The organism is Leptolyngbya sp. AS-A5 (assembly GCF_039962495.1).
Lineage (GTDB): Bacteria > Cyanobacteriota > Cyanobacteriia > Leptolyngbyales > Leptolyngbyaceae > Leptolyngbya.
The window spans coordinates 403,700-461,370 of the sequence record NZ_JAMPLL010000003.1 but is presented as its reverse complement, the minus strand read 5'-3'; the positions used below and the strand labels follow the sequence as shown (position 1 = coordinate 461,370).

General features: G+C 50.0%; 56 protein-coding genes (1 of these 56 cut by a window edge). 32 read left to right on the top strand and 24 right to left on the bottom strand.

The annotated features are described in order from the left end of the window. The first annotated feature begins 81 nt into the window (after positions 1-81). The 13 genes from infA to sat all read left to right on the top strand — a co-directional run bounded on the left by infA (position 82) and on the right by sat (position 7,974). Positions 82-315 (top strand): translation initiation factor IF-1, encoded by a 234-nt coding sequence (gene infA, locus NC980_RS06770; RefSeq protein ID WP_059002063.1) that lies wholly within the window; start codon positions 82-84, stop codon positions 313-315. Positions 316-394: 79 nt separating this feature from the next. After that, positions 395-508, top strand: a complete 114-nt coding sequence (rpmJ, locus tag NC980_RS06765; protein WP_071596180.1) for a 50S ribosomal protein L36 — start codon at positions 395-397, stop codon at positions 506-508. 93 nt (positions 509-601) lie between these two features. Beyond that, positions 602-985 carry a 30S ribosomal protein S13 gene (rpsM, locus tag NC980_RS06760; protein WP_017289528.1) on the top strand — a complete coding sequence of 128 codons (384 nt, stop codon included), beginning with the start codon at positions 602-604 and terminating at the stop codon, positions 983-985. Between the two features lie 65 nt (positions 986-1,050). Then, the gene (rpsK, locus tag NC980_RS06755) at positions 1,051-1,446 is read left to right on the top strand and encodes a 30S ribosomal protein S11 (protein ID WP_059000915.1); all 396 of its coding nucleotides are present in this window, start codon (positions 1,051-1,053) and stop codon (positions 1,444-1,446) included. A gap of 96 nt (positions 1,447-1,542) precedes the next feature. Next, positions 1,543-2,481, top strand: coding sequence for a DNA-directed RNA polymerase subunit alpha (locus tag NC980_RS06750; RefSeq protein WP_190378001.1), 939 nt, complete (start codon positions 1,543-1,545; stop codon positions 2,479-2,481). A gap of 9 nt (positions 2,482-2,490) precedes the next feature. Further along, a complete protein-coding gene (gene rplQ, locus NC980_RS06745; RefSeq protein WP_190378000.1) occupies positions 2,491-2,841 on the top strand; it encodes a 50S ribosomal protein L17 in 351 nt (116 codons plus the stop codon). 1 nt (position 2,842) lies between these two features. Next, positions 2,843-3,691 carry a tRNA pseudouridine(38-40) synthase TruA gene (gene truA, locus NC980_RS06740; protein WP_190377999.1) on the top strand — a complete coding sequence of 283 codons (849 nt, stop codon included), beginning with the start codon at positions 2,843-2,845 and terminating at the stop codon, positions 3,689-3,691. A 15-nt stretch (positions 3,692-3,706) separates the two neighbouring features. Then, entirely contained in the window at positions 3,707-4,162 is a 456-nt protein-coding gene (rplM, locus tag NC980_RS06735) for a 50S ribosomal protein L13 (protein ID WP_190377998.1), read from the top strand. A gap of 3 nt (positions 4,163-4,165) precedes the next feature. Next, positions 4,166-4,573 (top strand): 30S ribosomal protein S9, encoded by a 408-nt coding sequence (gene rpsI / locus NC980_RS06730; RefSeq protein WP_190377997.1) that lies wholly within the window; start codon positions 4,166-4,168, stop codon positions 4,571-4,573. A 36-nt stretch (positions 4,574-4,609) separates the two neighbouring features. Next, positions 4,610-4,828 (top strand): 50S ribosomal protein L31, encoded by a 219-nt coding sequence (rpmE, locus tag NC980_RS06725; RefSeq protein ID WP_190377996.1) that lies wholly within the window; start codon positions 4,610-4,612, stop codon positions 4,826-4,828. A gap of 92 nt (positions 4,829-4,920) precedes the next feature. After that, entirely contained in the window at positions 4,921-6,039 is a 1,119-nt protein-coding gene (prfA, locus tag NC980_RS06720; RefSeq protein WP_190377995.1) for a peptide chain release factor 1, read from the top strand. Positions 6,040-6,248: 209 nt separating this feature from the next. After that, positions 6,249-6,725, top strand: coding sequence for a hypothetical protein (locus NC980_RS06715; protein ID WP_190377994.1), 477 nt, complete (start codon positions 6,249-6,251; stop codon positions 6,723-6,725). Positions 6,726-6,810: 85 nt separating this feature from the next. Beyond that, positions 6,811-7,974 carry a sulfate adenylyltransferase gene (gene sat, locus NC980_RS06710; protein WP_190377993.1) on the top strand — a complete coding sequence of 388 codons (1,164 nt, stop codon included), beginning with the start codon at positions 6,811-6,813 and terminating at the stop codon, positions 7,972-7,974. 59 nt (positions 7,975-8,033) lie between these two features. On the opposite strand, the gene panB is transcribed toward sat, so the two are convergent. Then, positions 8,034-8,813, bottom strand: a complete 780-nt coding sequence (gene panB / locus NC980_RS06705) for a 3-methyl-2-oxobutanoate hydroxymethyltransferase (protein WP_190377992.1) — start codon at positions 8,811-8,813, stop codon at positions 8,034-8,036. Between the two features lie 76 nt (positions 8,814-8,889). On the opposite strand from panB, the gene murJ reads away from it, so the two are divergent. From murJ to NC980_RS06680, 5 genes are all read left to right on the top strand, one after another. Further along, the gene (murJ, locus tag NC980_RS06700) at positions 8,890-10,542 is read left to right on the top strand and encodes a murein biosynthesis integral membrane protein MurJ (protein ID WP_199298610.1); all 1,653 of its coding nucleotides are present in this window, start codon (positions 8,890-8,892) and stop codon (positions 10,540-10,542) included. Then, complete coding sequence (locus tag NC980_RS06695) at positions 10,539-10,961, top strand: DCC1-like thiol-disulfide oxidoreductase family protein (RefSeq protein WP_190377991.1); 423 nt, start codon at positions 10,539-10,541, stop codon at positions 10,959-10,961. Before murJ ends, NC980_RS06695 begins: the two co-directional genes overlap by 4 nt. After that, positions 10,958-11,392: an MEKHLA domain-containing protein gene (locus NC980_RS06690; RefSeq protein WP_190377990.1), complete on the top strand. Its 435-nt coding sequence runs from the start codon at positions 10,958-10,960 to the stop codon at positions 11,390-11,392. The genes NC980_RS06695 and NC980_RS06690 overlap by 4 nt, the downstream gene beginning before the upstream one ends. A gap of 514 nt (positions 11,393-11,906) precedes the next feature. Beyond that, entirely contained in the window at positions 11,907-12,299 is a 393-nt protein-coding gene (locus NC980_RS06685) for a Mo-dependent nitrogenase C-terminal domain-containing protein (RefSeq protein ID WP_190377989.1), read from the top strand. 511 nt (positions 12,300-12,810) lie between these two features. Next, positions 12,811-13,575, top strand: coding sequence for a hypothetical protein (locus NC980_RS06680; RefSeq protein ID WP_190377988.1), 765 nt, complete (start codon positions 12,811-12,813; stop codon positions 13,573-13,575). An 84-nt stretch (positions 13,576-13,659) separates the two neighbouring features. Here NC980_RS06680 and NC980_RS06675 read toward each other — a convergent pair whose 3' ends face one another. From NC980_RS06675 to NC980_RS06665, 3 genes are all read right to left on the bottom strand, one after another. Beyond that, positions 13,660-14,277 (bottom strand): hypothetical protein, encoded by a 618-nt coding sequence (locus NC980_RS06675; RefSeq protein WP_199298609.1) that lies wholly within the window; start codon positions 14,275-14,277, stop codon positions 13,660-13,662. A 162-nt stretch (positions 14,278-14,439) separates the two neighbouring features. After that, positions 14,440-16,068 (bottom strand): CHAT domain-containing protein, encoded by a 1,629-nt coding sequence (locus tag NC980_RS06670; RefSeq protein WP_190377987.1) that lies wholly within the window; start codon positions 16,066-16,068, stop codon positions 14,440-14,442. A gap of 45 nt (positions 16,069-16,113) precedes the next feature. Then, a complete protein-coding gene (locus NC980_RS06665; protein WP_190377986.1) occupies positions 16,114-18,258 on the bottom strand; it encodes a PP2C family serine/threonine-protein phosphatase in 2,145 nt (714 codons plus the stop codon). A 177-nt stretch (positions 18,259-18,435) separates the two neighbouring features. Here NC980_RS06665 and NC980_RS06660 point away from each other — a divergent pair, with 177 nt between their 5' ends. Beyond that, entirely contained in the window at positions 18,436-19,443 is a 1,008-nt protein-coding gene (locus tag NC980_RS06660) for a two-component regulator propeller domain-containing protein (RefSeq protein WP_190377985.1), read from the top strand. 95 nt (positions 19,444-19,538) lie between these two features. Here the strand turns inward: NC980_RS06660 and NC980_RS06655 are convergent, their stop codons facing one another. The 10 genes from NC980_RS06655 to NC980_RS06610 all read right to left on the bottom strand — a co-directional run bounded on the left by NC980_RS06655 (position 19,539) and on the right by NC980_RS06610 (position 29,226). After that, a complete protein-coding gene (locus NC980_RS06655) occupies positions 19,539-20,882 on the bottom strand; it encodes an FAD-dependent oxidoreductase (protein WP_190377984.1) in 1,344 nt (447 codons plus the stop codon). Between the two features lie 132 nt (positions 20,883-21,014). Further along, entirely contained in the window at positions 21,015-23,189 is a 2,175-nt protein-coding gene (locus tag NC980_RS06650; RefSeq protein WP_190377983.1) for a polysaccharide biosynthesis tyrosine autokinase, read from the bottom strand. Positions 23,190-23,229: 40 nt separating this feature from the next. Further along, a complete protein-coding gene (locus NC980_RS06645; RefSeq protein ID WP_242027068.1) occupies positions 23,230-24,474 on the bottom strand; it encodes a polysaccharide biosynthesis/export family protein in 1,245 nt (414 codons plus the stop codon). A gap of 87 nt (positions 24,475-24,561) precedes the next feature. Beyond that, a complete protein-coding gene (locus tag NC980_RS06640; protein ID WP_190377982.1) occupies positions 24,562-25,242 on the bottom strand; it encodes a cyanoexosortase B system-associated protein in 681 nt (226 codons plus the stop codon). After that, entirely contained in the window at positions 25,242-26,123 is an 882-nt protein-coding gene (gene crtB / locus NC980_RS06635) for a cyanoexosortase B (protein ID WP_190377981.1), read from the bottom strand. The genes NC980_RS06640 and crtB overlap by 1 nt, the downstream gene beginning before the upstream one ends. A 3-nt stretch (positions 26,124-26,126) precedes the next feature. Further along, positions 26,127-27,299, bottom strand: coding sequence for a DegT/DnrJ/EryC1/StrS aminotransferase family protein (locus tag NC980_RS06630; protein WP_190378039.1), 1,173 nt, complete (start codon positions 27,297-27,299; stop codon positions 26,127-26,129). Between the two features lie 178 nt (positions 27,300-27,477). Further along, positions 27,478-28,107 (bottom strand): DUF3611 family protein, encoded by a 630-nt coding sequence (locus NC980_RS06625; protein WP_190377980.1) that lies wholly within the window; start codon positions 28,105-28,107, stop codon positions 27,478-27,480. A gap of 83 nt (positions 28,108-28,190) precedes the next feature. Next, positions 28,191-28,610, bottom strand: a complete 420-nt coding sequence (locus tag NC980_RS06620) for a heavy metal-responsive transcriptional regulator (RefSeq protein ID WP_190377979.1) — start codon at positions 28,608-28,610, stop codon at positions 28,191-28,193. Between the two features lie 3 nt (positions 28,611-28,613). Then, positions 28,614-28,922: a hypothetical protein gene (locus tag NC980_RS06615; protein WP_190377978.1), complete on the bottom strand. Its 309-nt coding sequence runs from the start codon at positions 28,920-28,922 to the stop codon at positions 28,614-28,616. A 133-nt stretch (positions 28,923-29,055) separates the two neighbouring features. Further along, positions 29,056-29,226 carry a chlorophyll a/b-binding protein gene (locus tag NC980_RS06610; protein WP_190377977.1) on the bottom strand — a complete coding sequence of 57 codons (171 nt, stop codon included), beginning with the start codon at positions 29,224-29,226 and terminating at the stop codon, positions 29,056-29,058. A gap of 155 nt (positions 29,227-29,381) precedes the next feature. Between NC980_RS06610 and ald the strand changes: the two genes are divergently transcribed. Then, positions 29,382-30,473, top strand: coding sequence for an alanine dehydrogenase (gene ald / locus NC980_RS06605; RefSeq protein ID WP_190377976.1), 1,092 nt, complete (start codon positions 29,382-29,384; stop codon positions 30,471-30,473). On the opposite strand, the gene NC980_RS06600 is transcribed toward ald, so the two are convergent. Further along, positions 30,470-32,113, bottom strand: coding sequence for a glycosyltransferase family 39 protein (locus NC980_RS06600; RefSeq protein ID WP_190377975.1), 1,644 nt, complete (start codon positions 32,111-32,113; stop codon positions 30,470-30,472). The two genes, ald and NC980_RS06600, sit on opposite strands and share 4 nt — an antisense overlap. A 71-nt stretch (positions 32,114-32,184) precedes the next feature. On the opposite strand from NC980_RS06600, the gene coaE reads away from it, so the two are divergent. From coaE to NC980_RS06580, 4 genes are all read left to right on the top strand, one after another. Continuing rightward, complete coding sequence (coaE, locus tag NC980_RS06595; protein WP_190378038.1) at positions 32,185-32,778, top strand: dephospho-CoA kinase; 594 nt, start codon at positions 32,185-32,187, stop codon at positions 32,776-32,778. Between the two features lie 55 nt (positions 32,779-32,833). Continuing rightward, positions 32,834-33,409: a hypothetical protein gene (locus NC980_RS06590; protein ID WP_190377974.1), complete on the top strand. Its 576-nt coding sequence runs from the start codon at positions 32,834-32,836 to the stop codon at positions 33,407-33,409. 182 nt (positions 33,410-33,591) lie between these two features. Next, positions 33,592-34,629: a fatty acid desaturase gene (locus tag NC980_RS06585; RefSeq protein WP_190377973.1), complete on the top strand. Its 1,038-nt coding sequence runs from the start codon at positions 33,592-33,594 to the stop codon at positions 34,627-34,629. 513 nt (positions 34,630-35,142) lie between these two features. Next, on the top strand, positions 35,143-36,168 hold the full coding sequence (locus tag NC980_RS06580; RefSeq protein ID WP_190377972.1) for a PEP-CTERM sorting domain-containing protein: 1,026 nt from the start codon (positions 35,143-35,145) through the stop codon (positions 36,166-36,168). Positions 36,169-36,204: 36 nt separating this feature from the next. On the opposite strand, the gene NC980_RS06575 is transcribed toward NC980_RS06580, so the two are convergent. The 4 genes from NC980_RS06575 to NC980_RS06560 all read right to left on the bottom strand — a co-directional run bounded on the left by NC980_RS06575 (position 36,205) and on the right by NC980_RS06560 (position 41,291). After that, positions 36,205-36,876 (bottom strand): cyanoexosortase A system-associated protein, encoded by a 672-nt coding sequence (locus tag NC980_RS06575; RefSeq protein ID WP_347272651.1) that lies wholly within the window; start codon positions 36,874-36,876, stop codon positions 36,205-36,207. Between the two features lie 5 nt (positions 36,877-36,881). Beyond that, complete coding sequence (gene crtA, locus NC980_RS06570; RefSeq protein WP_190377970.1) at positions 36,882-37,718, bottom strand: cyanoexosortase A; 837 nt, start codon at positions 37,716-37,718, stop codon at positions 36,882-36,884. 256 nt (positions 37,719-37,974) lie between these two features. Continuing rightward, positions 37,975-41,022 (bottom strand): phosphoenolpyruvate carboxylase, encoded by a 3,048-nt coding sequence (gene ppc, locus NC980_RS06565; protein WP_190377969.1) that lies wholly within the window; start codon positions 41,020-41,022, stop codon positions 37,975-37,977. Positions 41,023-41,084: 62 nt separating this feature from the next. Then, positions 41,085-41,291, bottom strand: coding sequence for a hypothetical protein (locus NC980_RS06560; RefSeq protein ID WP_190377968.1), 207 nt, complete (start codon positions 41,289-41,291; stop codon positions 41,085-41,087). Between the two features lie 367 nt (positions 41,292-41,658). Between NC980_RS06560 and NC980_RS06555 the strand changes: the two genes are divergently transcribed. Beyond that, entirely contained in the window at positions 41,659-44,703 is a 3,045-nt protein-coding gene (locus tag NC980_RS06555) for a DUF1574 domain-containing protein (RefSeq protein WP_348253912.1), read from the top strand. 26 nt (positions 44,704-44,729) lie between these two features. On the opposite strand, the gene NC980_RS06550 is transcribed toward NC980_RS06555, so the two are convergent. Continuing rightward, a complete protein-coding gene (locus NC980_RS06550) occupies positions 44,730-46,469 on the bottom strand; it encodes a DUF3352 domain-containing protein (protein WP_190377966.1) in 1,740 nt (579 codons plus the stop codon). A gap of 159 nt (positions 46,470-46,628) precedes the next feature. Between NC980_RS06550 and NC980_RS06545 the strand changes: the two genes are divergently transcribed. Together NC980_RS06545 and NC980_RS06540 are read left to right on the top strand one after the other, a co-directional pair. Continuing rightward, positions 46,629-47,519 (top strand): CNNM domain-containing protein, encoded by an 891-nt coding sequence (locus NC980_RS06545; RefSeq protein ID WP_199298630.1) that lies wholly within the window; start codon positions 46,629-46,631, stop codon positions 47,517-47,519. Next, positions 47,512-48,429 (top strand): folate-binding protein YgfZ, encoded by a 918-nt coding sequence (locus NC980_RS06540; RefSeq protein WP_190377965.1) that lies wholly within the window; start codon positions 47,512-47,514, stop codon positions 48,427-48,429. The genes NC980_RS06545 and NC980_RS06540 overlap by 8 nt, the downstream gene beginning before the upstream one ends. Before the next feature lie 21 nt (positions 48,430-48,450). On the opposite strand, the gene NC980_RS06535 is transcribed toward NC980_RS06540, so the two are convergent. Then, on the bottom strand, positions 48,451-48,972 hold the full coding sequence (locus NC980_RS06535) for a DUF4330 domain-containing protein (protein ID WP_190377964.1): 522 nt from the start codon (positions 48,970-48,972) through the stop codon (positions 48,451-48,453). A 190-nt stretch (positions 48,973-49,162) separates the two neighbouring features. Here NC980_RS06535 and NC980_RS06530 point away from each other — a divergent pair, with 190 nt between their 5' ends. Continuing rightward, complete coding sequence (locus tag NC980_RS06530; protein ID WP_190377963.1) at positions 49,163-49,993, top strand: M48 family metallopeptidase; 831 nt, start codon at positions 49,163-49,165, stop codon at positions 49,991-49,993. Between the two features lie 51 nt (positions 49,994-50,044). On the opposite strand, the gene NC980_RS06525 is transcribed toward NC980_RS06530, so the two are convergent. Beyond that, positions 50,045-50,800, bottom strand: a complete 756-nt coding sequence (locus NC980_RS06525; protein ID WP_190377962.1) for a metallophosphoesterase family protein — start codon at positions 50,798-50,800, stop codon at positions 50,045-50,047. 256 nt (positions 50,801-51,056) lie between these two features. Further along, positions 51,057-51,779, bottom strand: a complete 723-nt coding sequence (locus NC980_RS06520) for a DUF1995 family protein (protein ID WP_190377961.1) — start codon at positions 51,777-51,779, stop codon at positions 51,057-51,059. A gap of 76 nt (positions 51,780-51,855) precedes the next feature. Here NC980_RS06520 and NC980_RS06515 point away from each other — a divergent pair, with 76 nt between their 5' ends. Then, entirely contained in the window at positions 51,856-52,755 is a 900-nt protein-coding gene (locus tag NC980_RS06515; protein WP_190377960.1) for a class II fructose-bisphosphate aldolase, read from the top strand. A 52-nt stretch (positions 52,756-52,807) separates the two neighbouring features. Here NC980_RS06515 and NC980_RS06510 read toward each other — a convergent pair whose 3' ends face one another. After that, entirely contained in the window at positions 52,808-53,413 is a 606-nt protein-coding gene (locus NC980_RS06510; protein WP_190377959.1) for a TetR/AcrR family transcriptional regulator, read from the bottom strand. 102 nt (positions 53,414-53,515) lie between these two features. On the opposite strand from NC980_RS06510, the gene NC980_RS06505 reads away from it, so the two are divergent. The 3 genes in view from NC980_RS06505 to NC980_RS06495 are tightly spaced (at most 2 nt apart) and all read left to right on the top strand, a layout consistent with a single transcriptional unit that may run on beyond the window. After that, positions 53,516-54,811: an HlyD family efflux transporter periplasmic adaptor subunit gene (locus tag NC980_RS06505; RefSeq protein WP_190377958.1), complete on the top strand. Its 1,296-nt coding sequence runs from the start codon at positions 53,516-53,518 to the stop codon at positions 54,809-54,811. Positions 54,812-54,813: 2 nt separating this feature from the next. Further along, positions 54,814-56,745, top strand: a complete 1,932-nt coding sequence (locus NC980_RS06500; RefSeq protein WP_190377957.1) for an ATP-binding cassette domain-containing protein — start codon at positions 54,814-54,816, stop codon at positions 56,743-56,745. Then, positions 56,742-57,671, top strand: partial view of an ABC transporter permease gene (locus NC980_RS06495; RefSeq protein ID WP_190377956.1) — the 5' portion only. Its footprint extends 177 nt past the window's final position; 930 of the gene's 1,107 nt are visible here — the first part of the coding sequence; its start codon is at positions 56,742-56,744; its stop codon lies off the right edge, out of view. Before NC980_RS06500 ends, NC980_RS06495 begins: the two co-directional genes overlap by 4 nt.

The window sequence follows — 57,671 nt, the reverse complement described above, 5'->3', positions numbered from 1 at the left end:
TGTCGAAAAGGGGTTGAATGATCTACACTCGTATAGGGTAAAATGCAACCCCAACCTTTTCTATTTGGAGGAAATTGCCGCTTGTCTAAACAAGACCTGATTGAAATGGAAGGAACCGTCGTCGATTCGCTCCCGAACGCAATGTTCCGGGTAGACCTCGACAACGGCTTTAACGTACTCGCACACATTTCTGGAAAAATTCGGCGCAACTATATCAAGATCCTGCCGGGCGATCGCGTCAAGGTCGAACTCACCCCCTATGACCTTACCAAGGGACGCATCACCTACCGACTGAAAAATAAAGGTGGTCGTTAGTCGGCATTAAAAGATCCCTTTGACAAGCGCTATATAAAATTGATAGGATATTGTGTTTGTAATGTTGCCGAGATAGGGCATGAAAGTACGAGCGTCAGTGAAACGAATTTGCGAAAAATGCCGCGTCATTCGTCGGAAGGGGCGCGTCATGGTGATCTGTGAAAACCCGAAGCACAAACAACGCCAGGGTTAACAAGACTGCGTGTGCAAGTCTGCCGAAGCGGGGAAAGCCCTCGATCGCGGCAGACATTTTCGACTGTTTATCTATGTTTTAGGGAGAATCAGCGTGGCGCGGATTGCGGGCGTAGACCTGCCTCGCGATAAGCGAGTGGAAATTGGTCTTCGATATATCTATGGAATCGGGCCTACCCGATCGAAAGAAATCATCGCGAAAACAGGAGTCAATCCTGATACGCGAGTGAAAGACCTAAGCGAAGCGGATGTCGCAGCCCTGCGGGAAGCAGTGGAAGGCGGCTATCAGATTGAAGGAGACTTGCGGCGGTTTGAATCGATGTCGATCAAGCGATTGATGGATATCGGTTGCTATCGCGGTCGGCGGCACCGGATGGGATTACCTGTGCGAGGTCAGCGGACTCGAACCAACGCGCGGACTCGGCGAGGCGGTCGTCGAACGGTTGCCGGGAAGAAAAAAGCCCCTGGTAAGAAATAATGTGCATTGCCTCCGGGCAATCACAGCTTGTAGGAACGTAGCAGCGTAAATTTAAGAGAGTTGACATGGCAAGACAACCGCAGCGGAAAACGGGCCCGCGCAAGGCGAAAAAGAATATCCCTAGTGGAGTCGCCCATATTCAATCGACCTTCAACAACACGATCGTCACGATCTCGGATACTCAAGGCGAGGTGATTTCCTGGGCATCTGCCGGATCGAGCGGCTTCAAAGGTGCAAAGAAGGGAACTCCCTTTGCGGCACAAACCGCTGCCGAAGCAGCCGCACGTCGAGCAATGGATCAAGGAATGCGCCAACTTGAAGTCATGGTAAGCGGTCCCGGTGCCGGGCGCGAAACCGCGATTCGAGCCTTACAAGGGACTGGCATCGAAATCACCCTGATTCGAGACGTGACCCCGATTCCTCATAACGGTTGTCGCCCACCCAAGCGCCGCCGCGTCTAATGCGCGATTTTGCTGTCTATAATGGACAGCACGAAACGGGTTGGATGTCAAATCGAGGGATAACCCTCACAAGCAAGGAGAAAGGGAGGCTAATCCGTGGCACAGTTTCAGGTCGAATGTATTGATACCACGACGGATAAGGATCAAAGTCAATACAGCAAGTTCATCTTGGAGCCGCTAGAGCGGGGACAAGGAACGACGGTGGGAAATGCCCTTCGTCGCGTGTTGCTGTCGAACTTAGAAGGCGCAGCCGTGACCGCCGTGAGACTCGCAGGCGTAACGCATGAGTTTGCGACGATCCCGGGGGTGCGAGAAGACGTGCTGGATATCATGCTGAACATGAAGAAGCTGGTATTCAGAACATATTCGTCTCAGCCTCAGATCGGTCGGCTTCTGGTTCAAGGTGCAGCGACGGTAACGGCTGAAAGCTTTGATTTGCCTTCGGAAGTTGAACTGGTTGATCCGGATCAGTACATTGCAACGCTTGCTCCGAACGCAACGTTAGAGATGGAGTTCAAAATCGAGAAGGGTAAAGGCTATCGGGGAGCTGGAAAGTTCACTGATGATACCGCGCTCGACTTTTTGCAAATCGACTCTGTATTCATGCCCGTGCGGAAAGTGCAATACAGCGTTGAGGATGCTCGCCAGGGTGGAACGGCTGAAAAAGACCGTTTGATCATGGAAATCTGGACAAATGGCAGTTTGACTCCGCAAGAAGCGCTGAGTCAAGCGGCAAATATCCTGGTCGATCTGTTTAATCCATTGAAAGACATCACGTTCGAGCCTTCGGATGGTGACGATCTCAACGATGAGCGGATCGAAAATCAAATCCCGATCGAAGAACTGCAACTTTCAGTCAGAGCCTATAACTGCCTGAAACGTGCTCAAATCAACTCGGTCGCGGACTTGCTCGACTACAGCCAAGAAGACCTGCTCGAAATCAAAAACTTCGGTGCTAAGTCTGCGGAAGAAGTGGTCGAAGCATTGCAACAACGGTTGGGGATTACCCTGCCGCAAGAAAAATCTAAATCCTAGTAACAAGCTATGCGTCACGGTTGCAAAGTCCCCATGCTGGGCAAACCTGCGGATCAGCGAAAAGCACTCCTGAGAGCGCTCACGACTGAACTAATCCGCAACGGTCGAATTCAAACGACCAAAGTTCGCGCTCAAGCAGTGCGATCGGAAGCTGAAAAAATGATCACCCTCGCAAAAGACGGCTCCCTTGCGGCTCGTCGTCAAGCGATGGGATACATCTATGACAAGCAGCTTGTTCATGCTTTATTCGAGCAAGCTCCGGAACGATACGCTGATCGCAAAGGCGGATATACCCGCATTTTGAGAACGATTCGTCGTCGTGGTGACAATGCTGAAATGGCAATTATCGAATTGACCTAAGATGGCAACTGTTCAGCCGTCCCCCCAACGAGTCGCTCTACTGATTCAGTATTTGGGCACTCGATTCTATGGGTGGCAACGGCAACCGAATCATCGCTCCGTTCAAGAAGAGATTGAAACCGCGATCGCTTCTGTAGTGGGGCATCGGGTGGTGATTCATGCGGCAGGGCGTACCGATACGGGCGTTCATGCGGCGGCTCAGGTGGCACATTTCGATGTGGTTTCCCTGATCCCGCCACACCGATGGGCGGACGTGATCAATGCTCGACTTCCCGATGATGTGTTGATTCGAGCATCGGCAGCCGTTTCCCCGGATTGGCACGCTCGATTCTCGGCTTCCTGGAGACGATACCGCTATACGATCTATACCGAGGTGCGACCGAATTTATTTGCTCGATCGCTGTCCTGGCACTACTACCACGCCCCGCTTGATGAATCAAAAATTCAGAAAGCGCTTGATCCGATGATCGGTCGCCATCACATGGCGGCGTTTCAGAGGGCAAATTCGAGTCGTCCCCATGCTTGGGTCGATATTCAAGCGGCGGAATGTGTGAGACAAGACCCGTTTCTCTATATTGAAGTTCAGGCAAGTGGATTTCTGTATGGCATGATGCGGCTTCTAGTCGGGCTGCTGGTAGAAGTGGGACGGGGAGATCGATCAGTGCAAGACTTTACGCGCTTGTGGGCAGAAGAACGGCGTGATGAAGTGCGGTATGCGGCTCCGCCTCAAGGACTCTGCTTGCTAAGAGTGGGCTATCCGGATATGCCCTTTTCCCCGGAACTCTGGTTTGATTCGCAGCCGAAACTGGTTTTGCCGCGCTCGACTGCTTCCGAACCGACTCCTTTTTAACCAAACCTCAAGCTCATGGAAAACAAAACCTATCTACCTCCGATCGCCGAGATCCAGCGCGATTGGTACGTTGTAGACGCAACGGATCAACGCCTGGGTCGTTTGGCGACTGAAATCGCGATGATTCTTCGCGGTAAGAACAAGCCGACCTACACACCGCATCTAGACACAGGTGATTTTGTCGTCGTGATCAATGCCGATAAAGTCACCGTGACGGGCAAAAAAGCCAGTCAGAAAGTGTATCGTCGTCACTCCGGTCGTCCGGGTGGAATGAAGACCGAATCCTTTGAAAAGCTGCAAGCGCGATTGCCAGAGCGCATTATCGAGCAAGCAGTCAAAGGAATGCTGCCAAAAAATTCGCTGGGTCGCCAACTGTTCACCAAAATGAAAGTGTATGCGGGTGCAGATCATCCTCATGCAGCACAGCAACCCAAAGTTTTAGAAATCAAGACGATTCCGGGAGAGAAGTAATCGATGCAAGCTACTGAAGGAAGAGTGATGTATCAAGGCACCGGTCGCCGTAAAAACGCGATCGCTCGTGTCCGTCTCGTTCCCGGTGAGGGCGCGATTACGATCAACGGTAAGCCCGGTGATCTTTATTTGCAATACAACGCAGAGTATCTTTCGGGTGCAAAAGCTCCGTTAGAAACTTTGGGCTTGGAAGGTGAGTACGATATTTTGGTGACGGCTCACGGTGGCGGTCTGACCGGACAGGCAGACGCGATCAAGCTCGGCGTGGCTCGTGCCTTGTGTCAACTTGATCCCGAAAACCGGAAGCCGCTCAAAGTTGAAGGGTACTTAACCCGCGATCCAAGAGCGAAAGAACGGAGAAAATACGGTCTGCGTAAGGCTCGGAAAGCTCCTCAGTTCTCGAAGCGCTAATTGTTACAATTGGTATAGCAACCTGGAGATAAAGCAATGGCAAAGAAAGGAATTCATCCGAATTGGTATCCTGAAGCGAAAGTTTTCTGTAACGGTGAACATGTTGCGACGGTGGGTTCGACCAAGCCAGAACTGCATGTAGATGTGTGGTCGGGCAATCATCCGTTTTTCACGGGAACTCAGAAGATTATTGACACTGAGGGACGGGTCGAGCGGTTCTTGCGGAAGTACGGCATGAGCGAAGAACAAAAATAGGATAATTCGGTTGAAAACTCACTCGACGATCGCGTTTTGAGTTGCCGCGATTGTCTTTTCACCGAAATTTTCTATTTTTTGAGGCGAGTCCGATGGCTGAAGCATACTTGATTGACAAACTAAATTCGGTTGAGCAAACCTTTAACGAATTGACGCGCCGCATGGCTGACCCGGATATTGCTAAAGATCCGGGTGAGTTCCAGCGCGTGGCAAAATCGCGATCGTCGTTAGAAGAAACGGTCAATACGTATGAGCTTTGGCGCAAGACGGAAAAAGACCTTGCTGGAGCGCGTCAGCTTTTAAAGGAATCGGGCGGCGATCTGGAAATGCAAGAAATGGCAGCGATGGAAGTGGAAGAACTCCAATCCAAGCTGCAAGAATTAGAAAAGCGATTGAAAATTCTCCTGCTACCGAGCGATCCGAATGATGACAAGAACATCATGTTAGAAATTCGGGCGGGAACCGGGGGCGATGAAGCTAGCATTTGGGCGGGTGATTTGGTCAGAATGTATTCACGTTTTGCCGAACGTCAAGGATGGCGCGTCAAAATGGCGAGTGAATCACTAGCAGAGGGCTTGGGCGGATTTAAGGAAGCCGTGATGGAAATTCAGGGCGATCGCGTTTACAGCAAACTAAAATTTGAAGCTGGAGTCCATCGAGTGCAGCGCGTTCCGGTGACAGAAGCATCCGGGCGGGTTCATACTTCGACGGCAACGGTGGCGGTGATGCCCGAAGTCGATGATGTGGAAGTTCACATCGATCCGAAAGATATTGAAATGAAGACCGCACGATCAGGCGGTGCAGGTGGTCAGAACGTCAACAAAGTTGAGACGGCAGTGGATTTGATCCACAAGCCGACGGGGATTCGGGTTTTTTGTACGGAAGAACGATCGCAGCTTCAAAACCGAGAACGGGCGATGCAGATTCTCCGGGCGAAGTTGTATGACATTAAGTTGCGAGAGCAGCAAGATGCGATCACTTCGATGCGTCGATCGCAAGTTGGGACGGGAGAGCGATCAGAAAAAATTCGCACTTACAATTACAAAGATAATCGCGTGACTGATCACCGTTTGGGACAGAACTTTGCCTTAGCGCCGGTGTTGGAAGGCGATCTAGAGAATGTGATTGAAACTTGTATTTCCCAGGATCAGCAGGAGCGGTTAGAGCAATTAGCGGCTGAAAGTGGGAATGAGGCAGCAGTCAAACGATGATCTCCAGAAACAAAGAGGCTGATTAGCGTTGAAGGAATTGATTGGGATAGTCGAATAGAATTGATCAAGAATTCGACGGATGTTCCTAATGGAACTTTGGAGATCGTCACCTTTGTGCGATCAGATGTGATCAACCTTGAGTTTCGAGGAATTGCCTTCGATCCAGAAACTGATTAGATTAAGAACTGTAAAGTATTCTGCGCTCGTCCATGTCCATCCTTGGTAAACCCCGCCCACTCTGGAAAGTCATTCTCTTCTCAGGATTAACCGGACTTTTGTACTACGGCTACTACAAGTGGATCATCCAAGAAGAGTTACGAAACCATAACGGACAAGGCTGGTCAGGCACACTCTGTCTTTTGCCGTTTGTACTAAGTGTGGCAGTGCCACAAGCATTAGCATTCTTTGATCCAGATGTTCCGGATTGGTTTAGATGGTTCTCGTTATTAGGAATTACCTGGATCTATATTGTGCAGTTTCGGCTGTATCACACAGTGAATAAATTGTATGAGCGAGACGGACTCAAACCGCCCTTGGTCGTCTGGTGGATCTTCGTTCCCGGATTAAACCTAATCGTGGGGCTGCGGCAAATTCATTTTCTCAGCCAGTATTGGGCAAAGCTTCAGGGCGAAACAGTACGCGATCCCATTGCTGATCCGATTCCCTTTCTATCAAGTAACGCCTAATCGTTCCACATCCTGCTAAGTTTATTAAAGACCGCTTTTCTGATCGGGAAAGTGGTAATTACACCCTTTCATCTCTCTACACCACATGAGTCATCCTAACGGAATCGCACCGCACGGCGGACAGCTAATAGATCGCATTGTCACGGGCGCTCAGCGCGAAGAATTTCTCTCTAAAGCGGACTTTCTCCCGCGTGTCCAACTCGACGAACGAGCCGTTTCTGATCTGCAACTGATTGCGATCGGTGGCTTTAGTCCCCTGACCGGATTTATGGGCAAAGCAGACTACGATCGTGTCGTCGAAGAAATGCACTTGGCGAACGGGTTGCCCTGGTCGATTCCGGTGACGCTCTCGGTAACGGAAGAGGTTGCCGCACCGCTCAAGGAAGGTAGTTTGGTGCGGTTGGATGATCCGACTGGACGCTATATCGGCGTGTTGCAGTTGAGCGAGAAATACACCTACGACAAAGCGCGAGAAGCGGTGAAAGTGTACCGCACCGATGAAGAAAAGCATCCGGGCGTGGCAGTCGTTTACCGTCAGGGCAACGTGAATTTGGCGGGAGATGTATGGCTGTTGGAGCGCGACCCGCATCCGTTGTTTCCGACTTATCAGATTGATCCGGCAGTATCACGGGCTGCATTCCAAGAAAAAGGCTGGAAAACGGTCGTCGGCTTCCAAACCCGCAACCCGATTCACCGCGCTCATGAGTACATCATTAAATGTGCGCTCGAAACCGTAGATGGGCTGTTTCTGCATCCCTTGGTCGGCGCGACAAAAGAAGATGATATCTCGGCAGACATTCGGATGCGCTGTTACGAGATTATGCTGGAACATTATTTTCCCAACGATCGCGTGATTCTGGCGATTAATCCAGCAGCAATGCGCTATGCTGGGCCGCGTGAAGCCATTTTCCATGCGCTAGTGCGGAAAAACTATGGCTGTACTCACTTTATTGTGGGACGTGATCACGCTGGAGTGGGTGATTACTACGGCACCTACGATGCTCAATACATCTTTGATGAGTTTGATCCGGCAGCACTAGGCATTCAGCCCCTGAAGTTTGAACACGCTTTCTACTGCAAGCGCACCCAAGGAATGGCAACGACGAAAACCAGTCCGAGTTCAGCAGAAGAGCGGGTGCATTTGTCAGGAACGAAGGTGAGAGAAATGCTGCGTCGGGGAGAATTACCGCCGCCTGAGTTTTCACGTCCAGAGGTTGCGGCGGAATTGGCGAAAGCGATGAAGGTGTAGATCAATGTGGAGAGGGGCGTTTCGCCGAAACGCCTCTCTGAGTATCTGGTAGAACTTGATTACTCCACCGGGAATTTGCTCGATCGCACCTCTTCACAATATTCCTGCACCGATCGCGTAATCAACGTATTCAAATCCAGATACGCTTTCGCAAATTTTGGCTTCCACGTTCCCAACCCCAACACATCGGAAGTCACTAGCACTTGACCATCACAACCCGCTCCCGCCCCGATGCCGATCGTCGGAATCGTCAGCTTTTGCGTAATCGTTCGCGCTAATTCTGCGGGGATGTGTTCGAGTACAATCGCAAAGGCTCCCGCTTGTTCGAGCGCGATCGCTTCAGACAAAATTCGATCTCCCGCTTCAGTCGATCGTCCTTGTTGCCGAAATCCCGTTTGCCGAACCGATTGCGGCGTTAATCCCACATGACCCATCACCGGAATTCCCGCTTGCACTAACCGCGAAACCGTTTCCGCCATTACTGGATAGCCGCCTTCTAGCTTCACGGCACCCGCACCCGTTTCTTTGAGAATACGACCTGCGGAGTGCAGAGCTTGCTGCACACTTTCTTGATACGTCAGAAACGGCAAATCTACGATCAGAAGTGCTTCTTTTACTCCACGTCGCACCGCTTTTGCGTGGTAAATCATTTCATCGAGCGTGAGCGGCAGCGTTGTATCGTGTCCGAGTGCCACCATTGCCAGTGAATCTCCGACCAAAATGGCATCAATTCCCGCACGATCGAGAATCGACGAGATCGCGTAATCCCAAGCGGTAAGAATGGCAATCGATCGCTGTTGTTGTTTCCACTGAATTAGGTGTTGTGGCGTAACGGGCATCGGACAATCAAAGAATAGGAGTGAATCTATCTTAATCTTTCAGTCTGAATGTTTGGGAAGAACACAAGATGATTAAATGGGTGAAGTCTTTTTGCCGTACCCTGTTGTGACTGAAACTCCGAAACCCAAACGCTCCCTTGCAGGCATCGCGGGAATTGTCGCGATCGCAACGCTGATCAGCAAAGTGGTAGGACTGATTCGACAGTTAGCGATCGCGTTTGCATTTGGAGTCGGGACAGCAAAAGCTGCTTACGATATTTCTGTCATTATTCCAAGCTTCTTTTTGATTTTGCTCGGTGGGATTAACGGCCCGTTCCACAGTGCGATGGTCAGCGCTTTGGCAAAACGCCGAAAAGAAGAATCCGCCCCGCTCGTCGAAGCAATTTCGACGCTAATTGGGCTTGTTTTTCTGGTGGTGTCGCTGATTGTTTTTTTCTTTGCACCGTTCTTTATTGATTTGCTGGCAAGTGGATTAAGGCAGACCGCGCAAGGGTTAGAGACTAGAACGATCGCAATTCAACAACTGCAAATCATGGCTCCGATCGCTTGGTTTGCCGGCATGATCGGAATTGGCTTTGGTACGTTAAACGCAGCCGATCAATATTGGCTACCGTCAATTAGTCCATTGCTTTCTAGCTTGACATTAATCATCGGCATTGGAATCTTTATCCTGACTGCGGGAACTCAAGTGACTAATCCGAACTATGCGCTGATTGGGGGAATGGTTCTCGCGATCGGCACACTGTTGGGAACGGTTTTACAGTGGCTCGCGCAATTTTGGGCGCAGCGACAATCGGGATTAGGACGATTTCGGATTCGCTTTGTGTGGAATGATCCGGGTGTACGGGAAGTGTTTCGCGTCATGGGGCCTGCGCTGTTCTCGTCGGGAATGCTGCAAATTAATGTGATCACGGATTTGACGTTTGCTGCCTATCTGCCAAACGCGGTTGCAGCGATCTCTAGCTTGGATTACGCCAATCTTTTGGTTCAAACTCCGCTAGGACTGCTTTCAAATATGATCCTGGTGCCATTTCTACCGATCTTTTCTCGGTTGGCTGATCCGAGTCAGGCAGATGAACTGAAGGCGCGAATTCGGCAGGGACTTTTGATTACCGCGATCGCGATGTTGCCTCTAAGTGCCTTAACGATCGCGCTTTCGACTCCGATCGTGCGAGTGGTTTACGAACGGGGAGCCTTTCAACCGGAAGCAACTCAATTAGTCGCGTCGGTATTGATGGCATATGCTGCGGGAATGTTCGTTTACCTGAGTCGAGATGTTTTAGTGAGAGTATTCTACGCGCTTGGAGATGGCGATACTCCGTTCAGAATTAGTATTGTCAATATCTTTCTCAATGCGTTGTTTGACTTTCTACTTTACCGACCCTTTGGCATTGTTGGAATCGTTTTAGCAACGGTGAGCGTGAATATTCTCTCAGTCTTCGCACTGCTATATTTTCTCGATCGTAGACTCAATCGATTACCCCTGCTGGAATGGAGCTATCCGATCTTGGGGCTGACGATTGGCAGTTTTATTGCCGGAACCGCAAGCTGGTTTATCTCGAATGCGATCGCGAATTTTTCCAGTCTTAACGGCTTCTGGCTTGCATTAGTGCAGATGACGATCGCGGGTTCGGTCGGGCTTGGACTCTTCGCTCTGATTGCAAGTCAGCTAAGATTACCAGAAGTAGACCTATTTACCGATCGTATTCGTCAACGCCTCCGCCGATGAAACCCTACACTGTGATTTATGACGGGCACTGTAATCTTTGCTCCAATTTGGTTCAAGTTCTGGAACAGATTGATAAGGGCGATCGCTTTCAATATCTGCCAATGCAGGATGAAGCGGGATTAACTCAATTCGGCATTACCGCTCAAGATTGCGAAATGGGCATGATTCTAATTGATAATGTGACACCCGATCGCCGATGGCAAGGAAGCGATGCTGCCGAAGAAATTGGGCGACTGCTTCCGGTGGGAAATGTATTTGTCACCGTTTACCGAAATCTACCTGGGATGAAATGGGTGGGCGATCGCGTGTACGAGCAGGTGCGCGACAATCGATATGCTTTATTTGGTCGGCGATCGAGTCCCTATCAAACCGCTTATCCTGCTTGTGACACAGCTTGCGACCAGTATTTCTCGAAATGAATTCTCTCTGGCAACTTCAACAGGCTCAGCGTTTAATTGATAGCTTTCATCACTGGACAGGAAAAACGCTGATTCAAACGCCCGAAGCTTTATTTGAGGCTCCGTTTGTCGTCGTTTCTCATGGCACTGAACCTGATCCGATCTTTAACTATGGCAATCGGCAAGCTCTAACGCTATGGGAAATGGACTGGGAAACCTTCACGCAATTGCCTTCAAGAAAATCTGCTGAGCCTGTCAGCCAAGAGGAACGATCGCGTCTGCTCGCTCAAGCAAAAGCGCAGGGTTATATCAGTGACTATCGTGGAGTCCGCATTTCTAGCACGGGTAAACGGTTCTGGATCGAAGATGTGATCCTTTGGACAGTGTTAGATGAATTAAACCAACCCTCTGGACAGGCAGCGACATTTTCGACGTGGAAGTTTATTCCGTAAAGCTTGTTCATGAAGAAAAATTGCTTAATTCAAACTGCTTTATTTCGTGATGACTTTGGGATAGAAGCGGCGGTTCTTCACTAAGGAAATCGTCTTCAAAAAACAAATACTTTAGTGGCCTTTGCTACAGAAACTACCCACGCTCGTTCTACTTTTTCGGCTCAGTTTCCAGACATTTGGGAACTGCATCAATCGCATTCAAGAAATAAATAAAGAACCTGCAAATCTGTCAAAGATCTACGTCTATCTATGGGAAGAAGGACTAGAATATTGAATGTCAAGTTTGCTTCACAAAACCAGCCAGCAGAGTTTAACTAAATTACGAGAAAGTCTTAAAAGATGGACGTAATTTCGTGAGCTTTGTTAAGATAAGTAAAGCAGATTGGATACACAACAAACTCTGGGAGCGTCTCTCCAGAATTTCACTTCATCGCCCGTATTTGCTTCATCGATCGTTGTAGACACTTCACGGACGACTCTCTACACATCTCACCAGTTCGAGGAACGTTTCAGCATGAGCTTTCAGAAACTCGGTGGCTCCGCGCAAGAGCGCGATCGTCACAGCAGCATTGCCATCTCCGGCTGGGTCTCTCACCCATTCGCCCCTGTCACCTCTGCACCCCCTGTCTCTCATTCGTCACCTAAGTCTTTCGCTCCCCTCGCTCCACTGCGTCGTAAGCTAGACAGCATTCAGGTTCACAATCCCAAATTTGCTCATTTTCTAGCAGATCATATTCCCGCTCAGTGCCCATTCGAGCGCGATGTTAAGCTATTCGGTCGCACACTCCTGCACATTCCTCCAATGTGCAAACTCAATCCGCTTTATGAAGAGGTTATTGCCCTCCGCTTCCGGGCATTGTGCTATTTAGCAGATGAATGCGGCGAAGATATCAGTCAATATTGCTAAACATAAATCAACCTAATTTTGCACAGTAGCGGTTTTGAAACGATTGTGAGTTCAAACCGCTTTTTTCGTGCGATAAATCCCGCAAGTCATAAGTTGCAATTCATATTTCTAAACCCTTCAATTTACATCTATAAAACTAACTGCAATCAAGCGCTTGCATAGGCGTAAACTTTCATCTCTATCGCTTGTCTGTTGGGGACAAAATGGTATCTTTGAAATTGAAGCAACTAACAGCTTCCCTGGCAGATCAAACAGCCAAATCTAGTTAAATTCAAGAGGTCAAGACGCTGTTTAACTCTACATCTGTCTCGCTCAACGGCAACAGCACCAAGCTCGAAATCTGATATTTCCTCTTCTGGCACTTTGGGGAGTTTCTAAACAAACTGGCGCTTAAATATTAATTTAGTGTCCAATTTGTTCAACTCTATCTAAAATGGATTTACTTGAGGAAGTCACTCGGAGAGTAGTAGCTGGGTGCTGTTGTAGTTTTAAATAGAAGGCAGATTGCAGCATGGCGATCATTGCGCTGAAGGCGTGGTATTTGGAGCAGTATGAACCCATTCGGGAACTAGAGAAGCGTCCCCATGATTTAAGACTAAGCAAAAATAGTCTGCTGAAATCGGGCTTAAGGGCTGACTTTCTTGAGGATAGCGCTGAGGTGAAGAAATCGACCTGGTTTCAACGGTATCTCCAAGGCGAAACGGTTGAGTTTTACATCGAAGGAAGCGGCGGCTACGCAATTTCTAATATTGATCTCTCCAGCCACGAAATCTACTTCTCAAAACAAGAAGTGATGGCAAATCTAGAGCCTGAAATCTTCTTTTCCTATCAGACCGAGTTTACGGAATCCGGCGATCTACTCCGGGATGAACTCGAATCCGTCATTGATAGCTTGAATCGCCGATCGCGCCTCCCTATCACCCTGCGAGAATCCCACCGTCTCAACGAAGGAGCCATTCGATTGAATAGCTCCCTGATGCGATCGATTCGTCAATGTCTTTTATTTATCGGCGATAGCACTTCGATCGCTCAAATTTCCGATACGCCTCCGCTTCTGATTCCCAGCCCTAAAGTGTGTGTCGAAACGGGCTACGCGCTGCAAAGTAAGCGATCGGAGCAAGTTCTACTGGTGCAGATGGAACGCTCCGATATGCCAGGGCAGTTTCCATTTGATCTACCAAGCCAGAATCGATTGGTGTTCAAAGATAAAACACAATTGCGGAAGCTATTACCGAAAACGATCGAATCCCAACTCCAGCGCTTCAATCTGCTGTAGAACAAAGCTGCAAAAATCAGACCGGTAAATGCGAAAACTCTGGATTGTAACAGAATCCAGAGTTCTTAATATCTTTTCGCAGAATTAATCTTGAGCTTCGTTCAGTGCATACCGAGCGATCGCCAGCGTCAATTTCGCCTGCTCCGTTTCCGACAATCTCGCCCAGTCGGTCGCCTTTACCGCTTGTTCTTCACCGCGCATCGAGTAAGCCAAGGGACGCGCTAACACTTGTAAGTCTTCTTCTGCCCACTGCGGCAGCGCTTCTTGTACACACTGAACCAACTGATCTGCCAGAGTTGCGGAGGAATTCGCTAGTTTCTGCGCTTGCTGAGCGATCGTGTTCAAAATCGATTGTGGCACGGTTGCAAATTTTTGTGCCAGAGAGGTTTCAAGCGTGGGAGCCGCGAACAGCGAATCTAAATGAGAGAAAAAGGCATCGGCACGATCGGCAACTTCAGCATCAGAGAGCGCATCGAGTGAGAATTTCTGCTCTAAGCTGTTGAAAAACGATTCTGCCTCCGGATCAGCCGGATTCCAAGGATAAGCGATCGCGCTATCGGGAACTTCCGCGACCTCAACTTCTACAGTGTCAGCATTGTCCGGCTGATTCCACCGCACCGTCACTGCTTCCGAATCAAGTAAGGCATCGACGAATGCTTGCTGAAGTTCATGAGAGTTAGAAGGACTTGCTTCGTGTGCCATGACAATAATCCGCATCTGTAATTGAACTAAGGGTTGGTGTGTTTGATGGCTATAGCTTCAAGCCCAGTGTTACCAGTTCCGTAACTGACCTATCAATTTACGCTAAATTACTTAAAATCTCCAAACCTTTACGATCGACCTCCGTAATTCTAAGGGCAGATTTTAGTTTCTTCCATCCGCAGGCGAGACCAAGAACTCTAAAACAGAGTTCTGAGAGCCACCAAACTTAATCTGCGCCCCTGAATATAAGGGCACCTCGTAATTATGGACTTTCTGCCACCCGTTCACCGTCGAAATCCAGGTGCCATAGCGTGAAAAATCCCGCAGAAAATAGGTCGGCTGCATCGAATCAGCGCTGCGGGAAAAAATTTCCGCGTGTTTGCGCGAAACACCGGGTTCGTTCGCTAAGACCAAATCATTCTCGGTGCTCATGCCCACGCGCATCAAGCCACCGCGAATCGTCCAAATCTTGGCGTTTTCCAGCGATCGCAGCGATGCGATCGGATGCTGCCCCCCTAGCTGGCTTGGTGTATGGGGAATTTGCGTTAATCCTTCTTCGATCGGTTTAATCAATTCCCCGTTGAATTCCGGGTGCATATACAACACAGGCAATGTCCAGGCCTGGTGATTGAATCGAAACAAAGTCAGCAAATGTTGCCGCGCAACGGCAACGGATTGATCGATCGGCATTCGATCGCTCAACGCTTGAGCAAAGGCTGCGATAAAACTCAGCGCTTCTTGATCGGTAATCGAATCTCGCATCGCTAACACTGCGGGCACTCCGTGATGCAGCAACACCTCCGCCAAGCTACTTCTCGGAATCGTCTGGTGATGTTGTTCCTCTGGTTGCGCTCCCCAACACGCATTAAACACGGCTAGTTTGACCTGACAGCGAGTAAGCACCTGTGCTAGTTCTGTCCCATTCATCGGTTGATTGGGGCGCAGAAATAGCAAGCCGCCATCGGGCGCAGGAACGCCATGACCCGCATAAAACAGGACATTATAATGACCGTTCTCCAGCCGATCGATCAGGTCTGCTGAAGTCGGTTGCAGCAGCGTATCGACGAAACAAGGAGCCGCAAGCCGACCCATTCCCGGTCGCTCTCGTAGAATTCTCGAGAGCGCGGTTGCTTCTTGCTCTAACTTCAGTCGCTTCAATTCGTCGCGCTGTCTGCCTTCAAATCCAATGTTAGGCAAGTCGGGTGCGGCATCTTGTCCCAGAACCAATAGTACATTCAGGCTGGTTTCCGATCGCAGTTCCGGGAGTGCATCGACATCGGTGGTGGTGCGACTAAATAAAAGCTGCTGACTGAGCGAGATTGCCTGCTTTCCCGCATCGCTTTGCATGATCTCCCAAGGCAGCGAGATCAGATCGGGATCGCGTACATCTAATCGTACCCGGAGCGCTTTTCCTTTGCCCTGAGCGATTCCCTGGCTGCGATTTAGACTGCTCTGAATCACCCCATCAAACAGCCATTGCCACAGATTAATTCCCAGATCTTGCATTAAGCGGGCGCTGCGCGGAATCGGTTGACCGATCGGCAGCTCTGCGGCTCGGATTGGCGGTGTGCTGACCTGCGAGACGTGCGGCACGTCCGGAACTCCACGCGAGGAAAACATTTCCTGCCACGATCGCCAGTGGTGCATCAACTCGTCTGTCCATAGACAATCTCGCAGCAAATATCCTCCCCGATAAGGAGCTTCAATCACATGGATTGCGAAGTGCTGGGCTTGGGAAGCGCGTAATCGCTCGATCGCAAGACTTAAACAGGGAAGTTCAGACGGTGACATGAATTGGCAAAAGCTGGTTAACTCCAGAACTTCAATATTAATATTCTATGGGGTGGAAGGAACGTTCGGTTTTGGCAGTTCTGTTGAAGCAGTACAGGCTCCGAGTTGATTGGAATCGGGAAGGGAGAAGGGCGCGATCAAGCTTTCTTTCTGCCAACCGATGTCTCCGGCTTTAACGGCATTAGGAAGTTTAGCATCTAGATTTGGGGTGCAAACTTTTAGGCGTATCCAAGTTGATCGATCTGTCGTGGTCTGTTGTCGTCCCAGGATTTGTAAAACGGTTCCTGGTGGGATTTGTCCCACGAGTTCGCGCGAAGAATCGATCGACGGTTCAGCTTTTCTCAAAAGTGGAAGTCCTGCATCGCTTGCAGGGCGATCGAGACGAATGAGTGTGCCTGTGTCTAGAGCAAGGGGGGAAGCAGGTACAGGCGGAACGATCGGCGATTCTGCAACGGTGGGACGACGATTGCTCAGGGTGGGAATAAGTTCTGGAACAAATAGTGCCGCGATCGCGCCTGCTACACCAAATAATCCCATCAGAATCAGCAACGTTTTAAGCCAGGACGATCGACGCGGTTGCAACTCGGTTCGCAGCCCGGGCGGTGAGGTGGAAGGCGCAAACATTTGAGTTGGTTTTGTCTGTTCTGGTAGCTCACTAAGTTGTACCGTGGAGGATTGTCCGGTTTCGCGGGTTTGGCAATGAATTAAACCGACAGTCACATTATCGTGACCGTTCTGCGTGTTGGCAATTTCCACTAATCTGCGGGCAACGGCAGCAAGATCGGTTTTACCGTCAAGAATTGGAACAATTTCGCTTTGCCAGTATTCTTCGACGAGATCGTTATCGCTCAATCCATCCGAACACAATAGAAAAACGCAGTCTTCATCGAGAATAAATCGTTGGGTAGAGGGATGCAAAGTGTTTGAACTTGCCATGCCCAGAGCTTGTACGAGTGATCCCGCTGAGGAGCGCTGGACAGCCTCCCGGTATAAGGTGTACCCCGATCGAGCTTGGCGGGAGGCAACATCATCATCAAGCGTGACCTGATAACAGCCGCGTCGAGTAATGCGATAAGCGCGACTATCGCCGACATGGGTGAGATACAGTTCGTGCGCTCGCACCAGCCCCATGACGACTGTGGTTCCCATGCGTTGCCGCTCTTGTCGCCGTTCTGCATCGTTCTTTGCGGCGATCGCGTCATTGGCTCTCAGCACTGCTTCTTCGAGTCCCCACTCCAGATTCTGTGTTAGCGTTTGCGTGTGCTGCACGATCGTTTGAATTGCCAGGTTTGAGGCAACTTCTCCCCCTTCATGTCCACCCACGCCATCGCAGACAATCAGGAGGGAATGGTTCGCACCACTGGTTCCGCTTGCTGGATAACAGGCATCTTCATTACTGGAGCGGCTTGGACCCTGATCGCTGAGCGTGGCGAGTTGAATCTGTCGAGTTTGTTGGGTACTTTGGGAAGCGATCGCAGCATCTAGCACTTCAATCAAGCCTTCAGCGTTTGTAATTTGTCCTTGAATTAAGTTCTGACAGACTTGGCTAAAGAAACTTGCAATCGCAGGCTGGACTTGCCAACTTGACCAAAATTTCCCTAGTTCTGAAAGTGGAACCGTGCCACGAGCTAGCTCTAGTTCTAAAACTCTGACGCTATCACCATCTGCGAAGATAAGATGAGAATTCAGCAGCGTAGAGGCAGCTTTTTCTACGCTCAAACTGTGCCAAAGTTGTGCCAGTTGTCGCAAAAAGTGAAGCTGACGAAATCCGCAACTTGCATTCCACACTTGCTCTAATCGCGGCATCAATTGCCCAGACAAATCTTCTCCCTGTTCAGAACGCGCTCCACTTGGATAGAGCGGAGCCGATTCTAGAAAGACAATTTCGCCAACCACTGCATAGGGTTGTGGAATTGCGGGGCGTTCGGTCATCAGGTGCAAATAAGGTTCGAGCGGTGGCGGAACCTCGATCGCGCTCGTCGGCAGCCCTGGTTTTGTGTCTAATGCGATCTGACCAGACTTCATCAAAAAGCGATCGTCGATCAATTCCCCAGGTGAAGCAGTTGATCCGAGTGCCCACAGGTAACGCTTTAGAATTCGGGTGTGACAGTTGTGGCAAAACGGCTGGCTTTCAGAATTGAGCGCCTGACAAAAACAGTTGGGGCATTGCACGATCGAATCAGTTTGCATTGAAAGAAGGTCTCTACGAGTTGCCCGGTTCTGATGGCGTGAAGTATTTCTCACTCTAACAATTTTTGTCGATCGTAGCGGATAAGACGACGGTGATTCGAGTGGAATTCCGGGTTTCCTCGCGTTGCGATCGTCCAATTTGGAGGCACAATAAACCAGATTTTACTGAGATGGGCTATGTCTTTCGTGCGCCGCCGATTCGGATTTGCTTCGCTGTTGCTGGGTTTGACCATTGCCGCACCAAGTGCGACCGCTGTACCCCCATTTGCGCCGATCGCGCCGCCTCCGGTTGCGCCATCTTTACCGCAGGAGAATCAGCCCGATTTTCGAGTGGCAGGACTTCAGCGCGATTTTCAAGGCAATCTCTGGGTGGCAACTTCACGCAGCGTTGCAAAAATTGATCCTAATACCGGAAGAGTGCTTGCACGAGTGCCATTGCCGAATCTGACGATCGGGGCGCTGGCTCAAGATCGGGTGGGTCGAATTTGGGTCGGCACCAGTGAGGGACTTTGGCGCATCGATCCAAAAACGAATCAAGTGACTGCGCTCAATCTCTTTTTGCCATCGAATCGGGTGTTAGCTTTACTTGTCGATCAGCGAGGGTTTCTTTGGGTCGGGACTGATTCGGGCTTGGCGCTAGTCAGCCCGCATGAAGGGCTACTAATGACGACGCTGAAGAATTTACCGGGTGTGAGTGCCAATGCGCTCAGCCTAGATCCACAAGGTCAGCTTTGGGTGGGAACGCTCGATAGCTTAGTACAGGTTGATACAGCAACCGCCAAGATTCTTCACACTGCCAATTTGGAGGAAGGAGCGGTTCAAGCCTTAGCGCTCGATCGACATGGCTCCCTCTGGGCGGGCACAACGAGCGGTCTGGTGAAAATTGATCCGGCAAATCGGCGACGAGAGCGATCGATCACATCGCTGCGGGGACGTGAGATTCTGTCTGCGGGATTCGATGCCGTGGGCAGCATTTGGGTGGGAACCAATAGCGGCCTACTGCGCGTGAATCCTTATAATGGTGCGATCGTCGGTGAAGTGCCAAACTTGCCTTCAAATCGTGTGTTGGCGCTTGCGCCTGATACTGGGAATAAGTTGTGGGTGGGAACCAGTGAGGGGTTAGCCTGGGTGAGTATGACTAATTTTCAGACGAGACCGCATTTGCTATTTTCTAGAACGTATTAATCGCACGCTGTTAGCAAAAAAATTGCGCTTCTTTATTTTGCGTTGGCAAGGAGTAGGGGGTTAAACAGAACGACACCCCGCTCCCCACTTCACAACTAATTCAGAATTGCGATGTTTGCATTGAACCAAGTGCGATCGACCTCACAACCTAGATGCTGCTGAATTCGTAATAAGTCCTGCTCTGCATTACCCAAGCAGGTTGTAGCACCGGGTGAAGGTGTCACGTTAAACCGGATGCCATTGCCTGGATCAATCTCTGCCTGCCCCAAAATGAGCTTGCCCTGAGTTTTGTCAATTAGCTGAGGACGAATTCCACCCACTCCATGAGCAAACTCTAAATCCTCTAGTTGCAAAGATGGCACAATCTTCTGTGCATCTTTTAGAAACAGGCGACGACTGACGATCGGCACTTCAAATGCAAAGTTCTTCAAAATGTAGTTGCGAATGTCCCTCACCTTAAACAAATCCCAAAGAACAGCGCTGACACGCTGATCGAAGCGCAACACTTCCAGATAATCCACAAACGTCTTCAGGTTGTAGCGCTCTAACAAGGGCAGTGGTAGCGCCGTTGGCCCAAACCGAGTCTTTCCAGGCACAGTCACATCCGGATCGCCATGAATTGCTGCGAACGGAAGTTTATCATTCTGCACGGTGTAAACCTTGCCGTTGAGGACCTGGGGTGTAAAGTAGAAATTCCCCGCAACCGGCAAGCAAGAATATTCCAGCCCAATTCCCATGCGGTGAGCAAAGAGCAGGCTATGTCCTCCGGCCGAGACTACAACAAATCGCGCCGTAATGGAGGTGTCTGCGATCGTAATGCGGTAGTTCTGTCCGACCGGTTCGATCGACTTGACCGGACTGCCTAACATCAAATCCACTGTCTTATCTGCCACTTCTTGTGCTTGCTCCACCAGGGACTGAGCCAAAGCACCATAGTTCACGGCAGTATAGTCATCAAGCACTGCAAGCGCTACCAGTTCTTCGGGTCGATCGTGCTGGTTGAGCTTAACAACGTTCGGTTCAACCTCAGCAATTTGCACCTTTTCCAAAAGCTGCATTCCCTCAAAGTGCGGCTTGAATTCCTCGTACCGTTGCCGCAAAATTTGGCTTTCTTCGGCTCCCACGCCTAGAACCATCTTGGGATAGCGATAGATGACTTGATCGCGAATGGCTGGAGGTAGTTCAGCCGAATAGCGCACGATCATATCTGCCGATCGCCGCACCTTCAGTGCTTTTTCCAGACTGTAATTCGTCTCGATGTCGCCGCAGTGAATCGTCTGGCTGTTATTGCTAGATTTGGAATTCACAGTTGCAATTTGCGAATACTTCTCGACTAGAGCGATGCGCTTTAGATCGGTAAATTTTGCAAGCGAATAAAGTAAAGCGGTTCCTGTAACACCGCCGCCAATTACCACGACATCGTAGACCTGCTCTGCCATTTCTTTAGATTGATAGATATCCAGCTTATTCAGCCTAGCGTATGCAGGTTTGTATATGCTCCGATTTCTCAAAGAACCCTTACGATCGCGCTGATTATCTTCTCATCCCCACTTGAAATGTTGCACATGATTTCAATTGCGATCGCTCATTACCACTGTTTCCGGCGCAGATGAAGTAAACAGCCACTCTTTGGCATCATTCATCAAAGCGTCCTCCACGGCACGAGGTAATTGCACCTCAACGCCGTTCACCACTGCCCCCAGTAACCGTAGATTGGCAGTTTCAGTCAGTTGGTCGATCGCTTCTTCGAGTAAGCTTTGTTGTGTCACACCTGGACGAGTCACCAACACCATGCCATCGGTCAATGGCTCTAGCAAAAGCGCATCATTACATTGGCTCAAGGGTGGCGAATCTAAAATTACCAGGTCAAATCGCCCCCTTGCATCTTCGAGTAAACGACGGAGTTCGCTTGATTCTAATAACGATGCGGCAGACGATTGCGGCCCCGGACTGGTCACCACATACAGGTTTTCGACATCGGGAGCGAGGCGAATACAATCGCCGATATCGCCAAAATACCGTAGCGGCTCTATCTGGCTATCGGGATCAGGCGTGAGATTCACTTGGTAAGCCGCAGAAGGCGATCGCAAATCCGCTTCAACGAGCAATGTTCGCTTTCCTGCCCGTGCCGAAGCGATCGCTAAGTTATACGCCGTGACTGTCTTTCCTTCATTCTCGATCGTGCTGATGGTCATGATGACGCGCAGATCTTTGGTTTCAGTCAGTCGAAGATTGCTGCGGAACCGCTCGTAGTATTCTGCATAAGGCGAATTGGGCTTCACTAAAATCGGAGACTGTCCCGGAATAAAAGATTTGACTTGCGGCAGAATGCCTAAAATTGCCACATCGCGCTGCCGAATTACCTCACGCAAATCTTCATCCGTGTAGACTGTGCCCTCAAGCATATCGAGCAAGAAGATCACCCCTGCTCCCACAACTAACCCAACGATCGCACCGACTGCCAGCGTAATCGGAATGCTTTTCGGTGCTTTTACACTTGCAGGAGCGACAGACGGCGCTTGCGCCACACCCAAGCTACTGACGATTTCGACCTCGGCTGCTTTCGCATCGACTAGCTTCTGCTGCATCTGGTCATAGAGACTCTTTTGGCGTTTGACTTGATCTTCCAGCCTGGTGCGCTCTAGCTGCTTATTGGGAATGGTGGAAAACTGTTGTCGCAGCGCTTGCTCCGATCGCAGACTCGATGCGACCTGCTGCTGTAGCGATTCCTGCTGAGTTTTGAGATTGACCAGCGTATTTGCCAGTTGCTGTCTGGCTGGATCAAGATTGCTATCTTGGCGCACATTGGCGACAAACGGAGCGACCTGACCATTACCGCCAACCACTTCTGCGGCTCGCTTGCGGATTTCTTCTTCGTAGGCTTGCTGTTGTTTTTGGAGCGTGACTACTTGAGGATGCTCAGGGCGCAAATCTTTGAGTAAGACCGTCATTTGCGACTCGATTTGCTGAAGCTGAGCGCGTAAACTTGCAATGATCGGATCAGCGCTCAGTGCTGAAGACACATAAGCTTGGTTTGGATCAAGTCCTAATTTTCGCTGAATGCTGTTAATTTGGGCGTTAATGCCGTCTAGCTGGAGTCTCAGTTGCTGCTGTTGTTGCTGACTGCTGGCGATCGACTTAATGATGTTGCCATCTTGAGCGGCAAAGAGTTGCGGCCCTTCGGTGCGATCGTATCGCATCAAGATGCTCTCAGCTTTTGCTAGATCTTGCCGGACACTGGGCAATCGCTGTTCGATGGCGCTGATAATTGCTCTGAGGCGAGCTGAATTGTTCAATCGGCTCTGCTCAATCAATCGCTTAGAGAGCAGTGCCATCACCTCGCCGACCCGCTTTTGGTCTCCATCTTTGTAGGTGAGCTGGATTTCTGCTTTTGCCGCATTTGGATCTTTTGGATCACCTCCCCCTTTGATCTGGATCGTCGCTGCTTTTTCCAACCGCTCGGGCTTGATGCCGACCTCTTTCGCGACTCCTTCGATCACTGCTGGCGTTAATAAAGTGTCTTTTGTAAAGGTTTCGACGGGTTGACGCACCTGGGAGCCGATCGTCGAAAAAGTAATAGGCGGTGCGTTTGCCACGAGTCGAGCCTCGCCCAAGAAATCGATCGGCGGATCGGGCTGAACGGCAACGATTCCGCCCGCACTTAGACCCGCAACCACACTGGCAGGAATCACCCATTTATAGCGATTTACGGCAAGTAAATACCGTTTGACGATCGGTGGAACCATAACAAAGTCCTGTTAACACTAGAAGTTATCGATTCAAAAGTTATCGATCCCCGTTGACCCCGGTTGGGCCAAACAGCGTATCGGCACCGTTTCTCAGCTCCCGGAAAAAGAGCAAGAAGCCTAAAACGTCGCGGAACGGCTGGGTAAAGGTATTGAGCGCATAAGTGATTCTGCCAACGAGGTTGCGCCCGAGAACAATCACGTCATTATCTTCGAGGGCAATGTTTTGAGCCATATTGCCGCTCAGAATGCTGCGAGCATCAATCTCGCGAGTCACTGCTTTTTTCTGAACCGGATCAAACCGAATCAGCGCCACTCGACGTAGATTTGCGGTGTCCGGCCCCGGTCTTGCGGCAGTGAGGGCATCCAGAAAAGTGCTGCCGTTGGGCAGCGTTAGCGTTCCGAGACCATTGTTCGCGTAGCTCAATAGCCGGATGTTGATTTGCGGTTTGGCTAACGTTGATCGTGCCATCAGGGTACGATCGTAGGTCTGATCCTGTTCTGCAAGCTTGGGGATGACCACAACATCGCCGTCCTGTAGCTTCAAATCCGGTAGCGCCGCTCCGTCTTGTAAAGGAGTGACTAAATCTAGCTTCTCTTCGAGAACCGATCCATCGGATAAAAGCCGTTTGACCTGTACCGATCGTAAATCTGCCTGTCCAGTCGCGCCGCCTGCAAGTAATAAAGCGGCGGACGCACGCGGTAGGGTAAGCGTATAAAGACCCGGACGCGCAATCTCGCCTGTTACGGTGACGAGAACGGGGCGTTGATTGGTGAGTGCCACAAAGACAACTGGATTAATCACAAAACGATTCACCCCTTCCCGGATGCGTTCTTGAGCTTGAGCGATCGTCAACCCTTGCAGCGGCACTTTACCGAGCAATGGGGCGGTAATATTGCCCTCTTGGTCGATCGTCGCTTGAAAATTCAGATCGGCAAATCGCTGCACCTGCACAGAAACGGTATCGCCCGCCCCCAAACGGTAAAGACTAAACGTTTTGACAGGCGGAACGACTGGCGCTTGTGCATTCGGAGCTTGTGCATTTGGAACAGAGGGCATTGCCGATTCTCGAAGTTTTTGCCGCGCCTGCTCAATGATTTCAAGCGGGGATGGGCGTGTCGGCAAAGGAGCAGAGGGTTGAGCAGGCACAGCGAGATCAGACGCAACCGCGCTTCGGGCACTCAGCCAAATTGACAGAGCAGGAGTAACAGAGTATACACCCGTCATTAGTAGCGAAGTGATCCAGCCGCGTGCATTCGGGAGGTGTAATTGAACTAGAGGCATGGGACAGCCATTCGTGTTGCGATCGTGCTCATTGTAGTGAGATGCACCCCTCTGACATCCGAGTTTTCCGCTTCGGTCTGCCCAAATTTATCGGTTTGAGCGCAGAATTTGATTCGTCAAGGTGGATTGTACGGTTTGTACCAGTGATTCGAGCTTGCTGCGATGGGGTTCGATGTCTTCGAGCGGCTCGATCGGTAATATCACGCTGACTGCCACCCAAGCCGCTCGCCGGTTCTGCCATTGGGCGAGACGATCGCGGATAAACCACTGAATCGGAGCCGGGTGTCCACCGTCTTCCCAGGCATACCAACGCATGACGGCATAGGTTTGTCTCGGTGTCCACGCCCGCAGAAATTCAACGGTGATCGAATGGGTTTGGATTTGACGATGGGAATCGGTTTTCCAGCGCTGGAAGCCGTCGAGATCTGTCCATTCGACTTGCGGCTGCGCGATCGATTTCGTCTGTGGCAGAAATAGAACGGTTGCGATCGTTTGGGTTGCGTCCTGAATTTCCTGGCGCATCCACTTGTGTTCACCGACTTCGGTCGCTTGTTTGGTGATTGCTTTCCAGCCTGGAAACTCGATTCCGACTTTTTTCAGCGCTTTCAAGTTGTCGAGTACGGCAACCGGGGGTGGGGCTGTCCAGCGCCATTGCCCATTTGAGAGATATCCAGGTAATGCGCCTACACCAACAAATCCGCTCAACATCAGCAGCAAGACAACTTTTGGCAGATTGAGCCGGAGTGATTTAGACAAAGAAGACAGCATCAGGATTCGGGGCTGGATGGTGCGAAAAACTTTTCCATCTGGTTTGACAGCACTATTAGTAAGCCCAGCATTGCTGCAGAGTAGACATCTCCACCCCAACCGTCATGCAGGAGATGAAACGCTGTTTCTTGTCCTGTGCCGTGGAAGAACGTCAGCAATGTGTTGCGGATAATATTAGCGGTGACGCTGATGAGAACAGTTCCAATCATGAAAGTAATACAGAAAGAACGCGATCGGAGATTGTTTGTCCAATACAGCAGCATCAGCCCCACATATAAGCTAGTGAACAGCATCTTTAATCCGGCACAATAAGGTGCAACTTCGACGAGACGATTGTTTACGAACAGATAAATATTTTCTACTCGCACAGCCATACCGAACTGATTCAAGATAAATCCTGCTGTCCCTGCGATAAAGCTCTGAAGCGGCATTGTGTAAGGGGCAAGTAGGTAAGGAATCTCGTTCGGCGTTGCGAGAAAAACAAGCAGGAGGGCGAAAGCCTGCAATCTTAAGCCAGACACTCCTTTGAGCCAGAGGCAAACGCCAGTTAGCAGAATTGGAAACGACAAATTAACCGGCTCAGGCAGCCCACTGAGATAAAACAATCCTGCGACCAGCAATAATCCAAGACCGACAAGCCTAGCTGATCCCACTTCATCCGCAAGCCGTATCCAGCGCTTGCGGTTATACCAAGCAATATTGGCGGCAAACGGCAGTCCGATTACACCATGACTGAAGTATTCGTGTTCGGTGCTGATTGATTTTCTGATCCAGCCGTCATACCAATGAACCAGCAACGGAGCATATAACGCCGCAATTAATCCCAACAGGACAATATTGCTCCAGTAGCGATCGAGAAATGACAAGCGCCGAATTTGCATAACTTAAGCTGAAATCTGAACAACATTGGGAGCCGCGAGGCTCTCTTCGATCGTGCCGACGACTTGGATCACTTGCGCTTCGGTTAGGCCAGGATACATCGGTAGCGAAAGGATTTCTTGACATAACCTTTCAGAAATCGGGAAATCTCCTTCTCGATAGCCCAAGTGTTTGAATGCAGGCTGCAAATGACAGGGCAAGGGATAGTGAATTCCAGCCTGAACGCCTCGAAGCTCAAGGCGTTCTTGTAGAGCCGTGCGATCGATCCATCCCGCTTCCGACTGCAACACGCGCAGGACATAGAGGTGATATACATGACCTTTACCGCTCTGGTTTTGGATCGGAACCAGTCCGCGTGAATGCAGGGGATAGAGCAGCGCGTTATATTGTTCCGCAATCTGAAATCGATCGCGGTTCCAATGCTGGAGATAAGGCAGCTTTACGTTCAAAACCGCAGCTTGAATCGAGTCTAAACGGCTGTTCGTGCCAAAGTCCGTATGAAAATACTTGCGGGGAGCGCCATAGTTTCTCAGCGATCGTACCTTTGTCGCGATCGCTTCGTCTTTTGTGACGACCATGCCGCCGTCGCCCAATGCGCCTAAATTCTTGCTGGGATAAAAGCTAAAGGCAGCCGCAAGCCCGATCGATCCAGCTCGAACCCCCTCGCATTCTGCCAAATGTGCCTGTGCCGCATCTTCAAAAATCACTAATTCGTAGGTATCGGCTAAATCTCTTAACCGACTGGGGGAGACCATCTGCCCGTAAAGGTGAACAGGAACGATCGCTCTAGTCCGAGGTGTAACGGCTCGCTCTGCCGCAGCTAAATCGATCAGCGCCGTTCTTGGATCGCAATCGACCAGAACGGGTGTCGCCCCACAGCGCAACACTCCGATCAGCGTCGCGATAAAGGTATTCGCAGGCAGAAGCACCTCATCGCCCTGTCGGATGCCACAGGCTTGCAGTCCCAACGCGATCGCATCGGTGCCACAGGCAACTCCAATTCCATGCGCGACTCGGCAAGCTTTTGCAAACGCCTGCTCAAATTCTTTTACCGCTTGTCCCACAATGTAGTCTCCTCGCTCAAGCACTGTATGAATGGCTTGTTCGATTTGAGACTGGATCGGTTGGTGTTGAAGCGTGAGATCGACGAATGGAACGGTAGGAGAGATGCTCTGCATACTAAAGCTGCCAGATGGATGAGCAAGCCGAGTAGAAACCCCAGGGAATCTAAAAGTCATTGCGCTTTATAAGAGTGACAGATCTTATTGAGCGCCAAATTTCGAGTTCTGTCTGGTTCAGAGTACCCAAGGAAAACCACTTCGATGCAGACGAGATCTGAAGAAAAGGTAAAGCTTGCTACTGGCGATGCAGCCAATTAACGGTTGCAACTGAGGCGATCGTGCCCAGAAAGTGCGCCGTAACTCCGATGACGTTTGACATTGCCACAAAGACATCTAGTGGACGAATAATCCGGGCGGGGTCATAGATGGCGACTCCTTGGGGTTGGGAAATCGCTTTCGACAGCAGGACTCCTAAAGTTGTGCCGCTGCCTAAGATGGTGAATGCCATGCCGAGAAATCCAGCAATGATGCCAAGTCGTAGCACTTGCATCACGTCGCTTTTTTTGGGATGGCGCTCTGTGCTCGGATGGCGAAGTCGCCGCGCAAATAAAGTGTGCCGAAACGCCAGAAAAGCCGTGAACAGTAACGTGGCAATGCCGCAGACTGCCCAGAAGATGCCGATTCCGAGTCCTGGTGTCGTGACGCTGCCGAAGTTATCAACGGGTGCGCCCGGAGCGATAAAATTCGCTGCGGCTTGATTAAAACTTCGTCCTGCGATCGCAAATAGCAGCAGAACTGCGGCGACGATCGCTAATCCAAGCTGCGTGATCACGCCGAGCCATCCAATTAAGCGTAGGACTTTACCAATCTGCCTTAACTTATGATCATTGTCCTCGATCGTAGGGGGTTGTGTGGTGGGGTGCATTTTGCTCTCCTTTGACTTGCTTCTAGTTCACACGCTAGGCAAGAGGAGTAGGCTTAACGACTCTCTCTAGAACGATCTATCAATTAATTCATATCTGCTTCAAGGTTGGGGCAAATTTTGGTGTGGATTAGTTCTGGTGCGGGTTGCTCTTGCCATTGAGAAAGAACGCTTTGCAGTTCAGCCCGGAGCGTATGGAGTTGTTCGATTTGCGCGGTGATTTGAGCCACTTTGTCTTCGATTTGTTCTTTAACTTTTTCGCAGGGCAAAATTCCCTGGTCGTGTACCGCCAAAATTTCTTTCACCTCAATCAAGCTCAATCCTAGAGACTGCGCTCTTCTGATAAAAGCAAGACGCTCAATCACTTCGGGCATAAATAAGCGGTAGCCGGACTGCGATCGCTCGACAGTCGGTGTGAGCAGTCCGATATCGTCGTAGTAGCGAATTGTTTTTACAGGTAGACCGCTTTTTGTAGCAGCTTCACCGATTTTCAGAACAGAATTCATTGTTTAGCGTGGCTTTTTAGGCATCGATAAAGGAGGGAGCGATCGCGCGGCTGAGGTTTCAAGTAGAGCGCGAACGGGGACTTGTCCGGGTCGAGCAGAGGGGGTGACTCGAATGGGTTCAGGTCGTCGAGACAGCGACCACCAGCGAAGAATGAGCGCGATCGTTACAGTGCTAAATCCAAACGCGGCGAGCGAAGTGCTGTGGTCAATGCCGCCGATCGCAACGTTCATCATGCCTGCGGTGAGAATAAAGGCAGAAATGGGTTCTTTACGATAAATCGTTCTTAGAACGTGGAACCATAGAGCATTCATAGCGTTTTCCGGGTTGCGCTTTATCTTATTTTAAAGCGATCGACTGAGAGACGGTAAAATCTCTCAGTCTTGCTCTGAATTTATTTTTAATAGGCTGAATTTTGGCTGAGATTTCAGCAAAACTCCAAAATTTCTAAATCAGACCTAACCAGGTCAACAGCCCTTGTCCGGTGACGTATTCTACAACCAGCGTCGCGACAAATCCAATCATTGCTGCACGTCCGTTCAAGCGTTCTGCGTAATCATTGAAGCCGAACTTTGGATTCTCTAGCTTAGGAGTTGTGGTGGGTTGAATTTGAGTCATGATCAAAAAGCCTCTGCTTAACGTGAAGTGCAAACCCGTTTAGAAAGCGGATCTAAACAGTTCTTCATCTTATTCTAAACTCGTCTTGCATTGGACTACGATTCACATGGAGATTGCCGATTAAGCTATAGATAGCTTGTCGATCGAGGTTGATCATGGAAATTGGTGTGCCGAAGGAAACGAAGGATCAAGAGTTTCGCGTGGGATTAAGTCCAAGCAGTGTCCGGGTGCTAGCTGAACAAGGGCACTCGGTGTTTGTAGAGTCGAATGCGGGAATCGGATCGGGATTTAGCGATGCAGATTATACACAGGCAGGCGCGACGATCGCGACGCATACCCAGGAGGCTTGGGATCGAGAGCTTGTGATCAAGGTGAAAGAGCCGTTAGTTTCCGAATATCATTACCTTCAGAAAGGCAAAATTCTGTTTACGTATTTGCATTTAGCTGCCAATCGCCGCTTAACCGAACATTTGCTTGATTCTGGTGTAAGTGCGATCGCTTACGAAACGGTTGAACTTCCAGATAGACGCTTGCCGTTGTTAACGCCGATGAGCATTATCGCGGGGCGACTATCGGTGCAATTTGGAGCGCGATATTTAGAGCGGCAACAGGGCGGGCGCGGTGTGTTACTCGGTGGAGTTCCGGGAGTGAAGCCGGGACGAGTGGTGATTCTGGGTGGGGGAATTGTTGGAACCGAAGCGGCGAGAATGGCGATCGGGATGGGCGCACAGGTGACAATTTTGGATGTGAATGTCGATCGATTGTCTTATCTTGAAACTATTTTTGGTTCACGAGCAGAGCTACTGTATAGCAATTCGAGCCACATTGAAGAACTCGTACCGCAGGCGGATTTGCTGATCGGGTCTGTGCTCATTCCGGGACGAAAAGCTCCGACTTTAGTATCGCGGGAATTGGTCAGTCAGATGCGATCGGGTTCAGTCATCGTGGATGTGGCTGTGGATCAAGGCGGCTGTATCGAAACATTGCATCCAACTTCACATACAGAGCCAACCTATGTAGACGAAGGTGTTGTGCATTATGGGGTGCCAAATATGCCCGGGGCTGTTCCCTGGACTGCAACTCAAGCATTGAATAACAGTACATTGCCGTATGTGATGAAATTGGCAAACTATGGAATGACAGCGCTCGATCTTGATTCTGCGTTAGCGAAAGGCCTAAACGTGCAGAATCATCATTTGTTCCATTCAGCCGTACAAGAAGTGTTTCCAGATTTAGCGCGAGTCTAGCGACAATCGTAGCCAACATAAGGAATACCAATGCGGTATTGCTGGTTTGGATTCCGATCGCACCTCCGCTTCTGAACGGTGACTTGAGCCGGAAAATCACGCATTCTTAAACCAGGCGCGATCGCCCAAAATTTTTGAATGGGAGGAGCCTCGACCTTCAGTGTTGCTAACTTTTGCCAAAAAGTGTCATAGCCTTGCGATCGAGAAATCAGCGCGAATCTTGAAGGCTGACACAGTTGCGGCTGTTGTTTTTCTTCAGTTTGAATTGCTAAAGCAAAGCCTAATCCTAAAGCAATGTCTTGAAAATCGTTGTAGCCCATAACGATAGCACTACAGTTCTTAGACAAGATATTGGTAGCAACACGATCGGGCGTAAACGGCTTGAGAAACACTAAGTTAGACACCACGAAAACGCAGCTTAAACCACCGATAAAATACAGCAGCAATGGTTTTTCATACTTAGAAGGCTGCAACTTCCAAAAGCTTGCTCCGATCAATGCACAAACTGCTGGATAGTAGATGAAATTGTATCGTGGCACTTGAGTAATGTCTTTGCCGAGGAGATAGACGATCGCCACAAATTCAAGAATGACGGCAATGACAAAACTTGCAAGCATTAATGTTTGCCAATGCGTTTGTGGATCGTTCCACAGGAGCTTTAATCCTTTTACAATGCACCAAACAATCCAGCCTGCCAACAACAGCATTGCGATCGCAGATAGCACAATCATCCAAACTGGCTGATACTCCACCGGAAACGCTACCACCATGACAAGCCAACCTGCGACAAACTGATATAGCGGAACTAGAAAGCTCCACCATGCAGCAGTAGAGGTTTCGAGCCAATCTGTTTCAGGACGACTGATATGACTGATAAAAGTTGGGAGCCAAGGAAAGCAAATTGCAACTATTCCTAAGCCTGCAAGGACGATCGCACCCCAAGTTTGCCACCAGAACGTTAAGGGGTGCCTCGATTTCAATCGAATTTGCAGCACCAACAGCGCGAAAAGCTGAGCGACGATCGCTAATACTAAAAAATAATGGACGTAAAAGCCAACACTATTTACAACGCTCCAACCCATCCAAATTTTAGAAGAGTGCTTCTGTTGAAGCAAATCTTGTTGAATCCGAATCAATCCAATGAGTGCCATGATTACAAACAATATCGGAATGGTATAGTGACGCGCTTCTTGAGAGAGATAGATCGCAAACGGTGATACCGCCATGACCAGAGCCGCGATCGTTCCCGCGCTTGGAGAAAACGCCACTCGATTCAGCCCATATGAGAGCGCGATCGCAGCAACTCCCGCAACTGCACTTAACGAGCGCGCTCGCCATACCCAATCGCCCGGAACCCATTGCAGCCATTGATGCAGCCAGCAAAAAAATAGCGGCGGATGAACCGACTGTACCGAAACTGTTTGAGCAATGTTCGCGCAGGTTGTAGGATTCAGTTGAAAAAACTGATCTAACACCGCAACGGTAAAAAACTGCTCTACTGGCACTTCAAGATAATTCCGCCCCATGCTAAAGATTGCGGTAATCACCTCATCCATCCAGAGCGGTTTTGCGTCAAGATTCCAAAACCGCAGAACCGCACCAATTAGTAGCGCCGTGATTAAGCCAAGCCAATGAGCCAAGAGAACCTCGATCGAGACTTCAGCCCGAACTTTACACTAGATCAAGAAATTTGAGGACACCTTGCATGGGATTGACCCGCAGGATCGGAATTACGGGCGGAATCGGGATGGGTAAAACCACAGTTTCAAATTATCTCGCTGCTGCACATCGTTTACCGATTCTAGATGCAGATTTGATTGCGCGGGATGCAGTCGCACCAGGATCGCCGATTCTGGCTCAAGTCATCGATCGCTATGGCGCTCATCTCCTCCGAATCGATGGTACGCTCGATCGAGCAAAACTAGGCACGATCGTCTTCTCTAATCCCACTGAACGCATTTGGCTAGAGCAGCAGATCCATCCGTATGTGAGGCAAATGCTTGAAGCCGAGTGCGATCGTCTTGCTCAAACTCACCCAACGATCGTGCTTGTGATTCCGCTCCTGTTTGAAGCCAATATGACCGATTTAGTGAGTGAGATTTGGGTGATTTGTTGCTCGGAGTCGCAGCAAATTCAACGGCTGATGCAGCGTGAAAAGTTGAGCCTAGAGCAAGCCCAAGCGCGAATTCAAAGCCAAATGCCGATCAAGCAAAAGCGCGATCGGGCAAACGTCATTCTTGATAATTCCACAACGCCTGAAGCCTTAATGCGCCAGGTCGATCGGGCTTTATCGCCAACAAGTTGACAACCGACCATCATCGACCGCTAGACTGTTCAAGACTGAATCGGAAAAATTTCTTATGGCAGCCACCTTACAACAAATTGCAGGTTATCTCGACCTTAAAGCGTGGAAATATCGCATTGACGAGGAAGGCAGCCGGATTCTGACCGGAGTGTACGGTGAGAATTTAGAAGATTTTTTGATTGTGATCCAACTCGATGAAGAAGGCGAATTCTTCGAGATGTTCGCACCACGGGTGTTATCAGGAGTCAAAGACCATCCGCATAAAGCGGCAATTCTACAAACAATGCTGGCAATTTCTTGGGAAACCAAGATGTTGCAGTGGGAATACGATCCCTCAGACGGCGAGATTCGTGCAATCATCGAGTTTCCGCTAGAAGATTCTACTTTGACCGAGCGCCAGTTCAACCGATGCTTACATAGCCTCGTAGAGTTAGTGGATGAACTCGCTTTACCGCGCTTGAAGGCAGTGATGGAAACCGGCGAAGATCCTGGCGATCTTGAAGAAGGCGAACGCTTGTTACTAGCGCTACAGGAAGAAGCACCAGGACTACTGACCGTTCTAGAGCGAGCAATGGAAGCACGAAAGCGACGGGGGCGACGCTTGCCCTCAGAAGGAAAAGACGAATCCTGAAGTCAGGATCAGGAAACGTGGTATAACAATTAAGGTTTCTTAATAAGAAAACACAATACTTTAATAATCTGAAATCGGGTTGCCGTCGCTTGGAGCCTGATTTTCGTGCGGCAAATGTTTGATCGAGCATTTGTCTCAACGATTGTGTTTTTTACAGTCCTTTCCGGAGAGAAAGATCGTTCATGACAGCATCGCTCACGCCCGATTATTCGACTCTGACGAGTCCCGAAACAAAACTTCGATTGAAAGACATTATCAAGACGCTACCGCGTGAGTGCTTTCAAAAAAATATGCAAAAAGCCTGGACAACCTTAATCGTCAATGTTTTGATGGTGGGCTTAGGCTACTGGAGTATTCAGGCTTCTCCCTGGTTTCTCCTGCCGTTTGCCTGGATTTTTACCGGAACGGCACTCACTGGCTTTTTTGTAATCGCGCACGACTGTGGACATCGATCGTTTGCCAACCGTAAATGGGTAAACGATCTCATTGGTCACATTTTTATGGCTCCGTTGATCTACCCGTTCCATTGCTGGCGGATTTCACACAACCAACACCACAATCACACCAACAAAATGGATGTGGATAATGCGTGGCAACCGTGGCGACCGGAAGTGTATGACAGTCTCGACCCAATTACAAGAATTGCTTACAAAACGACTCGCGGACGGCTCTGGTGGTTAGCATCGGTTCTGCACTGGGCAATCGTTCACTTTAACCTAGCGAACTACAAGCCGAAAGATCACGGCAAAGTGAAATTGTCGATCGCGGTTGTCGTTGCGTTTGCGGCAATCGCTTTTCCTGCTTTGCTTCTAACGGTTGGTGCGTGGGGTTTTGTTAAGTTCTGGCTGATGCCCTGGTTAGTTTATCACTTCTGGATGAGTACCTTTACGCTGGTTCACCACACCTTACCGGACATTCAATTCAAAGAGCCAGAAGAATGGGATGCCGCCCAAGCGCAATTGTTCGGAACCGTGCATTGTGACTATCCCAAGTGGATTGAATTTCTCTGCCACGATATCAATGTCCACATTCCGCATCACCTTTGTACAGCGATTCCGTCCTACAATCTGCGGCTGGCTCATCATAGCTTGACCCAAATTTGGGGAACTCAGCTAAGGCAGTACAAGTTCTCCTGGGGTTTGATGAAAGAGATCACCGATCGCTGTCATCTGTACCACCCAGAGTACGCTTACCAATCGTTCCGCTCCTACAAAAAGTAGCAGCCAAGAAGAGGATTAAATGCAAAACTCCGATCGAACGATCGGAGTTTTTTGTTAACAGCCAGTTCTATAAGCCGCACTAATATCTGCCGCAAGATGCTGGCAGTTCGATCGAAGGATAGAGGAAACATTCAACCCCACGGGAGGCACGATCGCGCGGCGGCAAATTGTATTCTATGAGCATAAGTTAACAGCCTATACGGAAGCTAAATATGTCAAGTCGGGGAGCCAAAAAGCTCCCCTTATTATTTGGATGCTTTAAAGAAAACAGAAATTCTACTGAGAATTACAAAATTCATATTATTGAAATCTTAATAGTGAGAAATATCAGATTCCGTGAATATTCAGGTTTAATATTTAAGCTTGTGTAAAACAATGCAGATAGTGCTAGAGAATACTACAGGGTTCTGTTAGAAATACTTAGCTGTTCTACAGCAATGACGATTCTGCGAAGCGACAAGGTTACGGGGGCATCGACCAATTTCTCTCCGTTCTACTGAAAGGTCTCCTCGTATGACAACTGATCCGCATGGTTCCCAGAATTTTCCTGAACCGCATTCCATCCCGGCAGCGCCTACAAACGCGAAGCTGCCGCAGTTTATGATCGTGCGAAATTATTCCTCGCAACGCCGTGTTTCAGCGCGGCGATCGTCTTTGGCTCGATTAAGCATTGGCATTACCAGTAGCTGGCTTGTCGGTAATATTGCGCTCCCGGCTTATGCTGCTACTTTCATCAACAATTCAGGTATTCAATTTGAACAAGACACAACCCTCGAGTCTAACTTTGTCGAATCTCACGGGGCGTATCAATCCACCTTCGGCGTAATTAACCTGGACACAAAAGAGAAAACGCCGTTGCTAACTGAAACCCAGCCCTCTGACGGGTCTGAAACAATCTTCAAGCCTTCCTCTTTCCGCAGCCACCTTGGAACGGCTACCGACTTCAAGGGCACGCCTGGCAATGCAGTTCCGAAGCCCGTGGCGCAGTACAAATTTAGAGCAAACCAGCGATACGTGCTGTATCTAGAATCTACTTACAAAGGTCGTCCGACTGGCGTAGTTTACTCAAACAATGTCCTGAATCCTAATCGCGAGCAGCAGGTGCAATTTGCTGGGGGAGTGAATGATTTGTGTACGAGTGGAATCACGATCGGCTGGGACGATACTGGCTCAAGGCTGGTGCGAAACCGCCAGCAGGAAGACCGGGATTTTGATGACTTTGTGGTGCAGATGAAGAATACAACCTGCGGAATTGGCAGCGATCAGATCACGCCGCAGCCAGAGCCACCGCCATCCGTGGTTGCTGAGTTACCGCCTGCTCCTTCTTCGGGAGGAGTCAGCCCGCTCTGGGCAACACCGCTCTTGCTGCTTCCCCTTGTTTTTGGTTCCGATCGAGGTGGGTCTAACCCAGACACTCCATCAGGCTGCTCAGGCGGAAATTGTAAGCCTATCCCAGAACCGCTGACGATTTTGGGATCAGGAAGCGCGATCGCAATGGCAGCATTGATGGAGCGACGCAGAAAACGCAAGCGTAAGTAGGAATACTGGCGCGGCGCATTGCGCCGCGCCAGTTGCTTAAGATTCAGGCGGATAGTTGTTTTGCCACCATTGCACCCATTCAACCCAAGCTTGTTCGAGTTCTGGTTCAGAACTCGTCGTTGAAGTGGAGGTTATGGGCGTTGACATTCTCACCCAAAGACAGCGCAAATCTCGCAGCGGAACCTGTCCTAGAAACCAAGGCAGCGCCCGGCGAGCCAGCACATCGAAACGATTCTGGGCGTTGCGGAGCTGACCATTTGTGATGGTTGTTTCTCGCGTTGCTGGAATGCAGCCCGTGATGAAAAATTGCTTCGATCTCTGATAAACTGCATGCGTCCCAACGCTGGATTGAGCGGGCGTAAGCGGAATGCGCTCCATCTCAACCGTACTGTCTTTAACAATATCCGAGACTGAGGAGTAGTTGCGAAGATAGCGCATTTCGATATTGATCGGCTGACCGTTGCGGAGATAGCGGTAATGCCGTCCTGAAACGGTCAAATCATCCACGCTGGTCGCGAGAGAAGGCGTGTAGAGCTTTTGTTGCCCGATCGGGCTAGCTTGCGCGAATTGCCAGCGAGACAGAGGAATAGAAGCGGGAAATGTGTAGCTCGGTGGCACCGGTTTTTGTGCAGGGGTGAGCACCAACTTGAGCAATACCAAGCCGCTGCTTACGAGCGCTGCGCTTAACCAAAAATTACGAGTTTTCACCCAGTTCAAGCTTGCACCTCCTCTTCTTCTTCAGCCCGATCGACTTGCTCTAACAGCACGTAGCACAGTAAGCCAAACAGCGAAACAGAAATCAATGAAAAAATCAGCGATCCGGTTCCAAGATGCCAGTAGTCGAATGCGTCTCGATTGTTTTGCGCGACTAAGACTGCCATCAGCGCAACTCGAATGCTGTTGACCACAAAAGCGATCAGCACAGCCGCAATCGACACAATCAGCGATCGCATCCAGCCGATCGGAAACACCAGCACAAACAGAATACCGAGCGATAAGTGTTGCCAAATCAACTGAAGTCCAGAGCAGCCGGGATAAACTTCAACGCTCCCGGTCGGTAAATGCAGCAACACTCCTTCTTGAAGGACGCGAAAGCCTGCATACCAGAGCAAACTACCGCTAAATTCTGCGGTGAGCGGAGAGATATCGAACTGCGACAGAATGGTGGTCGTGGGGATAGCCATTAAACCCAGAGTCAAGAGTTCGCGCCAATAACAATTGAGCGTGAAGCCAGAAGCAAGTAGCGCGACGCTGATTCCAGACATCAGCGGCAGAAACCGCATAAATGAGTCGTACTCATTGACAGTAAGGCTTCTAAGTAATATCCAGGCAATGCAGGCAAGCCCGATCGCGCTAGCGATGGGAGTGCTCTTGAAGTTGAGTTCCTGCCGTCTGCGCCAAATCATAAACCAAGCGGCTGCCCAACAGACGATCGAAGCTTCCAAAAATTGCCCCTGATGACCGGTTCTCCAGATCAGTTGGAAATGGATGGTCGTCAAGGCAACTGCGATCGCTAGCAGTAAGTAACGGGTGTTGAAAAACCCTTTCATGGGGTACGACTTTATTAAAGACTGCAAAATCAAAAAAGCTAGGGCTTACGATACTTAGTCTTGCGGATAATTTCTAGTCGCTCAGGATAGATTGCCTAAGTAGATGAATCGTTAAGGGAGAATTTTAAAGCAATGTAATACCCATTCAAACAACAAATGTGGCGGATCACCGATTTGTTGCATTCGCGATCGTAGCGACGCAATTCATCGCGTCGCTGGATATAGGAGCACAATACCAGCGATAAAATTAGCCCCATCAGCCCGTATTTCTCATCCCCGCAGCAATACCGTTGATGGTTAACAACGCGCCGCGTAGGAGTTCACCTTTGCTGTAGCGCGATCGCACCACTCCTGAAGCTGCCAGCGTTTTATGCTGCCGCAGTCGCTTCAGCAGAGACACTTGCAGAAATCCCAGAGGAACGATCGTGCCATTGCGTAACTGCACCGATCGCTGAAGCTCTGGATCGCCGTCTAATAGGCGATTGTGTCCGGTAATCGTTAGCACTAGCTCACGAGTGAGGAGATACTCGTTGCGAATCTGCTCGAACACGGGAGCAAAGCGCTCTCGATCTTCAGGCTGCGTCAGTTCATCAACATAGTGACCCGCAATTTGCAGATCGACTTTAGAAAGCGTCATTTCTACTCTGGAAATCGCCATCTTGAAGAAGGGCCATTTGTAGTAGAAGTGCCGTAGAAGCTGCATATGTTTTTCTGGAGCTTCATCCAGGAAACCTTGCAGCGCCGTACCCACACCGTACCAAGATGGCAGCAGAAATCGGCTTTGCGTCCAGCTAAATACCCAAGGAATTGCCCGCAGGCTAGCGAGATCTTTCTTGCCACCCCGACGCGCTGGACGAGAGCTAATTTGAAGCTGACTGATTTCCTCGATCGGCGTGACTTGATGGAAGAAATCAATAAAGTCCGGTTGTTCGTAGATTAGAGCGCGGTAGTGAGAGCGCGATCGTGCCGCTAACTCTTCCATCACCTGCTGCCACGGCGCAATTTCATCAAACTTATTGTGTAATAGACTGCCTTGAATCACGGCAGTCGTTACCGTTTCTAAGTTGTAAATCGCGAGCTCAGGCAGCGAATACTTCGATGCCAGCACTTCACCTTGTTCGGTAATTTTGATCCGACCATTCACACTATGTCCGGGCTGCGCCAAAATTGCTTCGTAAGCCGGGCCGCCCCCACGTCCCACCGAACCCCCGCGACCGTGGAAGATCCGCAGCACGACCCCATGCTCATCTGCAATACTTTGCAGCGCTTGCTGCGCTTTGTGAATCTCCCAATTGCTGCTGAGAAATCCGGAGTCTTTGTTGCTGTCAGAATAGCCCAGCATCACTTCTTGCAGTGCAGTTTTAACTCCGATCGACTCAAATCCACCCGCTAACAACGCCTTATAAAACGGTAAGTCAAACACGCCCTGCATGATATTAGGCGCTTTTTGCAAGTCCTCGACCGTTTCAAACAGCGGCACAACTTGAATTGCCCCGACTCCGGTAACGGGATCGTAAAGCCCCGCTTCTTTGGCAAACAGCAGCGCTTCCAGCAAGTCACTGACATCGTGACTCATGCTGATGATGTAGGTATGGCAAATATCGATCCCAAATTCCTGCTGTAGCTTGCGAACCATGCGGAAGGTTTCGATCGTTTCGCGAGTGCGATCGGAAAAAGGCATCTCGGTCGGAATCAACGGTCTGCGCGTCTGTAGCTCAGTGATCAGCCATTGGCAGCGTTCCGCCTCGGTCATGTCGTTGTAGGCTTTGGGCAGAACTTGCAGGTACTCCACAATTTCATTCATCGTTTCTGAATGACGCGGGCTTTCCTGCCGAATGTCTAAATGCGCCAAATTAAATCCGAAAATTTCGACTTGGCAGATCAAATGATCGAGATCGCGACAGCTTAATCCGGTTGCAGATAAATTGCCTTGAATCAGGCGCAGTTCAGCCAAGAAATCGTCGCCCGATCGATAAAATGTGGCTTCATCATATTCGGGAATTTCCTGCTGAAGTCCGTCGCCGTTTGAAAGGATATGATTGCGATCGAGCGTATTTTCAAGTCGCTTGCAAATATAAGCAAGCTTGAGGCGATATGGTTCTTGGCGAAAGCGGATGGATAAACGATCGTACACATCCGGCATTCGCTGTTGATCTTGTTCTAATGATTCGAGCAAATCCGGTAGCACATCGCTCCAATGCAGCGACAGACTCAGCAAGTCACTCAGCGACTGAATTGATTGAACATAGCGCTCCAGCACCATACGTCTTTGATAACAGGCAGTTTGCCAAGTGACTTGCGGTGTAACCGAGGGATTGCCATCGCGATCGGCTCCCACCCAAGAGCCAAACTGGCAGAAATTGCGGCGCGGCATCTGCATTTTGGGGAACGAGCCGTGAACCGCCTCTTCTAATCGCTGATACAGATGCGGAATCGCGTCGAAAATCACTTCTCGGAAGTAATGCAGCGCGTGATCCACTTCATCTAAAACCGTGGGCTTAAACTGATGCAGTTCATCGGTGCGCCACCACAGGCGGATTTCTTCGGTGAGCTGATCGCGCAGGGCATCGGCTTCCCAAGACGAAGAAAGACCGACCGCTTTCAAGCTGTCTTCGACGCTATCGAGTTGCCGCAGGATCTTGGCGATGCGGCGCTGTTTATCGCGAATCGTGTGGCGCACAATCTCAGTCGGGTGCGCGGTAAAGACCAGCCACACATCGAGCTGATTAATCAAACGCTGAATCTGCTGCGGTGGGACATTTAACTGCTTTAAGCGCGGAAACAACCAGTGAAACGTGCCAATTTCACGCCGAGAAGCCGATTCGTGCAGACTTCTTTCTAGAAAGTCGGCTTCGGGTCGTCCGGCATCTTCCTCGGTGGCATACGCCTGCCGTTCATGTTTCGGATCGGGCTGAGCATGTCCCTCACGCGCCATGCGATATTGCAACTGCTGATCGCGCTGTTCGTAGTGTTGCTCAACGATATTGATCAACTGAAAGTAGAGCGCGAAAGCACGAGCCGCCCGAATCGCCTCATTTAAATCGAGCTTTTCCACGACCTGCAGCACTTCAGACCCGGTAAAGGTCGTCGCTTGTCCCTCTGGAGAACACATCTGCCGCAGTTGATTCAACAGATCGACCAGTTCTTGCCCGCACTCTTGGCGCAACACCGCTTCCCAAAGGTCTTCAACAATCTTGAGCCGATGACGCAGAAATAAATCAGACATCAGCGTGGTGACATCTTCAGAGGTCGCTGTGGTGATGCTGGCTGAAAATTCGTCAGAAGAGGGTCGGGTCGAACTCATACAGTATTCCAGAGGGGTTCAACAATTTTAGGAGAGAAGGGTAAGCTTGGGGAGACGATCGCTCACGAATTTGGCGGGAAATCCAAATGGGGAAGTCGATCGCCCCGAAATAGTTCTTCGCTCATCGTGCCGAGTTCTTGAAGGGTTTGCGCGATCGCGTGTCCTCCAATCAAAGCGACCAAAACGGGAATCGTTGCAACACTTAAGGCGACATCAGGATCAACAAAAGAATCAATAAAGCCGAAAATGTGATCGAAGTCAGAGTTCATTAGATTGTAGATTCCAACGCGAAGTAAACCAGTGTCTAGAGTAACAGTCTAAACGGTGCATCATTTCTCCAGGTGTTTCTAAAGCGATAAAGTCTCGAATTCAGCCGCATCGTGGATCTGAAAAGCTAGCCAGCAACGCGCGGACGGAGCCGCAGCACTTTAGAGTTATCGAGTAGAGTCTGAAAAAATTGCGTCCATCGCACAGTTTGTGCTTACCATAGCTAAAAAAAGTGTATCAAAATCAAAAGTTAAGCTTAAATGCTGCAAGGTCGGATCGAGGGCAAAAAACTTAGACCCTGAATCAGAACTCGCTTGATTCAGGGTGTGCCGCTGAGTGTTGAACATCATACAGGGAAGCAGAATTCGGATGGGGAATCGATCGCCGTATACAGTCTCTTCGTCACCCAGAGCCGTTGGATCACGGTTGCCGTTGCTGCCGTGGCTCTACCGTGTGATCGGCATTCCTAAGATTCAGCTACAAGTGCGGCTCCGCGGAAATAATCTCTATATCCTAGCGGAAGGGCGCAACTGTCCGGATCGATCGCTGATGTTTGAACACCTGGTTCGGGCACTGGCAAAAACCGAGATCGAAACGCTTCTACCGCCTTCGCAGCCGAAAGTTTATCAGGTGATTCTTTACGGTCGTCGCGCTGGAGAACCGCGCCCAGAGTGGGCAGAGGTGATCCACGTTGCCCAGATCGATCGCTATTTAGAGGATCTACAAGGCGCGAAAACCGAGAGTGAAACGACGGTCGCAATCGAGCTTGCCAATTTGGGCATGGCAAAGCGCGGCAGACCGGATGCGATCGCGCGTTATTTGAGCGAAGCATTAGCTGCGTTAGGCGTTGCGGTGCGTGCCAGCGTCAAATCGGCAGCGCTGCCCGAAGAACCCGAACTGCCTCAAATGGCAAATCTAGCCTCGGTCTTGAGCAGTACGGCTTCACTGACACCGCAAGCGCTGCTGAATCGTCTGTGGGTCGTCTGCGAATCGGTCTACAGTCCCGACACATCGCTGCTGAGTGAAACGATCGCCCAAAAGCTGCGGGACTTAGAACTGGATGGATTTCGCGATGCGATCGTCTTTAGCCGCGTTCGGGGAGAAGCGGAGCCAGAATGGGTGCTGCGGGTCGATCTGACTCCACCCCAGGAAATGCTGAAGGACTGGGCACGTTGGGGCGATGTCGAAGCGCTGACGCGCTTGATGAATAGTGCCGTGCGGGATCAAGGGGTAGACCTATCTGCCACCTTGATGGACAAGACGCTGCACGTGACGGCTCAACGCCTGAATGCCCCCGAAAAAGAGCGAATTTTCGCCGCGATCGCACCGCTGATCGACACGATCGCGCCGCAAGGCATTCGAGCGATGGCAGTTTACGGACTGAGCAGCACGCCCAATCCGGTGCCGCACTTGTCGATTCCCGATGCGCCGGTTTGGGTGCAGTGGATGGATTTACCCGCCGCAGAGCATCCCGCTTTGTCTGAATCGACGCGCCTCCTTGCTCAAGAGGGCGACTTGAGCGCGATCGCGTTTTTGCTGACTCGCTTGCTCAATCCGCATCTCGATACGCAGTTAGCCACAGGCGGAATTCGGCTGCAAATCCGACAGAAAGAAGATTTGCTGCACATTATGACCGATGCACCCATTTGCCCGTCTCAGAGTCAAGTGGGCGCAAAAGTCGTGAAATTTATTCGGGCATTAAAGCTGCCGGATGTGCAAGGCGTGCGAGTTTATGGGCGACGATCGGGACAAAAGCGCCCCCTGTGGAGCTACGGCGCTGATTTTGCCTCTCGCGATCTCAATAGCACTCGTCGGACACGATCGACCCCCGAAGCAACTCCAGAATTTGCGACTTCGGATGCGTATGTGGGCGATCTGCTAACCAGAGAACCCGGAGCGCTCACGGTTCCAGAGTATGAAGATGTCGAGCCAACGCTCTGGGAGCAAGTGGCTGAAGCAATTCAGGGGGGAATGGCGCGGACTCGACTGTTTACGATCGAATCCGAAACCGCACCAAATACCGCTCGCGCTGCCCATACGTCTGCTCCGAATGACGCAAGAGTGGCGATCGTCTGGGCAGTCTTAGGGATTTTGCTGACGGTTCAAGCGGATTGGCTGCTGGGGCAATGGGTCAAACCGCTGATTGCCACGAAACCGACTCCGATCGCTTCGCCTGCTCCTTTGCCACCAGAGCAACTGACGTTACCGCAATTGTCTCTGCAAAAATCCGCAGGATTTGATACCCTTGGTTCCGGCTTTACGCGATCGACCCAGACGTTACTGACACCCGGATCAGGCTCAACAGCGCTTTTAGCCTCGCCGTTGAAGCCGAAAGCCGCGATCGATACCTCGCGATCGCCGTATCCTACGTTTAACGCTCCACAAATCGACGAAAAGTTCGTGTTGTATCGGCAGTACGTCGCGCAGTATGGTGCGCCCGATGTGCTGATTGTTGGAAGTTCAAGAGCAATGCGCGGGGTTGATCCAGTTGCACTAGAACAGGCTCTTGCAACTCAGGGCTATTCTGGAATGCGAGTGTTTAACTTTGGCATCAATGGCGCAACGATTCAGGTTGTAGATCTAGTTGTACGGCGATTGTTGGCATCGGAAAAACAGCCAAAACTGATTTTGTTTGCCGATGGGTTACGGGCATTTAACGAGGGGCGACCCGATGCGACGCATAGCGCGATCATGTCCTCTCCGGGCTATCGCAAGCTGCCCGAAGTTGCGATCAATGCGGCTCCCAGTCCCACGCAAGCCTTCACAAAGCCCCTAGAGACGATCGTTCGCACTCCTACCACGGTTGCCGATCGCTATCAATCTTTTAACGACCAGCTTTTACAGCAAACGGGTCAGCTTTCGACGATTTGGAATCAACGCGATAAGCTGCAAACCCTGATTAAGCGCAGTTTATCGTTTAGTTTTAGCCCGATCGCGACCTCAGAAGCTGATCCAGAATCGACGATCGTTCAAGATGGACAAGGCTTGATCGATATCAATGGCTTTTTGCCGATTTCTTTGCGCTTTAATCCAGTCACGTACTATCAAAAATATGCCAGAGTTCCGGGAGAAAGCGATGCGGACTACGCCAATTTCAACTTAGACGGCGCACAAACTCAGGCATTGCGATCGCTAGCGCAGTACACCAAGTCACAGGACATTCCTTTGGTTGTGATTAATTTGCCGCTGACTGAGAACTATCTCGATTCCTATCGACGTGAGCGAGAACAGCAGTTTCAGCAATATCTGATGCGAATGTCTGGGGAACTTGGCTTTACGTATCGCGATCTGCTTGAGAATTGGAAGAATACACCTGACTTTTTCTCTGATCCAAGCCACCTCAATCGTTACGGTGCTCATGCTGTTTCGACGCATCTTGCGAAAGATCCGCTCATTCCCTGGAGGAAACGCTAGGCATGAGCGGAAAGTTCTGACTTTGTTTAGCGCTTCTGGCGTGAGGCAAGCGCTAAAAAGCCGTCGAACTGAACTTGATCGCCAGTAATCGTACTCGCACCGCTAATGCTGCGAATGCTGGCTAATGTATCTTGCACTTGCGTTAAAAATGGATTTCCTGCCATCGATCGACCCATGAACGCGGGTAACACTCCATTGTTCACAAACGCCATGAATGCGCCTTGATTCACATAGAAATAGCCCAAATTCGCATTGGGAAAGGGCGCGATCGCAGCCTGGAAATTCGCGCTTTGGGTGAGATTCCGTTGTGGCTTCGGGTTAAATTCACTCATAGAACCGCCCCCAAACAGCATGATTAGCGTGTTGTCATCTGTCCAACCGTGACTAAATAAGTTCAACGATCGACCGTTAGCAACGGCTCCATAGTTAGCGAAGGGCTGTCCAGCAATCTCGCCTTGCTGTACCAAGGGCTTGCCGAGTCGGGGTGTGATAAATGTATTGAATTTTTTCAGGGCTGCTTCAGCCGCCGGACGATCGCTCGTTTGCATCATCATCCCCATGGCAATATCCAAGTTGGGAGACATCGCTGGAATGAAGCCTTTGCTCGTCGGGTAAGCAAATAGAACATATTCACCGTTCATCCAGGGGAGAACATCACGATCGTCTACCCCAATAAAACTTTGCAGCGTTTGTCGCACTTGGTCTAGGCTTTTTCTCCAAGTGGGTTGAGTGTCTAGCGCGGTTGTCAGAACACGCCAGTAAACGGCTAGATTTTGACTGTTTGACATCATGTAATTGACTTCGGGCAGTCGCTCTAGAATCTGATTGCGCGTGATGAGCGAGGATCGCAAGTCTTCTGGAACAGCTTGTTTAAGGTTGACGGCAAGTTGCAGGCGCATTCCAGTTGGTTCTGCCCAGACATACCCCTCAGCAGTGTCGTAAAACTGCGAGAGTGGATCAATCTGATTGGGATCGAAGGCTGGCGGTACGGGGCTATTTGGATTGATTTTGCGAAGCTCTTCGAGTTGGGCTTGACTGATTTGAGTGATCGCTTTGATGGCTTCGGTGTACTTGCCATATAGGGTCGCGATCGCCCGGCTCGATTTCGGATTGCTGATCAAACGTTGAAATTTAGGATTGTCTGCCAACTTGCCTTGAGCATCAAGCATTTCCTGGATGGCTGCGGCAGAATCTGAACTGACGAAATAACCGGGAAGCACTGCGATCGCGAGTTTTGGAACTTGGAAAAATTGAGGCTCTGTTGCTTCGGGTTTTTTTGTGGCTTTCGCTGGAACAGGTTCAGGTGGCTTTTCCAGCTCAAATTCTAAAATGGTTGCGCCTTTGTACTGAATCTCTTTTGGTGCTTTGGTGCGAGCAGCCTTGATGCGATCGACATACCCATTTAATGCAGCTTGATCTTTCACCGATGAAACCATCAGAACGCTCTTTGCTGACAGTAACGCCACGCCAAACTGATCCCCCAACCACGGCTGGACATCCTTAGCGAAACTCATTCCTGCTTCAGCCGGATAAAAGATTCCTCCCGGAAACGCTAGATCAGTTGGAAACAGATTGAACTGGCTCAATTGTTGCCAGCGATCGTCCTGGGTATTAATCATCACAACGCCCAATGTTTCTACTGGTAGAATCCCAGCAATCGAGGTCGATTGTGTGACCGGCGCAGAAGCCGGCGCAGGTTGAGCAAACACTTTCGACGGCGCGATCGGTAGCTCCGGCGCAGCAACCAGATTGAGAGCAGCAAGCATCGTAAACAAAGAACGTTTTAGCAACATAATCGGTGGGATTAACGTAATAATTAAAATCCTGCCTGAGAGGCTAGGATCACTAAGATCGTTGAGTAATCTTTACATTAGGGTTCCCAAACACCCGACCTCATCGTGCTGCGAACACTGGGAGAAACCATTTTGACGACTCTTGAGACATTTGAAATTGAAACCGCAGAAACGCTGGTCAGATTAGCAGTCTTGCTAATTTTTGTGGTCGCTGTTGCGTTCTTTGTGGCAGCAGAACTGGCGATCGTGTCTGCCTCAAAAGGCGAAATCGACTCGCTCGCCCGTCAAAGCGATCGCCCTGGAACTCAAAAAGCCGCTCAACTGGTTCAGAAGGCGCAAAACAATCTCGGACAATATCTCTCTGTAACGCAAACTGGAACGACGGCTGGAAGCCTCTTACTCGGATGGTTAGGAGAAGGCGCAACCGTTCATTGGATTGAACCTTGGATCAGTCTGCTGCCGATTGGACATCTTTCTGTGATGATTACAACGCATACGATCGCAACCACGATCGCGTTTCTGATTGTGACTTACGTTGAAATCGTATTAGGTGAACTGGTACCAAAAGTATTGGCGGCTCATGCTCCAGAAAAAACTGCGCTGTTGCTAATTCGTCCGCTTCAGATTTGCTCTTATTTATTTTTTCCAGCCTTGGTCATTCTCAATGCAACGGTACGATTGTTAACCGGACGGATTACCAATCGCGATCGCATTACCGAAGATGAATTTATTCGTAAAGATGAGTATTCTGTGCTGTTAGCTGGAACGGCTGATCTCACAATCGTCAATCAACAATTGCATCTCAGCCTGCCTGCGAGTGATGCCTATCGAACGGTGGCAGGGTTTATGATTCATCACTTAAATCGAGTTCCGGCAACGGGAGATCGACTCCAGTGGGGTGAATTGGAGTTTGAAGCCACCCGCGTGGTAGAAAATCAAATAGAAACGCTTTTATTGCGTCAGGTGACTCGCCCCCTAGAAGGCGTACCCGAAAAAACACTAGCTGCTAGTTCTTATGAGTGAAACAATCAATTCTGGTGTCGTGTTTTACGATCGCACCCCTTGGGGACGCATCACGGTGTCAGATACCGATCGTCTCAATTTTCTTCACAATCAAAGCACCAACACCTTCAAGCTCAGAAAACCGGGCGAGGGCTGTGATACGGTTTTTCTCACCTCGACGGCAAGAACGATCGATCTCGTAACCGCTTACATTCTCGAAGATTCCGTTTTACTGCTGGTTTCACCGGGAATGAGCGAGAAAATTATGGCGTTCCTCGATCGCTATATCTTCTTCGCAGACAAGGTGAAGCTCACTGATGTGACTGAACAAACCGCAGCGCTTAGCCTGCTGGGTGCAAAAAGTCATGACATCGTAAAAGCACTGGGCGCAGAGGATTTAATCAATCAGCCTTACGGAACGCATTGCCTCGTTGATCAGATTCGGATTGCCGTCGGTAGCGGTTTGGCAACCGAGGGCTATACCTTAATCTGTGATCGTGGTATCAACCTGAAGCAAAAACTAATTGACCTTGGCGTAACCGAAATCGATGATTCTGCCTGGAACACGCTCCGGATCGAACAAGGTCGCCCGCTGCCTGGAACTGAACTCACCGAGGATTACAATCCGCTTGAAGCGGGACTTTGGCACACGATTTCTTTTAACAAAGGCTGTTATATCGGACAAGAAACGATCGCCCGTCTCGACACCTACAACGGCGTGAAACAACAGCTTTGGGGAGTGAAGCTCAATCAACCGGTAGAACCGGGAACCCCCGTCAGGATTGAGGATGAAAAAGTGGGAATTGTTACAAGCGTTACAGGGTCGATCGGGCTTGCGTACATCCGCACAAAAGCAGGCGGTGCAGGCTTAAACGTCGATTTAGGTGAAATTATTGACGTTCCCTATTTGACTCGTGAGAAGCAGGCTTAACTGCTCCTCACTCAGTCGAGATCACGCTTTCTTATTAACCCGAATTGCCACAACGCTACTTGCGAAGTTGTAAGTCGGCCCATCAAGCTCGATCAGCGTTCCCACTTTGACTTTTTCGCCACCCAGCACAGGCGTTCCATCTACAACTGGAACTTCATTTGCCAGCGTCAGCAGCATATCGGTCGTCAACGCCAGCTCCGGACGAGGATCAGGGAATACCTTCAGCGTACCGTCAGGCTGTGGAGTGGCAACGGTACGCGGTAAAAACCGAATCTGCTTCAAGGTTGCCGTTCCTGAAGGCTGCTTTCGCACCAGAATATTCGTCGTCTCGCCAGGCTTGACAAAACTCTTCGGATCACTGGCACCTAATCCGCGCACCATTACATCCACCTCGACAGGCTGACGTGCCCCTTGCGCCACTGACCCCGATGCCCCTGGAAAAATAAAGATTCCGAACACCACCAGCAGCAGAACGATCGCCGCACCCACATCCAGGATGCTGACTTTACCAAAGAGCCGACCTTGGGAATCCACAATAGCCATAATAATGCTTAGTCTAGATGTCGTCTGCGTTGCCCCTGCTTAAAATCAAACACAGTCAACGCCAGTCAAGATTAGCACGACTCCGTGAAGCGATCGAGCAAAATTCTAGTTCTCCCGCAACTAAATTTGATCGAATTGCGTCTTGACCAAAATGTTGACCAAAGCGCCTCACGCATTTTTCTACCGCTCTATGATTACAAAAACTTTGCGTCGCCGTTGGCTGTATCCAGTCTTATCGATCGCCATGGCTACCGGAATTTTCTTCGGTCAGCCGCTGATTGCTCAAGCTATCTCCTGGGGAGATTTGCTCCGGGGGGGAGTCCAGATTTTTCAAGGCGTACAGCTTTCCCGCCTCAGCGATAACCAAGAAGCCGAACTCGGTCGCCAAATTAATGACGAACTTACCCGCTCTCAAGTCCGAATTGTGAGCGACCGCGCCTTAACTGCCTATGTCAATGAAATTGGTCAAAGGCTCGCAGCCAGTAGCGATCGGCCCAATATCCGCTATACGTTCCAAGTCGTCGATCAAAACAGCATTAATGCGTTTGCCACCATGGGCGGTTATGTCTACGTGCACCGAGGGCTATTAAACGCGGCAGACAATGAAGCTCAACTCGCCAGCGTCATCAGTCATGAAATTGGACATATTACCGGAAAACACGCTCTAAACCAAATGCGTCAGGCGGCTGTTCAACAGGGATTACTCGCAGCCGGGGGACTCGATCGCAGCACAGCCGTGAATCTCGGTGTTCAGCTTGCTCTACGCTTACCCAATAGCCGCCGCGATGAGTACGATGCGGATGCACGCGGATTACGCACCTTTAGCCGTGCGGGATATGCTCAATCCGAAATGGTCGCCTTTATGCGAAAACTGCTTAGATCAGCTTCGCCTCCCACCTTTCTTGCCAACCACCCTGCGACTTCCGATCGCATTACCCGTCTGCAACAACTGATTAGTGCTAGCCCCAGTCCCGGACGTGCGGGAACGGATGCTGCCAGCTATCGATCGCGCCTCCGCTAAAACCAAAGAACTCGGAGCGATAGAACGCTTCGAGTTTCATTGAATCTAAACTTATAGCCTTAATGCCTGTTGTCGCCCGCGTTTTCGAGGTTCAACAGGCATCACAATTTCATCCAACATTAAAGTCCGTACCTGATTCGTATAGACGTTAACCTGATACACTCGCTGAGCATCAATCTCTAGGGCTGTTAGCCACCCGCTTTTTGGATGGTATGCGCCGGTGTCGATGTCGATCCAACCTTGTCCACAGGCAACTGCGCCCGGTACAACTCCCTGAAACGTAAACGTGATCGTGTGCCCAGTAATAATCGTTTTGTTAGGGAAATAGGGCTGCCTTGAACTGTGGAACTCATCCCGAATCCAGCAAAACTCTGAATACCCCTGCTGCTCGATCGGGAGATCAGGATTAACGCCCGCATGAACCAACCAAACATCTCCTAGGTCTAAATAAGGCGGCAAGGTGCGAATCCATTTGACGTGTTCAGCGAGCAGCGCCATTGTGTTATAGCTCGAAACCGTCGCCCGCCCCCCGCTTTGTAACCATGCTTGAAGCGCAGGCGCATAGACTTGTCCATTCGGAAAAGCTTCGAGCAGCAAATGCTCATGATTACCCAGCAGAGATTGATATGGACTATTTTTAATAAACTCGACCACCTCGCAGCTTTGAGGGCCCCGATCGATTAAATCTCCTAGAAAATAGACCTGATCTTGCGATCCAGGTGCGATCGTGTCGAGCAAGTTCATCATCCCTTCGTAGTGACCATGCACATCTCCAATCACAATTCGACGTGCGGGTTGCTGACTCATGCGATCGTCCTTCGGAAACACTTAAGACTAGAAATTAGACACTGAAATACGAGAACAGTGGCTTGAGTATATGCCACAATTATGAGCCGTCCACCCCAGAGATGAACGATACTCATAAAATCCTCATGTTTTCTAGGATGCTATCCTCTTGCCTCTATGTTGCATCAGAGTTGCATCAGAAATTTGTTGATCGTAAAGTCGGTGCCCAAGCGGATGAGAAAGCACGGCAATATTGGGAAGGAACGTCCTAGCCTTTTTATCTCCCCAGCGCTTTGAGAAATTGCTGAAAGCCGGCAAATAGTCCAGGCTTTGTGGCTTGTCCCAAGACTCCTGCAAAGATTTCGTCCAGTCTTTCGGAGTCTGGCCGCTCTTGCTCTTCAGCAATCAGTTGATACTCGCCGTCGGGAGCATACCAGACTTGCCAAGGAGATGGGTAACAGCGCAAAATTGCCGATTGATCATCGAGCGGGCGCAAATAATAGCAAGGCTCGATCGTATCTAAAAATCGCAGTCTCAATTGTCGTCCCGCATATCCAATCCCGATCATTGCCACATCTTCGAGTCTGGGATTGAGCAAGATCACCGGACGTTCGCCTGCAGCATTACAAATCTGCTCGACGGGATTCACTTCTACCGAACTCGGCGCAACGAAAACATAGAGTTCGTCTTCAGGCTCGACTTGTTCCTCAACTGGAGTAGTTTGACGCGAACCTGCCACATCTAAGCTACGAATTTTAAACGGAACGTCTTGCCAATCTCGCTTTGCCAGCGCTGCAAATCCAGCATCCGTGAAAAATAGCTTTAATCCTTCACCTCGATCGCGAAAAATTGAAATAAATTTCTCTGCGATCGGCATCGCTTTTAGTTCTGGAAACACAAGCTCAACTTGTAAGCGGGTGTATCCTGCTGCAAGTGCAGCTTGAGTCGCGCTTTGGGCTTGAGCGATCGCGTCATCTAAGGTATCTGGCAGTCCAGTCATATCAGGTTGTCTTAAAACAGCAGTATTCCAGCAAGGCTTATCGTACAATGCCTTTATTCTAGAGGAACGACGGCTCATGCTGACTTCGACACGGGAATTGCTGGAAACAGCGCGACGGAATATTTACGCGATCGGCGCGTTCAACGTCTACAACCTCGAAGGAGTCAAGGCAGTGATCAGCGCTGCCGAAGTGAGCCGCAGCCCCGCAATGCTACAACTGCATCCCAGCGCGCTGAAATACGGCAATTCTCCGCTGGTGGCGATGTGCCTGGAAGCAGCAGTGGCGGCGACGGTTCCGATTTCTGTTCATCTTGATCACAGCACTTCGGTTAAAGATATCGATCTCGTTTTACAAGAAGGTGTGCGGTCGATTATGGCGGATGGTTCCCCAATGCCGTATGAGAAAAATCTGGAATTCACCCGCGACATGACCCGATTGGCGCACTCCTACAGCGCGATCGTCGAAGCCGAAATCGGACGAATCAGTGGCACCGAAGATGGATTAACGATCGCCGAAAAAGAAGCGAAAATGACCGGCCCACAGCAAGCGGTTGAGTTTGTACAAGCGACAAACGTTGACGCGCTGGCGGTGACGATCGGCAATGTTCACGGCGAGTATAAAAGCCCCCCTCGTCTAGATTTTCCCCGGTTGGAGCGCATTCGCAATTTATTAGACATCCCGCTGGTTCTGCATGGCGCATCGGGCTTACCTGCGGAAATGATTGCCCAATCGATTCAACTCGGTGTCTGTAAGTTCAATGTCAATACCGAAGTGAGACAGGCTTATATGCAGGCATTAAAAGATGAAATTTGCGGTCAGGGCGACAAGGATTTATTAGAGGTGACTGGAGAAGCGATCGCGGCAATGCAAGAGGTGATCATTGATAAATTAGAGCTTTTCGGCTCTGTTGGCAAAGCTCACTTGCATGAAACGCCTTACGCTACCGTTTTAGCCGCTGCTGCACACCAAAACTAGCCTGTAGCAAAATGAGCAGAGGCGATCTAACCGCTTTTTGGATCTATTGGATCTAATCGCTTCTTGAATGACTGACAATCAGCGCAATTAACTGATCAACGATGCGATCGCGGGACAAATCAATCCAAGTTTCACCATGCAGCATTTTTTGCAAAATTACCCAAGATACCAGCGAGCCAAAGAAGATTTGGGCGATCGCTTCCGGGTCGTCAATCTTTAATTCTGGATGATGCCGGAGGTATTCACAAAGTAGTTTCTTACCGCGTTGTGCCACCGTTTCAACAAATAGCGTTGCTAGCTCTGGAAATCGCTCTGATTCACCAATGACAATCCGCAGGAGCGAGACATACTGACTGTTATCCACCACTTGCGTAAAGTAGATTTCTGCTAATTTCCGCAGCAGCGTTTCAGGGTCAATCTGGTGCGGATCAAGTTGAAATACCACCTCGAATCGGGTGAGCGTTTCGCCTTCAATTAATGACCGGAACAAACCTTCCTTGTCCTGGAAGTGACTATAAATAGTTTGCTTAGAAACACCTGCTTCAGCAGCAATGCGATCCATACTGGTTCCTGCATAGCCCGATCGCAAAAACACAGCCATTGCACCTTTGAGAATCTGATTCCGTTTTGCAGATTGGCGTTCACTCGTCACTGGCATTGGTTAACTTTTTCAACGGATAATCGTTTAATCATACTAGACCGTCTAGTATGATGTGTATTCTGCAAATAGAACTTTGCACTCAGAATCTTGCCTTGTCTTATGACTCAGATACTTCCCCAGCCAGCGAATCAAGCTCCGAGTGCGCCGACGACAAAGCCCTCTCGACGATCGAAGAAAATGCTGATCCTTCCGGGGTTGATTGCGATCGCAGGGATTGGCTTTGCAACCTGGCGATTGATGCCGCAACCTGAAGCGACGACTTTGCCGCTGAGTGGACGGATTGAGGCAGACGAAACTGAGATTGGGGCAAAAACGGCGGGGCGCGTGACGGCGGTGAACTTCCGCGAAGGCGATGAGGTGCAGAAAAATCAGGTGGTGGCACAGCTCACCGATGAGGAAGTGAATGAGCAATTAAGCGCCACCGCCGCGCAAGTGGCAGCAGCACGGCAGGAAGAGCAACAAGCTCGATTAGACATTGCTGTGGCAGAAAGCAAAATTCAAGAAGCGCAATTAAATCTGCAACAGTCCCAAGGCGATGCGCGGGGACGAATTAATCAGGCATCTTCGACTGTAGCAGCAGCGCGAGCGCAGTTAGCGCAAGCAAACGCCAATGTCAAACAGGCACAAGCCCAGTTGAAAGAAGCCCGATCGAGAGCGAGCCTTGCCGTTAAAGATCGCGATCGTTTTGCTCAGTTAGTCACGCAAGGAGCGATCAACAAACAACAGTTTGACCAAGCCCAAACGAATGTTGAAACAGCTCAGGCTGCGGTAGATACGGCACTGGCAACCATACAAGCGCGTCAAGAAGCAGTGACGGCTGCAAGCGAACAATTGAGCGCGGCTCAAGGTGGATTTACTCAAACCCAAAGCACCGGATTAAATCCCGACATTCGTAGCGCTCAGCTAGCTGGACTCGAACAACAACGCGACCAATCGCGATCGCGATTAATCGCAGCCCAAGCGAAAGTGAGAAATGCGTTAGCCAATCAGCAGCAAATTCAAAGACGATTAGATTCGTTTGTCGTGAGAAGTCCGATTCATGGCGTTGTGACCGCTCGACCTATTGAACCTGGGGCTGTTGTGGCTACCGGAAAAACATTGTTGACCGTAATTGACTTGAATACGGTTTATCTGCGCGGCTACATTCCGCAAGGTGACATCGGTAAAGTGCGGGTGGGTCAACGCGCTCAGGTGTTTCTTGACTCGAACCCGAAGCAGCCATTGAGCGCGAGAGTTGCCGCGATCGATCCAAAAGCTTCTTTCACACCAGAGAACATTTATTTCCGCGACGATCGGGTCAAGCAAGTATTTGGGGTGAAGATTACGATCGATGATCCGAGGGGATATGCCAAGCCCGGAATGCCTGCGGATGGGGAAATTATGCTTAAGGAGTAGACATGACTTCAGCCCTTGAACTCACTCCAAATGCTTCTTACAGCGCAACAGATTCGATCATTCGAGTGCATCAGTTGCATAAACATTACGGGCGGATTGCTGCGGTTCGTGGAATTGATTTTAGTGTAGCTCCCGGTGAGTTATTTGGCTTGATTGGCCCTGATGGAGCAGGCAAAACAACGACCTTTCACATCCTTAGTGGCATTATGGAAGCGACAGCCGGGGAAGTTCAAGTTCTGGGCTTGCCTGCACGGGATGCTCGATTGCAGATTGGTTATCTCACCCAGCAATTTTCGTTGTACTTAGATTTGAGCATCAATGAGAACTTACAGTATGTTGCAGGGTTGCGAGAAGTCCCGGAGCCATTATTTCAAGAGCGACGCGCTAAGTATCTCAAGTTGATGAGCTTGGATCAATTTGGCGATCGTCTGGCTGGACAGTTATCCGGTGGCATGAAACAAAAGCTTGCACTCTGTGGCGCACTGGTTTCACAGCCGAAAGTTTTATTGTTAGATGAACCGACAACCGGAGTTGATCCAGTCTCGCGGCGGGAGTTTTGGGATGTGTTAGCGGCATTAACCGCAGAAGGCGTGACGATTGTGGTTGCAACGCCCTATCTCGATGAAGCAGAACGCTGTAATCGGGTGGCATTGATGTATGACGGAATAATTCAACAAATTGGAACGCCGGCTCAACTGCGCCACGGTTTAGGCTTACATCGTATCGAAGTTCATACGCCCCAGCTTGAAATCGCTGAACAAGCCCTAAGCGAGAGTGCTGCCATTACAGATGTGCAGACATTTGGCGATCGTTTAGATGTGTTAGCGGCTGATCCGGATGCCGGAGAACGAGAAATTCGATCTAGGTTTCGCGATCAGCATCTCAGCTTAACTTCACTACGAGCCGCAGAGCCAACGTTAGAGAATGTCTTTGTGACTAGACTCAGACAGCAAGGATCAGCCCCACAGATTTTAGAGTTTCCGCGTGGGCGATCGAGCCGCAAGTCCTCGGAAGACGTTGCTATCTATGCTCGGAATCTAAATCGAGTGTTCGGAATATTCCAAGCGGTTAAAAATGTCGATGTGGAAGTTCGCTACGGTGAAATTTTCGGCTTGCTTGGAGCAAATGGAGCCGGAAAAACCACAACCATCAAAATGCTTTGTGGATTGTTACCCGCAAGTTCTGGAGAGATTGCATTGGGTGGAGAACGCGGCAATCTTCGCAGTAGCGATCTCAGAAAGCGAATTGGCTACATGAGTCAGAAATTCACGCTGTACGATGACTTATCGATCGTGCAGAACCTGCAATTTTATAGCGGTGTGTATGGCGTTCCACGCAAGCTGCGCCGCGAGAAGATTGATTGGGTGTTAGCGACTTGCGGACTTGAAGGACAGGAAAATATGCTTACGGGACAGCTACCTGGAGGCTGGAAACAGCGCGTTGCCTTCGGAGCTTCTGTGTTGCACGAACCCGATATCCTATTCCTGGATGAACCCACCTCCGGCGTTGATCCATTAGCACGGCGGCAATTCTGGCGATTGATCAATGACTTTGCTCGAAATGGAACTGCAATTCTAGTCACAACACACTATCTCGAAGAAGCAGAACAATGTAATCGCATGAGCTTTATGGTGGCAGGTGAAACTGTCTTAGAAGGTTCACCGAGTCAAATCAAAGCGGCACAGCCCGGACAGTTAATCGAAGTTGTGCTGAATCAAACTCAAGCCGCATCGAACTTGCTGAAACAACAGATGGAGAGTTGGCGCGTGTCTATTTTTGCCGATCGCTTGCACGTGGTCATTGATCATCCCGAAGAAATCGAACAGCTACGATCGCGCCTCATCGCCGCCAACCTATCCCCTATCTCGCTACTCCCCATCCCCTACTCACTCGAAGATGCCTTTATCGGAGTCGTTCAACGCGCCCAACTATGAAACGCATTCTTGCTCAATGTAAAAAAGAACTGGCTCAGTTTCGCCGCGATCGTCTCACTCTAGCGCTGGCGTTCATTTTGCCAACGATGACCCTGTTTATCTTTGGGTTTGCGATTCGACTTGAAGCCAAGAACATTGTGTTGATAGTACAAGACTTCGATCGCAGCAACTTAAGCCAAGCCTACACAGAGCGACTGTATGCGACCAATCAATTCGTTCCGGTGCAGTGGAGCGGGCTTGATCCGGTTCGAGATGGCATCGATCGAGGACTTGCTAAAGCTGCGGTGATTATTCCGTCAAAGTTTAGTAGTGATGTTCAAGCAGGGCGAACCAGTACCGTACAAGTGCTGATTGATGGAACCGATGTGAACAATGCGCGAGTGATTAAAAACAGTATTCAAGCCTTTACTAAGGTGTTTATTCAAGATCAGAACTTGGCGCAGTCACAGCCGAAGATTCTTCCTCGGATTCGACTGTGGTTTAATCCGGGTCGGCAAGAGTCGCTTTACATTGTTCCCGGTGTCTTTGGGGTGATTCTGGCAATCTATCCCAGTCTACTCGCTGCTCTGGCAATGTCCCGTGAGAAAGAACAAGGCACAATCTTGCAAACCTATGCTTCTAGCATCAGTGCGGCTGAATTATTGCTAGGAAAATGTCTAGCTTATTTTATCGTTGGCATCGGTCAGGCGTTGTTTGTAATTGGCTTGGGGTGCGCGGTTTGGCGACTTGGATTTGCGGGTGATCCGACCCCTTTGTTTGTTGGAGGTGCAATCTTTCTGATTGCTAGTGTGATGTTTGGATTGTTTATCGGAGTCAGAGCGAACAATCGATCGGTGGCAGTGCAAGGTGTAGCAACAGCAGGATTTTTACTCGCGTTATTGTTGTCAGGATTTATTTACCCACTGCATAACATTCCTTTTCCGCTA

Bases quoted from the DNA above. Each gene is read 5' to 3' on its own strand.
- rpmJ (WP_071596180.1), top strand. From the start codon at position 395: ATGAAAGTACGAGCGTCAGTGAAACGAATTTGCGAAAAATGCCGCGTC.
- rpsK (WP_059000915.1), top strand. From the start codon at position 1,051: ATGGCAAGACAACCGCAGCGGAAAACGGGCCCGCGCAAGGCGAAAAAG.
- rplQ (WP_190378000.1), top strand. From the start codon at position 2,491: ATGCGTCACGGTTGCAAAGTCCCCATGCTGGGCAAACCTGCGGATCAG.
- truA (WP_190377999.1), top strand. From the start codon at position 2,843: ATGGCAACTGTTCAGCCGTCCCCCCAACGAGTCGCTCTACTGATTCAG.
- rplM (WP_190377998.1), top strand. From the start codon at position 3,707: ATGGAAAACAAAACCTATCTACCTCCGATCGCCGAGATCCAGCGCGAT.
- rpsI (WP_190377997.1), top strand. From the start codon at position 4,166: ATGCAAGCTACTGAAGGAAGAGTGATGTATCAAGGCACCGGTCGCCGT.
- rpmE (WP_190377996.1), top strand. From the start codon at position 4,610: ATGGCAAAGAAAGGAATTCATCCGAATTGGTATCCTGAAGCGAAAGTT.
- prfA (WP_190377995.1), top strand. From the start codon at position 4,921: ATGGCTGAAGCATACTTGATTGACAAACTAAATTCGGTTGAGCAAACC.
- NC980_RS06715 (WP_190377994.1), top strand. From the start codon at position 6,249: ATGTCCATCCTTGGTAAACCCCGCCCACTCTGGAAAGTCATTCTCTTC.
- sat (WP_190377993.1), top strand. From the start codon at position 6,811: ATGAGTCATCCTAACGGAATCGCACCGCACGGCGGACAGCTAATAGAT.
- panB (WP_190377992.1), bottom strand. From the start codon at position 8,813: ATGCCCGTTACGCCACAACACCTAATTCAGTGGAAACAACAACAGCGA.
- murJ (WP_199298610.1), top strand. From the start codon at position 8,890: ATGGGTGAAGTCTTTTTGCCGTACCCTGTTGTGACTGAAACTCCGAAA.
- NC980_RS06695 (WP_190377991.1), top strand. From the start codon at position 10,539: ATGAAACCCTACACTGTGATTTATGACGGGCACTGTAATCTTTGCTCC.
- NC980_RS06690 (WP_190377990.1), top strand. From the start codon at position 10,958: ATGAATTCTCTCTGGCAACTTCAACAGGCTCAGCGTTTAATTGATAGC.
- NC980_RS06685 (WP_190377989.1), top strand. From the start codon at position 11,907: ATGAGCTTTCAGAAACTCGGTGGCTCCGCGCAAGAGCGCGATCGTCAC.
- NC980_RS06680 (WP_190377988.1), top strand. From the start codon at position 12,811: ATGGCGATCATTGCGCTGAAGGCGTGGTATTTGGAGCAGTATGAACCC.
- NC980_RS06675 (WP_199298609.1), bottom strand. From the start codon at position 14,277: ATGGCACACGAAGCAAGTCCTTCTAACTCTCATGAACTTCAGCAAGCA.
- NC980_RS06670 (WP_190377987.1), bottom strand. From the start codon at position 16,068: ATGTCACCGTCTGAACTTCCCTGTTTAAGTCTTGCGATCGAGCGATTA.
- NC980_RS06665 (WP_190377986.1), bottom strand. From the start codon at position 18,258: ATGCAAACTGATTCGATCGTGCAATGCCCCAACTGTTTTTGTCAGGCG.
- NC980_RS06660 (WP_190377985.1), top strand. From the start codon at position 18,436: ATGTCTTTCGTGCGCCGCCGATTCGGATTTGCTTCGCTGTTGCTGGGT.
- NC980_RS06655 (WP_190377984.1), bottom strand. From the start codon at position 20,882: ATGGCAGAGCAGGTCTACGATGTCGTGGTAATTGGCGGCGGTGTTACA.
- NC980_RS06650 (WP_190377983.1), bottom strand. From the start codon at position 23,189: ATGGTTCCACCGATCGTCAAACGGTATTTACTTGCCGTAAATCGCTAT.
- NC980_RS06645 (WP_242027068.1), bottom strand. From the start codon at position 24,474: ATGCCTCTAGTTCAATTACACCTCCCGAATGCACGCGGCTGGATCACT.
- NC980_RS06640 (WP_190377982.1), bottom strand. From the start codon at position 25,242: ATGCTGTCTTCTTTGTCTAAATCACTCCGGCTCAATCTGCCAAAAGTT.
- crtB (WP_190377981.1), bottom strand. From the start codon at position 26,123: ATGCAAATTCGGCGCTTGTCATTTCTCGATCGCTACTGGAGCAATATT.
- NC980_RS06630 (WP_190378039.1), bottom strand. From the start codon at position 27,299: ATGCAGAGCATCTCTCCTACCGTTCCATTCGTCGATCTCACGCTTCAA.
- NC980_RS06625 (WP_190377980.1), bottom strand. From the start codon at position 28,107: ATGCACCCCACCACACAACCCCCTACGATCGAGGACAATGATCATAAG.
- NC980_RS06620 (WP_190377979.1), bottom strand. From the start codon at position 28,610: ATGAATTCTGTTCTGAAAATCGGTGAAGCTGCTACAAAAAGCGGTCTA.
- NC980_RS06615 (WP_190377978.1), bottom strand. From the start codon at position 28,922: ATGAATGCTCTATGGTTCCACGTTCTAAGAACGATTTATCGTAAAGAA.
- NC980_RS06610 (WP_190377977.1), bottom strand. From the start codon at position 29,226: ATGACTCAAATTCAACCCACCACAACTCCTAAGCTAGAGAATCCAAAG.
- ald (WP_190377976.1), top strand. From the start codon at position 29,382: ATGGAAATTGGTGTGCCGAAGGAAACGAAGGATCAAGAGTTTCGCGTG.
- NC980_RS06590 (WP_190377974.1), top strand. From the start codon at position 32,834: ATGGCAGCCACCTTACAACAAATTGCAGGTTATCTCGACCTTAAAGCG.
- NC980_RS06585 (WP_190377973.1), top strand. From the start codon at position 33,592: ATGACAGCATCGCTCACGCCCGATTATTCGACTCTGACGAGTCCCGAA.
- NC980_RS06580 (WP_190377972.1), top strand. From the start codon at position 35,143: ATGACAACTGATCCGCATGGTTCCCAGAATTTTCCTGAACCGCATTCC.
- crtA (WP_190377970.1), bottom strand. From the start codon at position 37,718: ATGAAAGGGTTTTTCAACACCCGTTACTTACTGCTAGCGATCGCAGTT.
- ppc (WP_190377969.1), bottom strand. From the start codon at position 41,022: ATGAGTTCGACCCGACCCTCTTCTGACGAATTTTCAGCCAGCATCACC.
- NC980_RS06560 (WP_190377968.1), bottom strand. From the start codon at position 41,291: ATGAACTCTGACTTCGATCACATTTTCGGCTTTATTGATTCTTTTGTT.
- NC980_RS06555 (WP_348253912.1), top strand. From the start codon at position 41,659: ATGGGGAATCGATCGCCGTATACAGTCTCTTCGTCACCCAGAGCCGTT.
- NC980_RS06550 (WP_190377966.1), bottom strand. From the start codon at position 46,469: ATGCTTGCTGCTCTCAATCTGGTTGCTGCGCCGGAGCTACCGATCGCG.
- NC980_RS06540 (WP_190377965.1), top strand. From the start codon at position 47,512: ATGAGTGAAACAATCAATTCTGGTGTCGTGTTTTACGATCGCACCCCT.
- NC980_RS06535 (WP_190377964.1), bottom strand. From the start codon at position 48,972: ATGGCTATTGTGGATTCCCAAGGTCGGCTCTTTGGTAAAGTCAGCATC.
- NC980_RS06530 (WP_190377963.1), top strand. From the start codon at position 49,163: ATGATTACAAAAACTTTGCGTCGCCGTTGGCTGTATCCAGTCTTATCG.
- NC980_RS06525 (WP_190377962.1), bottom strand. From the start codon at position 50,800: ATGAGTCAGCAACCCGCACGTCGAATTGTGATTGGAGATGTGCATGGT.
- NC980_RS06520 (WP_190377961.1), bottom strand. From the start codon at position 51,779: ATGACTGGACTGCCAGATACCTTAGATGACGCGATCGCTCAAGCCCAA.
- NC980_RS06515 (WP_190377960.1), top strand. From the start codon at position 51,856: ATGCTGACTTCGACACGGGAATTGCTGGAAACAGCGCGACGGAATATT.
- NC980_RS06510 (WP_190377959.1), bottom strand. From the start codon at position 53,413: ATGCCAGTGACGAGTGAACGCCAATCTGCAAAACGGAATCAGATTCTC.
- NC980_RS06505 (WP_190377958.1), top strand. From the start codon at position 53,516: ATGACTCAGATACTTCCCCAGCCAGCGAATCAAGCTCCGAGTGCGCCG.
- NC980_RS06500 (WP_190377957.1), top strand. From the start codon at position 54,814: ATGACTTCAGCCCTTGAACTCACTCCAAATGCTTCTTACAGCGCAACA.